Origin of the sequence: Streptosporangium sp. NPDC006930, assembly GCF_040635605.1 — a bacterium.
In the GTDB taxonomy this organism is placed as follows: Bacteria; Actinomycetota; Actinomycetes; order Streptosporangiales; family Streptosporangiaceae; genus Streptosporangium.
The window spans coordinates 276,439-334,109 of sequence record NZ_JBEYID010000003.1 but is presented as its reverse complement, the minus strand read 5'-3'; the positions used below and the strand labels follow the sequence as shown (position 1 = coordinate 334,109).

At 70.3% G+C, this 57,671-nt stretch carries 48 protein-coding genes (1 of these 48 running past the window's edge); 14 read left to right on the top strand and 34 right to left on the bottom strand.

The window, feature by feature from the left end; all coding sequences use genetic code 11:
* Positions 1 to 303, top strand: the 3' portion of a protein-coding gene (locus ABZ664_RS07850) for a cob(I)yrinic acid a,c-diamide adenosyltransferase (protein ID WP_362504667.1). The gene continues 288 nt to the left of window position 1, outside the view; only the last 303 of its 591 coding nucleotides appear in the window; its start codon lies beyond the left edge, outside the window; its stop codon occupies positions 301 to 303.
* A 93-nt stretch (positions 304 to 396) separates the two neighbouring features.
* Here the strand turns inward: ABZ664_RS07850 and ABZ664_RS07845 are convergent, their stop codons facing one another.
* The 24 genes from ABZ664_RS07845 to thrC all read right to left on the bottom strand — a co-directional run bounded on the left by ABZ664_RS07845 (position 397) and on the right by thrC (position 25,216).
* Positions 397 to 807, bottom strand: a complete 411-nt coding sequence (locus ABZ664_RS07845; RefSeq protein WP_362504664.1) for a DUF2550 domain-containing protein — start codon at positions 805 to 807, stop codon at positions 397 to 399.
* Between the two features lie 44 nt (positions 808 to 851).
* Positions 852 to 1,259 carry a F0F1 ATP synthase subunit epsilon gene (locus ABZ664_RS07840; protein WP_362504661.1) on the bottom strand — a complete coding sequence of 136 codons (408 nt, stop codon included), beginning with the start codon at positions 1,257 to 1,259 and terminating at the stop codon, positions 852 to 854.
* A gap of 68 nt (positions 1,260 to 1,327) precedes the next feature.
* A complete protein-coding gene (gene atpD / locus ABZ664_RS07835; protein WP_350948569.1) occupies positions 1,328 to 2,755 on the bottom strand; it encodes a F0F1 ATP synthase subunit beta in 1,428 nt (475 codons plus the stop codon).
* A 1-nt stretch (position 2,756) separates the two neighbouring features.
* Complete coding sequence (locus ABZ664_RS07830; protein ID WP_362504658.1) at positions 2,757 to 3,659, bottom strand: F0F1 ATP synthase subunit gamma; 903 nt, start codon at positions 3,657 to 3,659, stop codon at positions 2,757 to 2,759.
* A 3-nt stretch (positions 3,660 to 3,662) separates the two neighbouring features.
* Complete coding sequence (gene atpA / locus ABZ664_RS07825) at positions 3,663 to 5,312, bottom strand: F0F1 ATP synthase subunit alpha (RefSeq protein ID WP_362504655.1); 1,650 nt, start codon at positions 5,310 to 5,312, stop codon at positions 3,663 to 3,665.
* Between the two features lie 23 nt (positions 5,313 to 5,335).
* A complete protein-coding gene (locus ABZ664_RS07820) occupies positions 5,336 to 6,145 on the bottom strand; it encodes a F0F1 ATP synthase subunit delta (RefSeq protein ID WP_362504652.1) in 810 nt (269 codons plus the stop codon).
* A gap of 46 nt (positions 6,146 to 6,191) precedes the next feature.
* Positions 6,192 to 6,737 carry a F0F1 ATP synthase subunit B gene (locus tag ABZ664_RS07815; RefSeq protein WP_362504650.1) on the bottom strand — a complete coding sequence of 182 codons (546 nt, stop codon included), beginning with the start codon at positions 6,735 to 6,737 and terminating at the stop codon, positions 6,192 to 6,194.
* Between the two features lie 31 nt (positions 6,738 to 6,768).
* Positions 6,769 to 6,993 (bottom strand): ATP synthase F0 subunit C, encoded by a 225-nt coding sequence (atpE, locus tag ABZ664_RS07810; RefSeq protein ID WP_362504647.1) that lies wholly within the window; start codon positions 6,991 to 6,993, stop codon positions 6,769 to 6,771.
* A gap of 65 nt (positions 6,994 to 7,058) precedes the next feature.
* On the bottom strand, positions 7,059 to 7,847 hold the full coding sequence (gene atpB / locus ABZ664_RS07805) for a F0F1 ATP synthase subunit A (protein WP_362504644.1): 789 nt from the start codon (positions 7,845 to 7,847) through the stop codon (positions 7,059 to 7,061).
* 67 nt (positions 7,848 to 7,914) lie between these two features.
* Positions 7,915 to 8,130, bottom strand: coding sequence for an AtpZ/AtpI family protein (locus ABZ664_RS07800; protein WP_343975662.1), 216 nt, complete (start codon positions 8,128 to 8,130; stop codon positions 7,915 to 7,917).
* 72 nt (positions 8,131 to 8,202) lie between these two features.
* Complete coding sequence (locus ABZ664_RS07795; RefSeq protein WP_362504641.1) at positions 8,203 to 8,628, bottom strand: hypothetical protein; 426 nt, start codon at positions 8,626 to 8,628, stop codon at positions 8,203 to 8,205.
* A gap of 152 nt (positions 8,629 to 8,780) precedes the next feature.
* Positions 8,781 to 10,160, bottom strand: a complete 1,380-nt coding sequence (locus ABZ664_RS07790) for an MraY family glycosyltransferase (RefSeq protein WP_362504638.1) — start codon at positions 10,158 to 10,160, stop codon at positions 8,781 to 8,783.
* A 57-nt stretch (positions 10,161 to 10,217) separates the two neighbouring features.
* Positions 10,218 to 11,483, bottom strand: coding sequence for a serine hydroxymethyltransferase (gene glyA / locus ABZ664_RS07785; protein ID WP_362504635.1), 1,266 nt, complete (start codon positions 11,481 to 11,483; stop codon positions 10,218 to 10,220).
* Positions 11,484 to 11,704: 221 nt separating this feature from the next.
* A complete protein-coding gene (locus ABZ664_RS07780) occupies positions 11,705 to 12,085 on the bottom strand; it encodes a hypothetical protein (protein WP_350948559.1) in 381 nt (126 codons plus the stop codon).
* A gap of 177 nt (positions 12,086 to 12,262) precedes the next feature.
* The gene (locus ABZ664_RS07775) at positions 12,263 to 14,986 is read right to left on the bottom strand and encodes a hypothetical protein (RefSeq protein ID WP_362504632.1); all 2,724 of its coding nucleotides are present in this window, start codon (positions 14,984 to 14,986) and stop codon (positions 12,263 to 12,265) included.
* Positions 14,987 to 15,153: 167 nt separating this feature from the next.
* Entirely contained in the window at positions 15,154 to 15,819 is a 666-nt protein-coding gene (locus ABZ664_RS07770; protein WP_362504629.1) for an L-threonylcarbamoyladenylate synthase, read from the bottom strand.
* 10 nt (positions 15,820 to 15,829) lie between these two features.
* Complete coding sequence (prmC, locus tag ABZ664_RS07765) at positions 15,830 to 16,684, bottom strand: peptide chain release factor N(5)-glutamine methyltransferase (RefSeq protein ID WP_362504626.1); 855 nt, start codon at positions 16,682 to 16,684, stop codon at positions 15,830 to 15,832.
* A gap of 9 nt (positions 16,685 to 16,693) precedes the next feature.
* Positions 16,694 to 17,746, bottom strand: a complete 1,053-nt coding sequence (prfA, locus tag ABZ664_RS07760) for a peptide chain release factor 1 (protein ID WP_362504623.1) — start codon at positions 17,744 to 17,746, stop codon at positions 16,694 to 16,696.
* Positions 17,747 to 17,850: 104 nt separating this feature from the next.
* Positions 17,851 to 18,069, bottom strand: a complete 219-nt coding sequence (gene rpmE / locus ABZ664_RS07755) for a 50S ribosomal protein L31 (protein WP_350948554.1) — start codon at positions 18,067 to 18,069, stop codon at positions 17,851 to 17,853.
* Between the two features lie 277 nt (positions 18,070 to 18,346).
* Positions 18,347 to 18,991, bottom strand: a complete 645-nt coding sequence (locus tag ABZ664_RS07750; RefSeq protein WP_350948603.1) for a response regulator transcription factor — start codon at positions 18,989 to 18,991, stop codon at positions 18,347 to 18,349.
* Between the two features lie 13 nt (positions 18,992 to 19,004).
* Complete coding sequence (locus ABZ664_RS07745; protein WP_362504620.1) at positions 19,005 to 20,324, bottom strand: sensor domain-containing protein; 1,320 nt, start codon at positions 20,322 to 20,324, stop codon at positions 19,005 to 19,007.
* Positions 20,325 to 20,578: 254 nt separating this feature from the next.
* Positions 20,579 to 22,621 (bottom strand): transcription termination factor Rho, encoded by a 2,043-nt coding sequence (gene rho, locus ABZ664_RS07740; RefSeq protein WP_362504617.1) that lies wholly within the window; start codon positions 22,619 to 22,621, stop codon positions 20,579 to 20,581.
* Positions 22,622 to 23,088: 467 nt separating this feature from the next.
* Positions 23,089 to 24,105 carry a homoserine kinase gene (locus ABZ664_RS07735; RefSeq protein WP_362504613.1) on the bottom strand — a complete coding sequence of 339 codons (1,017 nt, stop codon included), beginning with the start codon at positions 24,103 to 24,105 and terminating at the stop codon, positions 23,089 to 23,091.
* A 52-nt stretch (positions 24,106 to 24,157) separates the two neighbouring features.
* On the bottom strand, positions 24,158 to 25,216 hold the full coding sequence (thrC, locus tag ABZ664_RS07730; protein WP_362504610.1) for a threonine synthase: 1,059 nt from the start codon (positions 25,214 to 25,216) through the stop codon (positions 24,158 to 24,160).
* A gap of 213 nt (positions 25,217 to 25,429) precedes the next feature.
* Between thrC and ABZ664_RS07725 the strand changes: the two genes are divergently transcribed.
* Complete coding sequence (locus ABZ664_RS07725) at positions 25,430 to 27,001, top strand: glycosyltransferase (protein WP_362504607.1); 1,572 nt, start codon at positions 25,430 to 25,432, stop codon at positions 26,999 to 27,001.
* An 80-nt stretch (positions 27,002 to 27,081) separates the two neighbouring features.
* Here the strand turns inward: ABZ664_RS07725 and ABZ664_RS07720 are convergent, their stop codons facing one another.
* Positions 27,082 to 28,827, bottom strand: coding sequence for a glycosyltransferase (locus tag ABZ664_RS07720; protein ID WP_362504604.1), 1,746 nt, complete (start codon positions 28,825 to 28,827; stop codon positions 27,082 to 27,084).
* Between the two features lie 409 nt (positions 28,828 to 29,236).
* Between ABZ664_RS07720 and ABZ664_RS07715 the strand changes: the two genes are divergently transcribed.
* The 4 genes from ABZ664_RS07715 to ABZ664_RS07700 are packed head-to-tail and all read left to right on the top strand — an operon-like array spanning position 29,237 to position 35,245.
* Positions 29,237 to 29,719 carry a hypothetical protein gene (locus ABZ664_RS07715; RefSeq protein WP_362504601.1) on the top strand — a complete coding sequence of 161 codons (483 nt, stop codon included), beginning with the start codon at positions 29,237 to 29,239 and terminating at the stop codon, positions 29,717 to 29,719.
* Positions 29,716 to 31,491, top strand: a complete 1,776-nt coding sequence (locus tag ABZ664_RS07710; RefSeq protein ID WP_362504598.1) for a glycosyltransferase — start codon at positions 29,716 to 29,718, stop codon at positions 31,489 to 31,491. The genes ABZ664_RS07715 and ABZ664_RS07710 overlap by 4 nt, the downstream gene beginning before the upstream one ends.
* Positions 31,491 to 33,425: a glycosyltransferase gene (locus tag ABZ664_RS07705; protein ID WP_362504595.1), complete on the top strand. Its 1,935-nt coding sequence runs from the start codon at positions 31,491 to 31,493 to the stop codon at positions 33,423 to 33,425. Before ABZ664_RS07710 ends, ABZ664_RS07705 begins: the two co-directional genes overlap by 1 nt.
* Complete coding sequence (locus tag ABZ664_RS07700) at positions 33,422 to 35,245, top strand: glycosyltransferase (protein ID WP_362504592.1); 1,824 nt, start codon at positions 33,422 to 33,424, stop codon at positions 35,243 to 35,245. Before ABZ664_RS07705 ends, ABZ664_RS07700 begins: the two co-directional genes overlap by 4 nt.
* A gap of 117 nt (positions 35,246 to 35,362) precedes the next feature.
* Here ABZ664_RS07700 and ABZ664_RS07695 read toward each other — a convergent pair whose 3' ends face one another.
* From ABZ664_RS07695 to ABZ664_RS07670, 6 genes are all read right to left on the bottom strand, one after another.
* Positions 35,363 to 36,211 (bottom strand): polysaccharide deacetylase family protein, encoded by an 849-nt coding sequence (locus ABZ664_RS07695; RefSeq protein ID WP_362504589.1) that lies wholly within the window; start codon positions 36,209 to 36,211, stop codon positions 35,363 to 35,365.
* A gap of 289 nt (positions 36,212 to 36,500) precedes the next feature.
* Positions 36,501 to 37,793 carry a homoserine dehydrogenase gene (locus ABZ664_RS07690; RefSeq protein WP_362504586.1) on the bottom strand — a complete coding sequence of 431 codons (1,293 nt, stop codon included), beginning with the start codon at positions 37,791 to 37,793 and terminating at the stop codon, positions 36,501 to 36,503.
* Between the two features lie 60 nt (positions 37,794 to 37,853).
* The gene (lysA, locus tag ABZ664_RS07685; RefSeq protein ID WP_362504583.1) at positions 37,854 to 39,236 is read right to left on the bottom strand and encodes a diaminopimelate decarboxylase; all 1,383 of its coding nucleotides are present in this window, start codon (positions 39,234 to 39,236) and stop codon (positions 37,854 to 37,856) included.
* Between the two features lie 328 nt (positions 39,237 to 39,564).
* Complete coding sequence (locus tag ABZ664_RS07680; RefSeq protein ID WP_362504580.1) at positions 39,565 to 40,377, bottom strand: neutral zinc metallopeptidase; 813 nt, start codon at positions 40,375 to 40,377, stop codon at positions 39,565 to 39,567.
* A gap of 43 nt (positions 40,378 to 40,420) precedes the next feature.
* Positions 40,421 to 41,146, bottom strand: a complete 726-nt coding sequence (locus tag ABZ664_RS07675; protein WP_362504577.1) for a DALR anticodon-binding domain-containing protein — start codon at positions 41,144 to 41,146, stop codon at positions 40,421 to 40,423.
* 159 nt (positions 41,147 to 41,305) lie between these two features.
* The gene (locus ABZ664_RS07670) at positions 41,306 to 43,213 is read right to left on the bottom strand and encodes a hypothetical protein (protein WP_362504574.1); all 1,908 of its coding nucleotides are present in this window, start codon (positions 43,211 to 43,213) and stop codon (positions 41,306 to 41,308) included.
* Between the two features lie 71 nt (positions 43,214 to 43,284).
* Here ABZ664_RS07670 and ABZ664_RS07665 point away from each other — a divergent pair, with 71 nt between their 5' ends.
* Positions 43,285 to 44,943 carry an asparagine synthetase B family protein gene (locus ABZ664_RS07665; protein WP_362504571.1) on the top strand — a complete coding sequence of 553 codons (1,659 nt, stop codon included), beginning with the start codon at positions 43,285 to 43,287 and terminating at the stop codon, positions 44,941 to 44,943.
* A 565-nt stretch (positions 44,944 to 45,508) separates the two neighbouring features.
* Positions 45,509 to 47,230: a maltose alpha-D-glucosyltransferase gene (treS, locus tag ABZ664_RS07660; RefSeq protein ID WP_362504568.1), complete on the top strand. Its 1,722-nt coding sequence runs from the start codon at positions 45,509 to 45,511 to the stop codon at positions 47,228 to 47,230.
* A 76-nt stretch (positions 47,231 to 47,306) separates the two neighbouring features.
* On the opposite strand, the gene ABZ664_RS07655 is transcribed toward treS, so the two are convergent.
* The 3 genes from ABZ664_RS07655 to ABZ664_RS07645 form a co-directional block, all read right to left on the bottom strand.
* Positions 47,307 to 49,586, bottom strand: a complete 2,280-nt coding sequence (locus ABZ664_RS07655; RefSeq protein ID WP_362504565.1) for an FtsX-like permease family protein — start codon at positions 49,584 to 49,586, stop codon at positions 47,307 to 47,309.
* A gap of 193 nt (positions 49,587 to 49,779) precedes the next feature.
* Positions 49,780 to 50,520: an ABC transporter ATP-binding protein gene (locus ABZ664_RS07650; RefSeq protein ID WP_362505111.1), complete on the bottom strand. Its 741-nt coding sequence runs from the start codon at positions 50,518 to 50,520 to the stop codon at positions 49,780 to 49,782.
* A 17-nt stretch (positions 50,521 to 50,537) separates the two neighbouring features.
* Complete coding sequence (locus tag ABZ664_RS07645) at positions 50,538 to 51,044, bottom strand: PadR family transcriptional regulator (protein ID WP_350948533.1); 507 nt, start codon at positions 51,042 to 51,044, stop codon at positions 50,538 to 50,540.
* Between the two features lie 128 nt (positions 51,045 to 51,172).
* On the opposite strand from ABZ664_RS07645, the gene ABZ664_RS07640 reads away from it, so the two are divergent.
* From ABZ664_RS07640 to ABZ664_RS07615, 6 genes are all read left to right on the top strand, one after another.
* Entirely contained in the window at positions 51,173 to 52,447 is a 1,275-nt protein-coding gene (locus ABZ664_RS07640; RefSeq protein WP_362504561.1) for an ABC transporter substrate-binding protein, read from the top strand.
* A gap of 106 nt (positions 52,448 to 52,553) precedes the next feature.
* Positions 52,554 to 53,882 (top strand): ABC transporter substrate-binding protein, encoded by a 1,329-nt coding sequence (locus ABZ664_RS07635; RefSeq protein ID WP_362504558.1) that lies wholly within the window; start codon positions 52,554 to 52,556, stop codon positions 53,880 to 53,882.
* A 12-nt stretch (positions 53,883 to 53,894) separates the two neighbouring features.
* Positions 53,895 to 55,508 (top strand): ABC transporter permease subunit, encoded by a 1,614-nt coding sequence (locus tag ABZ664_RS07630; RefSeq protein WP_362504555.1) that lies wholly within the window; start codon positions 53,895 to 53,897, stop codon positions 55,506 to 55,508.
* Positions 55,505 to 56,380 (top strand): carbohydrate ABC transporter permease, encoded by an 876-nt coding sequence (locus tag ABZ664_RS07625; protein ID WP_362504552.1) that lies wholly within the window; start codon positions 55,505 to 55,507, stop codon positions 56,378 to 56,380. Before ABZ664_RS07630 ends, ABZ664_RS07625 begins: the two co-directional genes overlap by 4 nt.
* An 83-nt stretch (positions 56,381 to 56,463) precedes the next feature.
* Positions 56,464 to 57,141, top strand: a complete 678-nt coding sequence (locus ABZ664_RS07620; RefSeq protein ID WP_362504549.1) for a uracil-DNA glycosylase — start codon at positions 56,464 to 56,466, stop codon at positions 57,139 to 57,141.
* A gap of 36 nt (positions 57,142 to 57,177) precedes the next feature.
* A complete protein-coding gene (locus ABZ664_RS07615; protein ID WP_362504546.1) occupies positions 57,178 to 57,525 on the top strand; it encodes a hypothetical protein in 348 nt (115 codons plus the stop codon).
* Positions 57,526 to 57,671 lie beyond the last annotated feature (146 nt).

Genomic DNA, 57,671 nt, shown 5'->3' with positions numbered 1-57,671 from the left:
CTGCGGGTCGAGTCCTCCTACATCGACTGGCTGGAGGCGCGGTGCGACGAGTTCAACGAACGCCTCACGCCGCTGCGCAGCTTCATCCTGCCCGGCGGCACCCCGGCCGTGGCCGCGCTCCACGTCGCCAGGACCGTGGTCCGGCGGGCCGAGCGGACCGCCTGGTCGGCCATGGAGGCCCACGACGACGTCAACCCGCTCACCGCGAAGTACCTCAACCGGGTGAGTGACCTGATGTTCATCCTCTGCCGGGTGGCCGCGGGCGGCGACGAGATCCTCTGGAAGCCCGGCGGCACCCGCTGAGAACGAGCACCGACAGATCCCTACGGAAAACCCGTCGGCACACACGGGGAGCGAGGATCGCGGCCGGCCCGGCGGCCCTGGCGAGCAGGTGAGTCAGGCGACGTCGAGGTAGGCGCTGGGCGGGGCGGACTCCAGCCAGGCGACGAAACCCGTCAGCGCCCGGTATCCCATCGCGAGCTCGAAGGCGTCCTGCCCGTTGCGGCACTCGATCGCCGTCACGCCCTCGATGAACCCGAAGAACTCACCGGACCCGACCTTGCGCCTTCCGGAAACCACAAGGCCGCGCCTCACGATGACGTGGCGCGGCCTTGGGAGCAGACCTATGAGCGGAATCCAGTTGAGGTGGCCGTCGGCGTAGCGGGCCACCCCGACCCGCCAGCCTCGCTTCTTCGACAGGGGGCGCAGGCAACAGAGCACCGATCCCCGGAAGCGGGTGAGTATCAGAACCCGCAGGCCCAGGAGGGCGACGAGCAGCCCCAGCACGATGAGAACATCCACCACCATGTCTGCTCGCCCCCCAAAAGCGCGTACAGCCTAAGAAGCAGAATTTATCCGACTTCTTCCCCAGCCGCGCGCAACCGGGCCCTGGCACGCCTCGCCCCGGCGGCCGCGTCCGCGGCTTCCTGGTCGGATTCGACCGAGGCCTGAGCCCGCTCCAGCGCGCTCTTCGCGCGGGCGACATCGACCTCGGAACCAAGCTCGGCCACCTCGGCCAGAACCGACACCTCGTCGTCGGCCACCGAGAGGAATCCTCCGTGGACGGCGGCGACGAGATCGGCCTCGCCGTTGCCTCGCTTGATCTTCAGCAACCCGCCCTCGACGAGAACGCCGAGCACGGGCGCGTGCTTAGGCATGATACCGATCTCACCGTCGACGGTCTTGGCAATGACCATGTCGGCCTCACCGGACCAGATCTCACGCTCCGGGGAGACGACGCCTACTCGCAGCTTCGCCACTTTCTCTCCAGTTCCTTATCGAACCAGGCGCCGGTACGGCCGCATGACCGTACCGGCACCGAAGGCGACTAGCGGGCGAGTTCCTTGGCCTTGGCCACGGCCTGGTCGATGCCGCCGACCATGAAGAACGCCTGCTCGGGCAGGTGGTCGTAGTCGCCGGCGCACAGACCCTTGAACGAGGCGATCGTCTCGTCCAGCGGGACGTTCTCGCCGGGCTGACCGGTGAACGCCTCGGCGGCGTACATCGGGTGGGACAGGAAACGCTCGATACGACGGGCCCGGTTGACGGTGACCTTGTCCTCTTCCGAGAGCTCGTCGATACCGAGGATCGCGATGATGTCCTGCAGTTCCTTGTACTTCTGCAGGATCCGCTTGGTCTCCTGGGCCACGCGGTAGTGCTCCTCGCCGACGATCAGCGGGTCGAGGATCCGCGAGGTGGAGTCGAGCGGGTCCACCGCGGGGTAGATGCCCTTCTCCGAGATCGGCCGCGAGAGAACGGTCTGCGCGTCGAGGTGCGCGAACGCGTTGTGCGGGGCCGGGTCGGTGATGTCGTCCGCGGGGACGTAGATCGCCTGCATGGAGGTGATCGAGTGACCGCGGGTCGAGGTGATGCGCTCCTGGAGGACCCCCATCTCGTCGGCCAGCGTCGGCTGGTAACCCACCGCGGACGGCATACGGCCGAGCAGGGTGGACACCTCGGAGCCGGCCTGGGTGAACCGGAAGATGTTGTCGATGAACAGCAGCACGTCCTGCTTCTGGACGTCACGGAAGTACTCCGCCATGGTCAGGGCGGAGAGCGCGACGCGCAGACGGGTGCCCGGGGGCTCGTCCATCTGGCCGAAGACGAGGGCGGTGTCCTTGAGGACGTTCGCCTCCTCCATCTCCAGCCAGAGGTCGTTGCCCTCACGGGTGCGCTCGCCGACGCCGGCGAACACCGAGGTGCCACCGAAGTTGCGGGCGACCCGGCGGATCATCTCCTGGATCAGAACGGTCTTGCCCACGCCCGCGCCGCCGAACAGGCCGATCTTGCCGCCCTGCACGTACGGGGTGAGCAGGTCGATGACCTTGATGCCGGTGGTCAGCATCTCGGTGCGCGACTCAAGGGTGTCGAAGGAGGGCGAAGGGCGGTGGATGCCCCAGCGCTCGCTGATCTGGAGCGACGAGGTCTCGACGTCCAGCGACTCGCCCAGGGTGCTCCACACGTGGCCCTTGACGACGTCGCCGACGGGGACCGAGATGGCCGCGCCGGTGTCGGTCACCGGGGCGCCACGGGTGAGGCCGTCGGTGGGCTGCATGGAGATCGCGCGGACGAGGTTGTCACCCAGGTGCTGGGCGACCTCCAGGGTGAGGACCTTCGCCTCGCCCTGGAGCTCGACGTCGACCTTGAGGGCATTGTAGATCTCGGGCATCGCCTCGACGGGGAACTCCACGTCGACGACGGGACCGGTGACCCGCGCGACGCGGCCCACGCCGGTCTCAACAGTCTGTGCAGTCATTTCACTCTTTCCCCGCTGCGGAGTCGGCCAGCGCGTTCGCGCCACCGACGATCTCGCTGATTTCCTGGGTGATCTCGGCCTGGCGGACCTGGTTCATCTGCTGGGTGAACACGCGGATGAGCTCGTTGGCGTTGTCGGTGGCCGACTTCATGGCCCGGCGGCGCGAGGCCTCCTCCGAGGCCGCCGACTGGAGCAGCGCGCTGAAGATGCGCGACTCCACGTAACGCGGCAGCAGCGTGTCGAGGACCTCGCCCGCGTTGGGCTCGAACTCGAAGTAAGGAAGCGGCGTGTCGGACGCCTCCTCCACGCTCTCCTCGACCTCCAGCGGGAGGATCCGCTTGACCACGACCTCCTGCGTCAGCATCGAGACGAACTCGGTGGAGACGATGTGGATCTCGTCCACCCCGTCGTCGTCCGAGAACGCCTCGATCAGCGTGCCGGCGATCGCCTTGGCGTCGGAATAGGCGGGCTTACGGGAGAACCCCGTCCACTGCCCGCCCATCTCACGGTTGCGGAAGGTGTGCCAGGCGACGCCCTTGCGACCCGTCACGTAGGGCACGGGCTCGACGCCCCTGTCCCTGAGCAGGTTGCCGAGCGCCTCCGCCTCGCGAAGGATGTTGGCGTTGAAGCCGCCGCAGAAGCCGCTGTCGCTGGTGACGATCAGGACGGCGGCCCTGGAGGCCTGCTCCTTGGCCACCGTCAGCGGATGGTCGGTGACGGTGGTGTTGCTGACCACGCTCGTGACGGCGTGGGTGATCTCGCGCTCGTACGGCACCGCGGCCTGCATCCGCTGCTGGGCCTTGACGATGCGGGACGAGGCGATGAGCTCTTGGGCGCGGGTGATCTTCGCCGTGGACTTGACCGACTTGATCCTCCGCCGCAGCAGTCTTAGCTGGGCACCCATCGGCTACTTCTTCTCTACCGAGCGGACTCGCTTCGTGATCTTCTCCTGGCCGACCTCGCCCTCGCCGAGCGCGGCGACCGGCTCGTCGTTGACCAGGTACTCGCCAGAAGAGGTCTCGAAGCTCTTCTTGAACTCGGTGATGGCGTCCTTGAGGACGGTCACCGTGTCGTCGGACAGGTCACGGGTCTCGCGGATGCCGTCGAAGACGCCCTTGTTCTCACGGCCCAGGTAGTCGAGGAACTCCGACTCGAAGCGGCGGATGTCCTCGACCGGGACGTCGTCGAGCTCACCGGTGGTGCCGGCCCAGACCGACACGACCTGCTTCTCGACGGGGAACGGGCTGTACTGGGCCTGCTTGAGCAGCTCGACCAGACGCTGGCCGCGCTCCAGCTGGGCGCGGGAGGCCGCGTCCAGGTCGGAGGCGAAGGAGGCGAAGGCCTCCAGGTCACGGAACTGCGACAGCGAGAGACGCAGGGTGCCGGCGACCTTCTTCATCGCCTTGATCTGCGCCGAGCCGCCGACTCGGGAGACGGAGACACCGACGTTGATGGCCGGACGCACACCCGCGTTGAACAGGTCGGTCTCGAGGAAGCACTGGCCGTCGGTGATGGAGATGACGTTGGTGGGGATGAACGCCGAGACGTCGTTGCCCTTCGTCTCGATGATCGGCAGGCCGGTCATCGAGCCGGACCCCATGTCCTTGGAGAGCTTCGCGCAGCGCTCAAGGAGGCGGGAGTGCAAGTAGAAGACGTCGCCAGGGAACGCCTCGCGGCCCGGCGGACGGCGCAGCAGGAGGGAGACCGCGCGGTAGGCGTCGGCCTGCTTGGTCAGGTCGTCGAAGACGATGAGGACGTGCTTGCCCTGGTACATCCAGTGCTGGCCGATGGCCGAACCGGTGTAGGGCGCGAGGTACTTGTAGCCGGCCGGGTCGGAGGCCGGAGCGGCGACGATGGTGGTGTACTCCATCGCGCCCGCCTCCTCAAGGCGGCCCTTGACCTGGGCGATCGTGGAGCCCTTCTGGCCGACCGCGACGTAGACGCAGAGAACCTGCTTGTCGGGGTCGCCGGAGAGCCAGTTCTCCCGCTGGTTGAGGATGGTGTCCACGGCGACGGCGGTCTTGCCCGTGCCACGGTCACCGATGATCAGCTGGCGCTGGCCGCGGCCGATCGGCGTCATGGCGTCGACCGCCTTGAGACCGGTCTGCAGCGGCTCCTTCACCGGCTGGCGCTGGACCACCGAGGGGGCCTGGAGTTCGAGGGCGCGCAGACCCTCGGCCTCGATCGCGCCCTTGCCGTCCAGGGGGACGCCCAGCGGGTCGACCACCCGGCCGAGGAAGCCGTCGCCGACCGGCACGGACAGGACCTCGCCCGTCCGGCGGACCGACTGGCCCTCCTCGATCTTGCTGAAGTCGCCCAGAACGACGACACCGATCTCTCGGACGTCCAGGTTCAGTGCCAGGCCACGCGTGCCGTCCTCGAACTCAAGCAGCTCGTTCGCCATCGCCGAGGGAAGGCCGGAGACATGGGCGATACCGTCGCCGCAGTCGACGACGGTCCCGATCTCCTCGCGCGCGGCACCTTCCGGCTCGTACGCCTGGACGAAGCGCTCAAGTGCGTCCCGGATCTCGTCCGGCCGGATCGTAAGCTCCGCCATCTCTCTTCAGTCTCCCTATTCGCCTAGCCGGCCAACCGGCGGCGGACTTCTTCGATTCGTCCCGCGATGGTGGTGTCGATGAGGTCGTCCCCGATGTGGACCGAGAACCCTCCCAGCACCCGCGGATCCACCTCGACGTTCAGATGAACGTCGCGGCCGTACGAGGTGCGCAGCCACGTGGCGAGACGCTGCTTCTGCACCTCCGAGAGCACGACGGCGCTGCGCACCACCGCGACGAGGCGCTGCCGCTGGGCGGCGACCAGCCTGCCGAACTCGGCAAGCCCACTGTCCAGGCTACGTCCTCGCGGATGCAGCACGAGCTGGATGACCAGGCGCAGGGTGGTGGGGGCCACCTTTTCGGCCAGGAGGGAGTTCAGGAGCTCCCGCTTGGCCGGTGCCGGGGCCGCCGGCGCCGTCAAGGTCCGGTAAAGCTCCAGGTTCGAGGCGGTGATGCGCCCGAACCTGAACAGCTCGTCCTCGACGTCGTCGAGCCTGCCCTGTGCCTCCGCCTCGGCCGCGGCGGCGATGACGCCGAGGCGCTCCAGCGCGTCGGCCAGGTCGCCCAGGCGCGCCCACTTCGCGGACACGGCCGCGATGACCGTCTCCAGCGCGGCACCGCTGATCTTGCCCTCCAGCAGCACCCGTACGACCTGCGCCTTCTGGGCCGCGGGACGTGCGGGGTCGGAGAGGTTGCGGCGGAGCCCGTGCTCACGGTCCAGCAGGTCGGCGACCGAGAAAAGCTCGTCGGCCAGCGTGCCGAGGTCGGCGCTTCCCGCGACGGCGTTGAAGCGCTCTTCGACCTCGGCCAGCGAGGCCCTGCTCAGGCCCCTCATCGGCTGCTCACCGACACTCGCGCGTCACGCCCGGTTCGCCGCGTCATCAGCGGACCGCCGCGCTGCTCGACTCGAGCTCCTCAAGGAACCTGTCGACGGTACGGCGCTGACGCGCCTCGTCCTCCAGGGACTCCCCGACGATGCGGCCGGCGAGCTCGATCGACAGACGGCCGAGCTCGGTGCGGAGCTGGGCGAACGCCTGCTGGCGGTCGGCCTCGATCTGCAGGTGCGCGGCCTCGACCAGGCGGCGGGCCTCGGCCTGCGCCTCCTCGCGGAGCTCGGCCTTGATCTGCGCGCCCTGCTCGCGGGCCTCCTCACGCAGCCGCGAGGCTTCGTGACGGGCTTCGGAGAGCTGGTCCTTGTACTGCTTGAGCAGCGCCTGGGCCTCGGCCTGGGCGTCCTCGGCTCGCTTGATGCCGCCTTCGATCGCGTCGGTCCGCTCGGCCAGGGTCTTCTGGATGCGCGGGGTGAGGATCTTACCGACGACGAAGAGGACGACGAAGAACGCGAAACCGCCGACGACCAGCTCGTAGACGTGCGGCATGAGCGGGCTGGTGCCCTCGGCCGCCAGGAGCTTAGCTGCGGTAGTCATCGATGCAGCCTTCCGTCAGAGGTGTTTTCGATCAGCCGTAGATGAACGGCGCGACAAGACCGATCAGGGCCAGCGCCTCGACGAGCACGAAGCCCAGCAGCATGTTCTGGCGGATCAGGCCGTAGGTCTCGGGCTGGCGGGCGATGGCCTGCAGACCGTTACCGAAGATGAGACCGACACCGATGCCGGGGCCGAGGGTGGCGAGTCCGTAACCGATGGAACCGATGTTGCCGGAGACCTCAGCGATGATGTTCATTGCTGTTTCCTTTACAAGATGGCCGGTGAACGAGTCTCACCGGTCTGAACTGGACGAGAAGGGTCTTAGTGCTCGGCGTGCAGCGAGCCGCCGATGTACATCGCGGCGAGCAGCGCGAACAGGAAGGCCTGGAGGAACTGGATGAACAACTCGAACCCGGTCATCGCGATCGTCATGATGACGCCGACGACACCCACAGGAGCCCCGAGCGGCGTGAGCTGCTCGAAGAGGAACCAGAAACCGACGGCGCTGAAGAAGGCGAGGATGATGTGGCCCGCGAACATGTTGGCGAAGAGTCGCACGGCGTGGGTGAACGGCGCCACGATCATGTTGGAGAGGAACTCGATCGGCGCGAGCAGCACGTAGATCGGCTTGGGCAGGCCGGGCGGGAACATCATGTTCTTGAAGTAGCCGAGCCCGCCCTGGTGCTTCATGCCCAGGTAGATCTTCAGCACGTAGATGCTGCCCGCCAGGACGATCGGGAAGGCGATGTGCGAGGCGATCGGGAACTGCAGGAAGGGGACGACCCCCATCAGGTTCCAGATCCAGACCAGGAAGAACAGGCTCAGCAGCAGGCCCATCCAGCGGTCGGCGTCCTTACCGAGGAAGGGGCGGGCCACCTGGTCGCGGACGAACGTGTAGCCGACCTCACCGATGTTCTGGATGCCCCTGGGGACCAGCTTCGGGTTGGCGAAGGCCGACCAGCAGAAGGCTATGACCAGGAGCGAGCTCAGCAGGGCGAGCAGGACCGGCTTGGTGAACCAGGCGACGCCGGGAATGATCGGGGGGAGATCGAACAGCTCAAGCCCGGGGGCCTTGAACTCGTCGGCGGCGAGGACCGTCAGCGCCTTCACGCGGCGTTCCCTTCAACGTGGTAGTGGATCAAGATTGCTTCCTCAGCGAAGCGACCGCCGCGCGAGGTCAGCGACCGTATTTCCGGTAGACCAGGTAGATGGCGAGAACGACACCGACGATCACTCCGATCGGTGTGAACACAGCCACGCCGGTCCAACGGCTCAGCAACCAACCACCGCCGCCGTACAGAATGATCCCGGAGAGAATGTAACTGGGAACCGACCAGGCAGCATTGGCGAAGTCGCGGCCATCGCTCTCGGGCCTGCGTTCTTGTTCGCTCATTGCGGGCATGACAATAGCAGCCAGGCAGATGACTAGTCATATCGGGTCCCCGCCGCCCGGTCATAATACGCCTCACCGAGGGTCGCCCTGACCGGGAACGGTCGCGCCCGGATCGACGTAGAGCATCTTCGTCTTCATGAACCCCCACATCTCACCGGCCGTCCAGACGACGGTGCAGACGATCGCCGACCAGCCGAAGGCTCGGGGCTCGAAGGCCGTGGCGCTCTCGAAAACTTTAAGGAGCGCCATGATGATCAGGACCTTCACCGCGTAGGTGACGATCGCGGCGACCATCATCATGGCGGGAGAGATCCTGCTCGCGTAGGAGACCGCGACCAGGCTCACCGTGAAGAAGACCGCCACCACCAGGAGGCCGAGCGCGGCCCCCAGCGCTCCCCTGCCACCGGAGAGCAGGGTCGCCGCGAGGACGACGACCACGCCCGCGGCGGCGGTGGGTATCACGGCCCCTTTGAGGACGCGCACGTCGTTGGCCTGCATCGGCACTCCCTGTGGCTGTTATCAAGCGAGCGATTGCTACGTCTTAGATCCGGCTAGCCCCCGGACCCGTTAGTGAAAGCTATCACAAGCTCTCGGAAGGCCGCCTTTACCTGCTGTTTCAAGTAAACGATCAAGGTGTTGGCGGAAACGGCTCAAAGCGGCGTCTCAGAGTTCGAGAAACCCTGACGGGGAGCGCTGAGCGACAGGTCGGGCAGCGCGGAAAGCGTCGCCGTGTCGTCGCCGGCGGCGGCCGAACGGGGTCCGGACGCCTCCGAGGGATACGGATGGGGCCTGCCCCGCTGCGGCTGCCCGCCAGGACGCGCGTGCCGCCCCGGCCCCTCCGCCGGACCCGTAGGACCCGTGGGAGGGGCGGGATCGAGTCCGCCACGCCCCTCGGTTCCGCCCTCAGCCTCGCCCTCGGCCCCGCCGAGGTCGCGGCGGGCGCGCCAGCGGGGCAGCGCCATCATCACCAGCACACCGATCGCGAGCAACACGGTGAGCGGGAACAGGATGAGCGGGACGCCCTCGATGGACAGCGCCACGACCGCGAAGGCGAACAGGAAGGTCCACGCGTACATGATCATGACGCTGCGGCGGTGCGAATGGCCGATGTCCAGCAGCCGATGGTGCAGATGCCCCCGGTCGGGCGAGAACGGCGACAGGCCGTTGGACGTGCGCCGGATCACCGCCATGATCAGGTCCAACAGGGGGAGCACCAGGATCGCGACCGGCACGAGCAGGGGAAGGATGACGGGGAAACGGTTGATGCTGCTGGAGTCGAGCGGTGTGACCAGGATCATCGTGGAGGCGAGGACCAGGCCGATCAGCATCGCCCCCGTGTCGCCCATGAAGATCTTCGCCGGGTGGAAGTTGTGCGGCAGGAAGCCGAGGCAGATCCCGATGAGCACCGAGGCGATGACCGCCGTCGCGTTGATGCTGGTGTTGCCGTAGTCCTTCGACAGGGCCACCGAGTACGTCCACGTGGCCATGGCGGCGATACCGACGATCCCCGCGGCGAGCCCGTCGAGCCCGTCGACGAAGTTGACCGCGTTGATCATGACGACCACGATCAGGATCGTGATCAGCGGGCTCAGCGTCGAGTCCAGGATGGTCTGCCCGCCCAGCGCGGTGGGCAGCGGGAGCCACGGCAGGCTGACACCGAAGGTGACGAGCACCCCCGCGGCGCCGATCTGCCCGGCGAGCTTGACCAGCGCGTCCATTCCCAGCCAGTCGTCCAGAAAGCCGGTCAGCGTGATCAGGCCACCTGCGGCGATCAGCGCGATCACGGTCTTGCCCTGGCCCTCGGCCGCCAGCTTGCCCCCGGCGTAGGGCAGCTCTCCGGCGATCAGCAGACCGGCGACCAGGCCCCCGTACATCGCCAGGCCGCCGAGCCTGGGAGTCGGCGTTGTGTGCACGTCACGGCTGCGAACCTCGGGCATGGCGCCGATCCGAACGGCGAAAACGCGGATCAAGGGAACCAGCAGGTACGTCACCGCGGCCGCGACGAGCGCCATGAGTAGGTATTCGCGCACGGAACCAGTTTCGCGGATAGTCCGGCCACCTGTGACCGGAAAACGACACAGAACAGCTCATAGTTCGCTGGGATATATCTGATGAGCCTTCGTCAGCACCTCGACGCGCTCCCGTATCTCACCCGTCGCGTCAGGGTCGCGGATGGCCTGCGCGACCATCGAGGCCACTTCCTTCATCTCCTCGGGCCCCATCCCCTGGGTCGTGACGCAGGGGGTGCCGACCCGGATCCCCGAGGTCACCGTGGGCGGCTCGGGATCGTAGGGGATCGCGTTGCGGTTCAGCGTGATCCCGGCCGCCTGGCACCGCTGCTCGGCCACCGCTCCGGAGATCCCGACATCGCGCAAATCGATCAGTGCCAGATGGCTGTCGGTGCCCCCGGAGACCGGCCGCATGCCCTCGGCGGCGAGCGCGTCGGCCAGCACCTGGGCGTTCGCCACCACCTGCCGCGCGTACTGTGCGAACTCCGGCCGCAGCGCCTCGCCGAACGCGACCGCCTTGGCCGCCACCGCGTGCATGAGCGGGCCCCCCTGCACGAACGGGAAGACCGCGCGATCGATCTTGGGCCCCAGCTCCCCCGTGCACATGATCCCGCCGCCCCTCGGACCGCGCAGCGCCTTGTGCGTCGTGAAGGTCACCACGTCCGCGTACGGCACGGCGGACGGCAGGGCCCGCCCGGCCATCAGGCCGACGGTGTGCGCGACGTCGGCGAGCAGCCAGGCGCCCACCTCGTCCGCGATCCCGCGGAAAGCGGCGAAGTCGATCTCACGCGGATAGGCGGTGGCGCCACAGATGATCATTTTGGGCTGGTGCCGAAGCGCCAGCTCCCTCACCTCGTCGTAGTCGATCAGCTCGGTGTCCCTGCGCACGCCGTACGCCACGACGTCGAACCAGCGTCCCGAGAAGTTGACCTTGGAGCCGTGCGTGAGATGGCCGCCGTGCGACAGCTCCATCGCGAGCATGGTGTCGCCAGGCTGGAGCAGGGCCGCGTAGGCGGCCAGGTTCGCCGAGGCGCCGGAGTGGGGTTGCACGTTGACGTGCTCGGCGCCGAACAGCAGCTTGGCGCGGTCGATCGCGAGCCGCTCGGCCCGGTCGACGACCTCGCACCCGGCGTAGTAACGCCTGCCGGGGTAACCCTCGGCGTACTTGTTGGTGAGCGTCGAGCCGAGCGCGGCGAGCACGGCGGGTGAGGTGAAGTTCTCGCTCGCGATCAGCTGGACGCCTCCACGGAGCCGGTCGAGCTCGTCGAGGAGCACACTCGCGATCTCCGGGTCCTCGCGCTGCAGGAGACCGAAATCCGGCCCGTAGTACGGTTCTGCGCCCATGGCTCACACCCCGAAGACGACGACTCACCCCCACTGTAAGCCCGCCCCGCCCGGTTATCCCACGTCAGGGACGCGCCGCCCCGGAAAGCGTGTCGCGAGGGAACGCCCCCATCGAGGGGACCGCATCACAGGAACACCTGTCACGAAGACACGACGCCGCCCGGAGAACCCTCCCACGAGACCGCGTCTCCCGGAAGATCGACACCACCGACGGGGCCACCTCACGAGAACGCGTGCGGGGCTCCGGATCTGACCGGCACCCACCTCGGCGTGTCGGCCGCCTGGTCGCTGATCGACGTCAGGACCGCCTGCCGATAGAGGCCAAGACGGGTGCGCCACTCCGTCATGTCCTCGACATAGCGGCCGGAGACGGGCGCGTCCCAGACATCGCTGCTCCTGGCGAGCTGGTAGGCCTTGTCCAGGCTGGAGGTCAGCGTGTCGAGCACGGGGAGCACCTGCCTCCACATCATGACCAGCCGCTGGTAGTCGGGGTTGAACTCCCACGACGTGGCCGCGTCCGGGGACGGCAGACCGGTGCTGGCCGAGGCCGGAGGGGTCTCCCCCGGCTGCATCGGCTGCGGTGCGGGTGGATCCACGAACATCACAGGCTCCTCACCCTCGCTGACACGCTCCCTGCCTCCTGCTCACTGACCCTCTTTGCTCGCTGACCACGCTCAAGGACGAGGACGACCCGCTGCCACACTCCCTGCCTGCCGCCCTCCGCTTCCCAGGCGCTTCTCACCTACCCGCTCGCCGCCTCGGCATCGCCTTCGCGACGGTCACCGGCCGCCCCCCGGAGGCGGGATCGGCCGCAGCGGATCTCCCGCTTCCACATCGCCCGCAGGACCGTCGGGCCGGATGTCCATGGGCGCCCAGGCGCCCTCGCCCCAGGTCTCCCCGTCGGGCACGCTCACGCCGGGCATCTCCAGCGGTTCGATCTCGCGGGCGTTGTCGGCGAGCGTCTTGAGCGCGTCGAGGTCGAGCGGACCCGCCTCTGCGGTGACGACGTCACCGCCGTCGTTCGCCCACCGGGCGACCGAACCCCCGTCCTGCTGTGCGACCGGCCGCACATCCGGTTGCGTATCCGGTCGCACGGGCGGCTGCGCGTCCGGCTGCGCGTCCGGTTGCGCGGACCCACCCTCGGGAACCGCTCCCGCCGCCTGTCCGGAAACCCCTGCCGTATCCTGCGCCACAGCGGAAACCGCGTCGCCGACGGCCGGCACCCGCATCCCGTCCGGCCGCGCGACAGCCTCACCCGAGGACGTACCCGCCGTCTGGATCGCAGGCTCGCCCGAAGCCGTCCCGACGGGCCGGAGCGCGTCCTCACCGGTGGACCGGGAAGGGGAGTCTCCCTGCGTCACATCGGCGGGCCTGGGCGCGGCGGGCTCGCCCGAGGTCGTACCGGTGGACTGGGGAGTCGCGTCGCCACCGGTGCCCGGCGGCTGGACGGTCTGGTCCGTGGCCGGGCCCGCTGTGTCGAGGAGCGGGTACGCGGGCTTGGCGGAATCGAGCGGTTCGTGCGGCTCGACCCAGCCGGGCTGCCCCGCGGTGACGGAGACGTTGTCGACACCCGGCATCTCCAGTGGCGGGATGTCCTCGATGTTCTTCAGCAGCTCGTCGACCTCGGCCGCCGTGGGCGCGTCGAGCGGGATCTGGAGCACCCTCACCCCGTCGACCTCCACGACCTTCGCCCTGGAATCGCCGCTCTGGTCGATGTCGTCGGGATGATCCTTCCTCGGGGTGTCGAAAACGGTGTCGCCGGACGACCCTCCCCCGTCTCTGGGCGAGCGCTCGTCACCCTTGGACCCGGTGTCACTCTTGGCGTCGGGCGCGTTACCCGTGGAGTCCCCTCGCGGCGTCGTCTCGTCACCCTTGGACCCGGTGTCGCCCTTGGCGTCCGGCGCGTTACCCGTGGAGTCCCCTCGCGGCGTCGTCTCATCGCCCTTGGACCCGGTGTCGCCCTTGGCGTCCGGCGCGTTACCCGTGGAATCGCCTCGCGGCGTCGTCTCGTCACCCTTGGACCCCGTGTCGCCCTTGGCGTCGGAATCGTTCACGGGCACGGTGCCGGTCGAATCCTGCCCGCGCGGCGTCGTGTCGCCCGAGTTGATGACCTCCGTCCCCCTGTCGTCGGCCCTGGGCGGCTCCGGCGTGGGCGTGGAGTCCCCCTGCGGCGTCCCGGGCGCGGGGGCGGTGTCCGGGTTGGGAGCCTCGGGCATACGCGGGAGGTCGGGCGTCTCGCGCGGCGCGGTGTCGACGGGCTGCCCTCCCCCTTGCGGGTTCTCCCCCGGTCCGGGAACCGCGGGCTTCAGATCCTCGACCCTCGGCGTCTCAGGATGCGTCCCCTCGGCTCTGGGGACGTCCGGCGCGGGCGCGGAATCCTGCCTGGGCACCTCCGCGCCCTCGGCGTTCGGGGCGCCTGGCATGGGCGCGCCCTCGACGTTCGGTATCTCGGGGACGCGACCCGGCGCGGGGGCCTCCGGCCGCGTGTCCTCGCCCCTCGGCACGTCCGGTACGGACTGGGAGTCCGGGTTGTACACCTCTGACGGAGGCACGGCATCGTCCCTAGGAGCCTCCGGCACGGGGTCCGGGCGGGGAGGCTCAGGACGCGGCTCCTCGGCCTTCGGAGGTTCGTGACGCGGTTCCTCGGCCTTGGGAGGCTCAGGCGTCGGATCGGCCTTGGGAGGCTCAGGGCGTGGCTGCTCCGCCTTGGGAGGCTCAGGCGTGGGATCGGGCCTGGGGGTCTCGCGCGGTGCGGTCTCAGTCGGTTTCGCGGTCTCCTTGGGCTTCTCCCGCTCCTCCTTGGCCTTCTCCCCCTCCCGCTCCTCTTTGGCCTTCTCCCCCTCGCGCGGAGAGGTCTCGTCGGCCTTCGACCCCGTTTCCGGCTTCCGGTCGTCTGACCCGGACGCCTCGGGTTTCTGCGTCTCCTTCCGATCATCCCGCGGGGAGGTCTCGTCGCTCTTCGAACCGGCCTCCGGCTTGGCCTCGTCGGCCTTCGGGGAGTCGTGCTTGCTGTCGGGCTTGGAGGAGTCCTTGGGATCGTCGCGCTGGGTGGTCTCCGCCGACTGATCGCCGACGCGGGGCTTGTCGTCCGCCCCGACGGCCGGCTTGAGGTCGTCCGCCTTCGGGGTCTCGGGCTTGGCGCCGTTCTGAGAACCGCCCTCCGGTTTGGCACCGTTCTGAGAGCCCGTCTCCGGCTTCGCGCCCTCGCCCTGGGAGCCCGCCTCGGGCTTCGTGTCCCCGGCCTTCGGCTCGGTGGGGGGCGCCGTCGCGTTCTGGTTGACCTTCTTCTCCAGCAGCGCCACACGGGCGGAGACGTCGCGGACCATCACGTCGCACGCGTCGGCGATCTGGACGGGTCTGTGGGTCGACTGAGAGGACAGGCCCGCCCCGCTCATCAGCTGCGAGACCTTGCCCTCGACGTCCCGCATCCGCTCGGCCGCCCGCTGAACCTCGGACAACAGATCGCGGACCAGCTTGGGGTCCATTCCTTCGAACTTGCCCATGGACGTCTCCCAGGAAGTGTCGGCCCACTTCAAGGTACCGGGGAGACAGCCCGGCGTCACGGTGATAATCAGATGGCATGGATCACGGCATATGCCGGGGACGCGCGCTCAGACGTCGGGGCGCCCCCGTAGAGGCGCTCGCCCGTGTCCTCACACTGTCCTCACCGTCAGTTGCCGGGCTCCGGGCCCGTGTCCGTGGCGACGTAGCCGATCACGCCGCGCAGCTTCTCCACGCCGATCGCCCCACGCCGCAGGAGCCTGGGCACCGCCGTGGTCAGATCGAGGATCGTCGAGGGGATGTCGCTCTCGCACGGCCCGGCGTCGAGATAGACCGACACCGAGTCGCCGAGCTGCTTCTCCGCGTCGGCGGCGGTGGTGGCCGCGGGGGCACCCGAGCGGTTGGCGCTGGAGACGGCGAGCGGGCCGGTCTCCTTGAGCAGGTCGAGGGCGACCGCGTGCAGCGGCATCCGGATCGCGACGGTGCCCTTGGCGTCGCCGAGATCCCACGACAGCGACCGGTTCGCACGGCAGATCAGCGTGAGCGGCCCCGGCCAGAAGGAGTCGATGAGATCCTGGCCGTACGGACCGAGGTTCTCCACCAGGGCGTTCGCGGCCCGGACGGTCCCGACCAGCACGGGAACCGGCATGTCACGGCCGCGTCCCTTCGCCTCCAGCAGGGCGGTGACCGCGGCGGGCGTGAAGGCGTCGGCGCCGACACCGTAGACGGTGTCGGTCGGGAGCACCACGAGCTCACCCCGCTGGAGGGCGGACGCGGCCTCGACCAGGCCCGTGGCTCGCTGGTCGGCATCCATACAGTCATAACGTCGGCTCACGGCGTGCATCCTATTCCTGGCCGAATCGAGCGGTGACGAAGCGGTCCCTGCGAGTCAGGTCCTGGCGGCTGCGGACGTCGCGCCAGCCGTTCTCCTCAGAGAAGATCAGATAGACCGGAGTGCCCTGCTGGTCGGCGTGTTCCACGGCGACGAACCCGCCGGGGCGCAGCAGCCGCCTCGCGGTCCGCTCCACCGCCCTGACCTCGTCGAGGCCGTCGCTCCCCGATCCGTACAGCGCGCGGTGCGGGTCGTAGTCGCGGACCTCGGGGTCGCGGGGGATCGCGCCCGGCGGGATGTAGGGCGGGTTGGAGATCACCAGGTCCACCTGGCCGTTCAGCTCCGAGAGGGCGTCGGCCAGGTCCTCGGGGTGCAGGTGGACACGGCCCTGGCCGTGTTCGATGATGTTGCGCTTCGCCCAGGTGTAGGCGCCGGGATCGACCTCGACCGCGTGCACGGTGGCGAGCGCGACCTCCTGGGCGATGGACAGCGCGATCGCGGCCGAACCGGTGCCGAGATCCACGACCACGGGCGAGGCGACGTCCATCTCCCGCAGCCGATCGATCGCCCAGCCCACCACGACCTCGGTCTCCGGGCGCGGCACGAACACGCCGGGCCCGACCTCCAGGGACAGGTAGCGGAAGTAGGCCCGCCCGGTGATGTGCTGGAGCGGCTCGCGGGACTCCCTACGGGCGACGCCCTCCCAGAACAGGGCGTCGAAGTCGGAGTCCTTCACCGTGTGCAGCTCGCTGCGGCGTACGCCGTGCACACACGCGGCGATCTCCTCGGCGTCGGTGCGCGGAGACGGCACACCTGCCTCGGCGAGCCGGGCGGTGGCGAGGGCGATCTCGTCCAGCAGAAAGGTCATGGGCGCGTTCTATGAATGGGCGGCGAGCTTCTCCGCCATCTCGGCGTCGAGCAGGGACTGGATGACGGCCGTGAGATCCCCGTCGAGCACCTGGTCGAGGTTGTAGGCCTTGAAACCGACACGGTGATCGGAGATGCGGTTCTCCGGGAAGTTGTAGGTGCGGATGCGCTCGGAGCGGTCGACCGTGCGGATCTGGGACTTGCGCTCGGCCATGGCGGCGGCGTTCGCCTCCTCCTCGGCGATCGCCTGCAGGCGTGCCCGCAGAATGCGCATCGCCGACTCCTTGTTCTGGAGCTGGCTCTTCTCGTTCTGGCAGGAGGCGACGACACCCGTCGGAACGTGGGTGATCCGCACGGCCGAGTCAGTGGTGTTGACACTCTGCCCGCCGGGTCCGCTGGAGCGGTAGACGTCGATACGGAGATCGTTCGGGTCGATCTGGACGTCGACATCCTCGGCCTCCGGGTAGACGAGCACACCGGCGGCGCTGGTGTGGATGCGCCCCTGCGACTCGGTGACCGGGACCCGCTGGACGCGGTGCACGCCGCCCTCGAACTTGAGCCTCGACCAGACGCCCTCGTCGCCCCTCGCCTTCAGGGCGATCGTGACGTCCTTGTAACCGCCGAGGTCGGAGTGGGTGGCGTCGATCAACTCGGTCTTCCAGCCGATCCGCTCGGCGTACCGCAGATACATCCGCAGGAGGTCTCCGGCGAACAGGGCGGACTCCTCACCACCCTCGCCCGCCTTGATCTCCATGATGATGTCCTTGTCATCGTTGGGATCGCGCGGGACGAGCAGGTGCCTGAGCCTCTCCTCCAGCTCGGGAATCCGGGCCTCCAGCTCCTTCGCCTCCTCGGCGAACCCCTCGTCCTCCGAGGCGAGCTCCCTCGCCGTGCCGAGGTCGGACCGGACGCCCTCAAGCTCGCGGTAGGTGGCGATGATCGGGGTCAGCTCGGCGTAGCGCCTGCCGAAGGTGCGTGCCTGCTTCTGGTCGGCGTGCACGGAGGGGTCGGCGAGCTTGAGTTCCAGCTCGGCGTACTCACTGAGCAGCTCGTCGAGATTCACCGTGCGTCCTTCCTTGAAAGCCCTTGTCAGCCTGCCTCATCACCACGAACGCCGACCCGGGCACCCCGCGAAGGGGGTTATCCGAGCCGGCGCCGAGATGAGAGCTACTGGCCCGCGGGCTTCTTGCCGAAGCGCTTCTCGAAGCGCGCCACCCGGCCGCCGGTGTCCAGGATCTTCTGCTTGCCCGTGTAGAAGGGGTGGCAGGCGGAGCACACGTCGGCGTGGATCACGCCGTTCTTGGCGGTGCTGCGGGTGGTGAAGGAGTTACCACAGGTGCAGGTCACCTGCGTGGCGTGGTACTCCGGGTGGATGTCGGGCTTCATGTTGCCTTTTCCTCTCCAAAACGCGGTCGCCGGGTCGCCACTGTCTCTCGCCTGTAGGGCTTGCGCGCTGAGCACACCGAGGTGCGCGCGGGCGGGAACCGGAACCGCTACGGTTCGGCTACCAGTGTGCCAGATCCTCCAACCATCCCAGGCCACAAGACATTCCCCGCCCCCGTGACCTGCCCCTCCAGCCCGCTCACGGCCCCCGCCTGGCCCGATATCCGCAAGGAGGCCGCGCCAGGCGGACCTCCGCGAGGAAACCGGGCGCTCCAGGCTGTCACCGTCCCAGGTACGCCAGCACGGCGAGGACACGGCGGTGATCGTCGGCGGCGGGCTCCAGCCCGAGTTTGCAGAAGATGCTGGAGATGTGCTTCTCCACGGCACCCTCGGTGACGAGCATCCGTCCGGCGACCGCGGTGTTGGAGCGCCCCTCCGCCATCAGTGCCAGGACCTCGCTCTCTCTCGCGGTCAGGGACTCCAGGGGATCGCCCCTGCGCTGGCGGCTCAGGAGCTGTCCGATCACCTCGGGGTCGATGACCGTCCCACCGGCCGCCACCCGGCGTACGGCGTCGAGAAACTCGGCCACGTCGGCTATCCGCTCCTTGAGCAGGTAGCCGACCGCCGCGGCGCCGCCGCCGATGAGTTCGGTGGCGTACTGCTCCTCGACGTACTGCGACAGGACGAGAATCGGCAGCCCCGGCCGCCTGGACCTCGCCTCCAGTGCGGCGCGCAGCCCTTCGTCGGTATGGGTCGGCGGCATCCGCACGTCGACGACGGCGAGGTCCGGGTCGTGCTCGTCGACCACCGCCACCAGCCCGGGGCCGTCGCCCGCCACCCCCACGGTCTCGATGCCCCCGTCCGCCAGGAGCCTCGCCAGTCCCTCACGCAACAGCACCGAGTCCTCGGCGATCACCACCCGCATGGGTTCCACGTTCTCACCATTCGCAGGGCAACTCCGCCCTGATCATCGTGGGACCGCCCAGCGGGCTGTCGATGCTCAGGGTGCCGTCGATGGTCGCGGCCCGGTCCGCCAGCCCGGCGAGGCCACTGCCCGGCCGCGGCACGGCGGCGCCGACCCCGTTGTCGTAGACCTCGACGATCACCCGCTGCCCCTCGCGGCTCACCCGGACGAACGCCTCGGTGGCCTCGGAGTGTTTGGCGAGATTGCTCAGGCACTCGGCCACGACGAAGTAGGCGATGCTCTCCACCGCGGGCGGCGGCCGGTGGGAGACCTCCACCGACAGGTCCACCCGTACGGGCGCGCGGGCGGCGAGCGACGACAGGGCCGCACTCAACCCCCTGTCGGTGAGGATCGCCGGGTGGATACCCCTGGCGAGGTCACGCAGCTCGGCGATGGCGGCCTTGGTGCCCCGGTGCGCCTGGGCGAGGAGCTCCCTCGCGGCGTCGGGGTCGGAGTCCAGCTTGGCCTGTGCCCGGCCCAGGTCCATCGCCACGGACAGCAGCCGCTGCTGGGCGCCGTCGTGCAGGTCCCGTTCGATCCGGCGCCGCTCGGCCTCCGCCGCGTCCACCCCGCGGGCCCTGCTGGCCCTCAGGTGGGCGGCGCGGGCCGCCAGCCGGTTCTTCTCACTCGTCCCCAGCAGGGCGACGCCGAACAGGACGTGCAACCAGGCCATGCCCCGGGTCGCGTACAGGGCGGCGAGGAGGAAACAGGCCCCGATCAACGCGCACAGCAGCACCCGCGGCCCGCTGTCGATCGGCAGCCCGCCGATGGGCGTCATCGGCTGCCCGGCCAGCAGCAGGGGCAGTGGCGCGAACGTCAGGCCCAGTCCGAGAACCCACAGGACCGCCGTGACGGTGAACTCCGCGATTCCGATCGGCAGCAGTAACAACAGGTAGAGCAGGTCCTTCCAGGTGGCGGGGTCGACGAACATGTCCTTCCAGCGCAGGAACAGGTTGTCGCCCTCGGAGGGCCGGTAGGGGCTGGGTATGTCGACGCCGAAGGCCAGGCGCAGGAACCGGCGCTCCAGCATCGCGGCGCCCCGCCAGGCGAGCATGGTCAGGGCGAGCAGCGGCAGCCCGATCCACACGAGCACCATCACCAGGGAGGCCGGGACCACGGACGCGAGGAACGCGAAGCAGGCGAGGCCGTAGAACACGCTCACCAGCAGGTAGGGGACGGCCCGCCAGGTCATCGGGTCGACGAGCATGCCCAGGGGGCCGTTCGGCCCGAGCGGGACACGCCACCTGAGCGGCGTCCTGACCGGGGTCGTGCCTCCCAGCGTCTCGACCGTCATGCGCCTCCTCTGTCCCCGATGCCCACCCTCGTCATCTGTGTCCCCGCCGTCCCCGCCGTCCCCCCGCGCCCGTCCGTTCCGGCGCGCCGCCCTCCTCGCGTGCCGTCCACACCCGCGACCGTCTCGGGTACGGGAGTCACGGGGAAAAGGGGTCCTGAAGTAGGGATATCCCGAAGTACGGGGTCACACAAGGGCTTTGGAAAACGTGAACGCCCCGGCCGGAGGGGCCGGGGCGTTCGACGTACGGCGGACGATCAGTCGCGGTCGGAGCTGACCGTCGTCTTCTGCACCTGGAGCAGGAACTCCGCGTTGGACTTGGTCTCCCTCATCTTCTCCAGGAGAAGCTCAAGGGCCTGCTGCATGTCCAGGGCGTGCAGCACGCGGCGGAGCTTCCAGATGATCTGGAGCTCGTCCTTACCCATGAGGATCTCCTCCTTACGGGTGCCGGACGCGTCGACGTCCACCGCGGGGAAGATCCGCTTGTCGGCGAGCTGCCGGTTGAGCTTGAGCTCCAGGTTGCCCGTGCCCTTGAACTCCTCGAAGATGACCTCGTCCATCTTGGAGCCGGTCTCGACCAGCGCGGTGGCGAGGATCGTCAGCGAGCCGCCGTTCTCGATGTTGCGGGCGGCGCCGAAGAAACGCTTCGGCGGGTAGAGCGCGGTGGAGTCGACACCACCGGACAGGATACGGCCGGAGGCCGGGGCCGCCAGGTTGTAGGCGCGGCCCAGGCGGGTGATCGAGTCGAGCAGCACGACCACGTCGTGGCCGAGCTCCACCAGGCGCTTGGCGCGCTCGATGGCCAGCTCGGCGACCGTGGTGTGGTCCTCGGCAGGGCGGTCGAAGGTCGAGTGGATCACCTCGCCCTTCACCGACCGCTGCATGTCGGTGACCTCTTCCGGACGCTCGTCGACGAGGACGACCATGAGGTGGCACTCGGGGTTGTTGCGAGTGATCGCGTTGGCGATCGCCTGGAGCACCATCGTCTTGCCCGCCTTGGGCGGGGAGACGATGAGACCGCGCTGGCCCTTGCCGATCGGCGCCACCATGTCGATGATCCTGGTGGTCAGGATGTTCGGCTCGGTCTCCAGACGCAGGCGCTCCTGCGGGTAGAGGGGGACGAGCTTGTTGAAGTCGGGCCGCTGCCGCGCCTGCTCCGGGTCCATGCCGTTGACCGTGTCGAGACGGACGAGCGCGTTGAACTTCTCCCTGCGCTCGCCGTCGCGGGGCTGGCGGACGGCGCCGGTGACGACGTCACCCTTGCGCAGGCCGTTGCGGCGGATCTGGGCCAGCGAGACGTAGACGTCGTTGGAGCCCGGCAGGTAACCGCTCGTCCTCACGAACGCGTAGTTGTCGAGGATGTCCAGGATTCCGGCGATCGGGATGAGGACGTCGTCGTCGCCGACCACGGGCTCGTTGCTGTCGAACCGCTCGCGGCCACGGCGGTTGCGCTCGCGGAACCGGCCACGGCGGCCACGGCGGTCGTCGTCGTCGCCTACGCCGTGCTGGTCGTTGCGGTCCTGCGGGCCTCGGTTCTGCGGGCCCCTGTCGCCTCGCTCGCCCCTGTCGCCACGGTCGCTGGTCCGCTCACCGCGGTCGTTGAGACGGTCACCGCGGTCGTTGAGACGGTCACCGCGGTCGCTGGTCCGCTCGCCGCGGTCGCTGGTCCGCTCGCCACGGCTCTGGCCGGCGTCGGTGGCGCGCTGGTCGGCGCGGCCGTCGGTCCGGTTGTCGGGGCGGTTGTCGCCACGCTCGCCACGCTCGCGGCGCTCGCTGTTGCGGCCACGGCGCTCGCCGCGCTCGCGACGGCTCTCGCGCTCGCCACGACCCTCGGCCGGGGTGGTCTCGATGGTCTGCTGCTCCACGACGGGCTCGGGCGCGACGACGGCGGCCACGGGCTCGGGGGTGGGGGCGGAGGGCGCCTGCTCCACGACGGGCTCGGCGGCCACGACGGGACGGGACCGTTCCCTGCGGGTGCGCGCCGGACGCTCGGCGACCGGCTCGGCCACGACGGCGGGGGCGGCCACGGCAGGTGTCTCCTTGACGGCGGCGGGAGCCTGGGCGCTCTCGGTGGAGACGCCCTGCTTCTCCTGAATGGCCGCGATCAGCTGGCTCTTGCGCATCCGCCCGGTCCCGCTGATGCCGAGCCCGGAGGCCATGGCCTGCAGCTCAGGCAGCACCATGGCGGAAAGGCCGGTGCCGGAGCGACGGCGCGGCTTGGCCGCGGGGCGGGTGGGGGTGTCGCCGGACGCCGGCGCCGTGCCGGTGACGTCGGAGAGGAGTTCGGTGGTGTCGCTCACTAATGGGTCCTTCCCAGGGGTCGGGCGTGGCCATGATCAGCCAATCGTCCCGGTGGTGCGATCGACCCGGTGGGACAGACCGGGTCGGGTTGCACGTTGCGATCCTCGACGGCCCATCGAGAGCCGCCGCCACTGTCGGAGAAGGGCGGATCCAGGCCGTCACCATCGAGAATCGCCGACGGTGGGACTTGGAGGACACCCCCCGGATTGCTACCGGCAACCAGATGTCGAGGTGGTTCGAACGCGCATGTCCCCCTACAACGCCGCTTCTCAATGCCCCTACCGAAATATGGGGCATTCGGAGGCAACGGATTCGGGGAGGCCACTGCGGCGCCCATGTCTCACCAGGTGAGACATGGCACAGCGATGTGTGGCTGACAAGCACGCACCCAACGCGGGGCACCTGGTGCGGCTATCAGCCTAACATCACCAGCGCACACAGCTATTCCCTGAGGGTCGAAGAGGTGTCAGCGTGTCTCAAGAGAAACAACGCGGGCGCCTCTGGTTTCGACATCCAGTGGCTGGATGTGCCAGTCATTACCCACTTCCGGTGCGATCAAATCCTGCGTATTCACCGTTGAAAACGCAAGAACCGTGGGCCCCGCTCCCGAGACGACCGCGGCGACCCCCGCCTCGCGCAGCCGTCGCACCAGATCGGCGGTCCCCGGCATGGCGGGGGCGCGGTAATCCTGGTGGAGACGGTCCTGCGTGGCGGCGAGCAGCAACTCGGGCTCGGGTCTGGCGGTCAGCGCCGCGACCAGCAGTGCGGCCCTTCCCGCGTTCGCGGCGGCGTCGGCGTGCGGGACGTCCTTGGGCAGCAGCCCGCGGGCGATCTCGGTGGACAGCCGGTGCGCGGGGATGAGGACCACGGGCCTGAGGGCCTCGTGGGGCGGCAGCCGTACCAGGTGCGGCACACCCCCGGCGTCCGTCCACGCCACGGTGAACCCACCGGCCAGGCACGGCGCCACGTTGTCGGGATGCCCTTCGATCTCGGTGGCCAGCGCGAAGACGGCGTCGTCGGTCAGCTCGGCCGGCCCCTCCGGCGACTGATCCCCGCCACGGTCGTCTCGCGCGTACGGGGTGGCGGCGAGGGCGCGGGCGGCGAGGATTCCGGCGCAGATCGCCGCGGACGAGGAGCCGAGGCCGCGGGCGTGCGGGATCCGGTTGAGACAGCGCAGCCGGATGCCGCGCGGCCGTGGGAGACCCATCGCGTCAAAGGTCGCGCGCATCGTGGTGACGATGAGGTGCCCCTCGCCCAGGTCGAGTTCCGCGGCTCCCTCGCCCTCGACCACGATGTCGACGCTTTGGGAGTCCGGCCCGCCCTGGGGGTCGAACAGCTCTGCCTCGATCTCGTCGTGAAGGTCCAGAGCGAGCCCCAGCGTGTCGAATCCGGGCCCCAGATTGGCCGACGTCGCGGGGACTCGGACGGTCACCTTCGCCGTGCCGCCGGTCGTCGAGGTCCCCGAGGGGGCCGTGAGGGGCACGTCGCTTCTCCTGAGGTTCACGTGAGGTTCACTGGGCGAGCTTGAGGTTCGACTAGGCGAGTTCGAGGGCGGTGGCCGCCGCGTGCGCGTCGATCGGGATCGTCACCGGCGTGGGGGCGCCCGAGATGGCCCAGTCGGGGTCCTTGAGACCGTTTCCGGTCACCGTGCACACGATGCGCTGTCCCGGCTCGACCAGGCCCTGCCCGTGGGCCTGGAGGAGGCCCGCCACGCTGGCGGCGGAGGCGAGCTCGACGAACACGCCCTCCTCCTGGGCGAGCAGCTTGTACGCGGCGGCGATCTGACGGTCGGTGACGGCCTGGATCACACCGCCCGACTCGTCACGGGCGGCCTCGGCGAGCTGCCACGAGGCGGGGTTGCCGATGCGGATCGCGGTCGCGATCGTGTGCGGGTGGGTCACCGGCGCGCCGTTGACGATCGGCGCGGCACCGCTGGCCTGGAAGCCGAACATCCGCGGCGTCCTCGTCGCGACGCCGTCCCCGGCGTACTCGGTGTAGCCCATCCAGTACGCCGAGATGTTGCCCGCGTTGCCGACCGGGATGCAGTGGATGTCGGGGGCGTCCCCGAGCGCGTCGACGATCTCGAAGGCGGCGGTCTTCTGGCCCTGGAGCCGGAACGGGTTCACCGAGTTGACCAGCGCGATCGGGTAGTTCTCCGACAGCTTCCTGGTCATCTCCAGGCAGTCGTCGAAGGACCCCTCGACCTGGAGCAGCCTGGCCCCGTGGACCAGTGCCTGGGCCAGCTTGCCCATCGCGATCTTGCCTCGGGGCACCAGCACGGCGCAGGTCAGGCCCGCCCGGACCGCGTAGGCGGCGGCGGAGGCGCTGGTGTTGCCGGTCGAGGCGCAGATGACGGCCTTCGCCCCGTCCTCGACGGCCTTGCTGATCGCCATGGTCATGCCACGGTCCTTGAAGCTTCCGGTCGGGTTGAGGCCCTCGACCTTCAGATAGACCTCGCAGCCGGTCAGCGCCGACACCCGGTTCGCCGGGACGAGCGGGGTGCCGCCCTCCAGAAGCGTGACAACGGGCGTCGCCGTGGTCACCGGAAGTCGGTCACGGTACTCCTCGATGAGGCCACGCCACGCCCTGGTCATGATTGCTCCTCACCGCGCACGGCCTATCCGTGCGCGTGCTACCTGCGGTATTGGGAAACGAGTCTACGGGCAACGCGCTCGGCTCCGGGATGCGATGTCCACCAAATGGACAAGCCAGGCGTCTCTCCAGGGAACTCTAAGGATCAGCCGATATGGTCTGCGAGCCTTGACAGGGCTTGACAGACGGGGAATCGAGACAAGGGGTGCCACATCATGACGGGCGGCACGGCGGCGGACCTGCCGCCGATCCGGCACAACGACTACTCACCCCTGGATCCGCCCGCGCTCGGCGCGTGGGATCCGGAACTCCCGGTGAGCGTGATCATTCCGGCCCACGGCGGGCAGCACAGGCTCGACCTCGCCCTCGCCGCCCTGGCCGCGCAGACCTACCCTGATCACCTCATGGAGGTGATCGTGGTCGACGACGGCAGCGAACCGCCGCTGCGGCTGCCGGAGATCGCCCCGAGTGGCGCCAGGATCGTGACCACCGGCTCCTCGGGCTGGGGGATCGCCCACGCGGTGAACACCGGTGCCGCCCTCGCGGAGGGGCGGATCATCCAGCGCCTCGACGCCGACATGGTCGTCTGCCGCGAGCACATCGAGGCTCTGGCCCGCTGGCACCACCTGGCCGGCTACCTGGTCACGATCGGTGCGAAGAAGTTCGTCGAGGAGCCGGCGCTCACGGCCGCGCGGGTCCACGAGGGCGTGCGCGCGGGCTCGCTCGCGTCCCTCTTCGACCTGTCGGCCGCCCTGCCCAGTTCCACCGAGCAGACGATCTCCCGCACCAACGGCCTGCGTGCCAGCCGCAACCCCTACCACGTGTGCACGGGGCCGACGGTGTCGATGCGGCGCGAGATCTTCCAGGCCGTGGGCGGGGTCGACCCCGGGGTGCTGCGGGGGGAGGACACCGAGTTCGCCTACCGGCTGGCCGCGCACGGCGTGGTCTTCGTCCCCGACATGGCCGCCCAGGCCGTCCACCTGGGGCTTCCCGCCCAGCGGCGCGACCCGGGGCGGGCGGTGCGGGTCGTCGCCCCCTACCTGGCCCATCGGGTGCCGCTCCGCCGCGACCTGCGCAAGGACCGGGGCCGCCACTGGCTGGTCCCGTACGTGGAGGTGGTGCTCCGCGCCGACGGGCCCTGGGAGAAGGTGCGCGAGGCGGTGGGCGCGGCGCTCGACGGGTCGCTCGGCGACGTGATCGTCACCCTGGTCGCCCCGTGGTCGGAACTGTCCGGGGAGCGCCGCCCCGTGCTGGACGATCCCCTGTTCGAGCTGCGGCTGCTGCGCGAGCACTTCGCCCACGACGAGCGGATACGGTTCGCCGACGAGATCTCCGCGACCCCCGCCCCGATCGCGTTCCGCTACACGGGCCCGGTCTCGGTGCCGCTGGGACGTGAGACGTTGGAGCGGATGATCCGCGTGATGCAGGACGACCGTTCCGGCATGCTCGTCGCCGATCTCGGCGACGACGGCGAGGCGAGGCTGGAGCGGACCGAGGCACTGGGCCGGGCGAGGCTGCTGGGCGCGGACGACGTCGCCGCGTCGATCGAGGCCACCCACGGCGTACGGCGCGGCGACCGGTCGGAGTTCTGGCCCGCCTCCCCGATCCCCGATCCTCCGCCCGCCCAGGTTCCGGCCACATCCAAAAGTCCGGCCCCGGATCGGGGGCGGGAACCCGCGAGACCCGTGGCGGAGCGGGCTCCCGGGCAGGAGCGGCACCAGGAGGGGATGCGCCCGGAGGGGCGCGGCTCCCTCCTCGGCAGGCTCCGCACCGCGCTCAGGAGCTGAGCGGCGGGCGGAGGTCCCCAGGGCGTCTCCCGGACGCGGAGCTCCGCACCGCGCTCAGGAACCGAGCGGCGGCCACGTCGTCAGCGACGGCGGGTGATGACCCGTTTCACGGAGGACAGCAGCCCGTACTGGACGACCTTCCTGGCCGCGGCCAGCTCCTTGCGCAGGGTGCCGACCTCGCGGCGCAGCTCGACGGTGCTCCTGCGCCAACGACCCGCCTCGTCGCGCCACTTGACCGCCTGCTCGCGGAGCCGTTCCGCCTCTTTGGTGAGGCGGGCCACCTCGGCCTCCGCCTCGCTCCTGACCCGGTAGGCGCTGCGGCGGCCGGTGAGGGCACGGGCCTCCGGCGCGAACCCGTAGGTCTCACCGTCCACCCAGATCACGCCGAAGGTGTCGTCCACGGCGTCGTCGAGGTCCTCCCCCTCCCTCAGCACGATCGCGGCGCGCGCGAACGCGGCGGCACGTTCCAGCCGCGCCGCGACGACCGCCCGTCCCGAGCCCGTGCCGCCGGTGCCGTCAGCGCTGTCGGTGCCGGTGCCGGTGCCGTCATCCTCGGCCAGCAGTACCGAGACCAGGCCGTATCCCTCGTCCGCGGCCAGGTCGAGCAGCCGGGCCAGAGTGTCCTCGCCCGGCACCCACCCCGCGGGCAGCCGGAGACGGTACGGAACCGCCCAGGCGGGACTCGGCGGTGTCGAGGACCCCGGCCGGTCGCGGGAGGCCGCGGGGGTCTCCTCGGTGAAGCGGACCCTGGGCTCGTGGGTGTAGTGGCCGCGGATCAGCACCAGGTCCAGGTCTGGGTCTCGCAGGGGGGCGCGTCCCTCGACGCCGACACGGTCCCACGGCCCGGTGAGGGTGACCGCGACGTCGGGCACGGTGCCCGCGAGCACGGCGTCGACGGTGGCGCGGACCTCGTCGTAGGCGTAGTGGGCGTACCGCCCAGGCCCTCCCGGCTCGACGACCACCTCGACGTACGGCACCTTCCACTGTCTGGCCGGATGGGAACGGAGCCAGCGGTAGGACGGGATCCGGTCGGCCACGAAGGCGTGGCTGACCCGGTCGATCGGCGCCTTGTCGCGCATGCGCATGGTCGGGCCCAGGTGGAAGGCGCGCGACAGCGGCTCGGGGACGAAGACGGCGCCCGCCTGGGCGAGCCGGTAGCCCATCTCGGTGTCCTGGCCGAGGATCAGGTCGGTGTCCATCGGCCCGGCGGCGGCGAGCAGCGCGGCGTTGACCGAGGTCGCGCCGCCGACGTGCAGGCTGAACGCGCGGTGCGGGTTGGCGGTGAGGCCGTCGGTGCGCTCGACGAGGTCGACCAGCCAGGCGTGCGGCTCGGCGGGCTCGAAGAGTTTGGCCAGGTCGTCGGCGGCGGCGACCACCTCGGGGGCCGGCAGCGCCGCCGGGGTGAAGCGCAGGTATCCGGTGACCACGAGGTACGGGGCGGCGTGGTGCCAGCGCATGTGCGCCTCGACCGACCTGCGGTCCAGGACGACGTCGGAGTCGAGCCAGTGGATCACGTCGCCGGTGGCGGCCGACAGCCCGGCGTTCCTGGCGTGGGCGCGGCCGGGGACGGGGCAGACGATCAGGCGGGTGTTCTCGGGACGCAGCGCGGGCAGCCGTAACGGCGGGCTGCTGCCGTTGTCGACCACGATCACCTCGGTCAGGGCCGCGGGGTAGGTCTGCGCGGCCAGGGCGGCGAGTGCGAGGTCGAGTTTCTCCTGGTCACCGTAGGCGGGAACGACGACGCTGACCCGGAGCGAGGGTGTCAGGGAGCCCAGGGCGGCCGGCGTGAGGCTCCGATAGTCGTTACCGGTGATCCGTGCTGTCATGGCGCTTCCAGGGTCGGGCTCCGGCGAGGACCGCGTCCCGGGTTCGAGGCGACGCAGGGAAGCCGGTGTCGAGGGAGCCTCGGGACCGGGTGTCGTGGTGAATGATCCGGGCCGCCGGCGCGGTGGGCGCTCGCTCGCGGGAGGCCCGCCGGGGTGGCCGGAGAGGGCGGGGAGGGGGAGGTCGGCTGCGCGGGCACGAGCGAAGGATAGCGAGGCGGGAAGATCCCTTCTCACCACACTTCCCACTTGACATTGAGGATCACTACTAAAGGCTCACAGCTGTCACACAGGTCACAGGAACCTTCGAATTTCTTATTTGTCGACGTATTTGCACTTGAGAAGCCGATAGCCTCATTTACCACTGACAAGGACAGGTAAAGTTACAGAGCGGCACGGAAGGTAAGCGCGGATGTCCACGCCCCGAAAACTGACGCTTCTGGCGGCGACACTCGGCCCGGTGTTCCTGATCGCGCTGACACTGCTCGCGAGCTTCGAGATCATCTCGGTCACGGCGGCCATCGTGCTCGGCGCGATCGCGACGGTGCTCGCCGTCCAGGTGTTCGCGGTCGCGACCGTACGCAGGGTCGACGGAAAAGCCCAGCGGATCGACGCCCGGGTCAAGCGCTACGAGGCGGAACTGGCCACGGTCAAGGCGGCCACCCAGCGGCTCGACCGTCGGCTGGACGAGATCGTCGAGTTGCTCAAGAAGCACGAGCACAAGCGCGACGAGGATCTGCAGGCGATCCTGGTCTCCCTGGGAGAGGATCGGCTGGCCTCCGTACCCCGGCATCAGGAAATCGAGGAGATGGTTCACGACCTGCTGCCGCGCCTGGCCGCGGTGGAGGCGAGAACCGAACGGGACGCGCGGGAGAAAGCGGAGGAGAAGGCGTGACCGGGACTGGTTTCGCCACCCCCGGCACCGCTTCCCTCGCTTCTCCCACCCGCCCGCGCGACGAGCGGGCCGCCGTCCCGCGCGCCGGGGTGAGGCACAACGACTACGGCTCCCTGCTCCCGCCCGACCTGGGCATGTGGGAGCCCCGGCTCAGGGTGAGCGTGGTGATCCCCGCGCACGACTGCCAGGAGGCCCTGGACCGCACGCTCGCCGGGCTGGCCGCGCAGACCTACCCCGCGCACCTCATGGAGGTGGTCGTGGTCGACGACGGCAGCGACCCGCCGCTGCGCGTCCCCGAGATCACCCCGGCCAACACCAGGCTCGTCCGGGTGCCCGAGGGCCGCTGGGGCCGGGGTTGGGCCCGCCAGACCGGCGCCACCGCCGCCGCGGGTGACATCCTGCACTGGGTCGACTCCGACATGATCCTCGACAGGGAGCACGTCGAGGCGCACATGCGCTGGCACCATCTCCTCCCCTACGCCGTCGTGATGGGCGACGTCCGCTTCACCCCCGACGGGATCGGGCCCTCGGCCGACGAGGTCTTCTCGGCCGTGGACGCCAAAGACGCGGAGAAGCTGTTCGAGGAGTCCACGCCGCACGAGTGGCGGGCCAGGGTGCTGGAGGAGACCCGATGGCTGCGGGACGCGGGCACCGGGGCCTACCGGCTCCACTCCGGCGCCACCACCTCGGTCCCCGTGGCGCTGCTGCGCTCGGTCGGCGGCGTGAACACCACCCTGAACATGGCCGAGGACACCGATCTCGGCTTCCGCCTCGCGCAGGCGGGCGCGGTCTTCATCCCCGACCCGCAGGCCCGCGGCTGGCATCTCGGGCCCTCCACGGTCATGATCCGGGAGAAGGAGGTGCACCGGCACAACTGGTCGGTGCTGCCCGACCTCATCCCCGACCTGCGCTGGCTGCGCACCCACCCGCGCAGGACCTGGCTGGTGCCGTACGTGCACGTCGTCGTCGACGCCCGCGACGCCTGCTACGAGGACGTCCGGGCGAGCGTGGACTCCGCGCTCGCGGGCACCCTCGTCGACGTCGCCGTCACCGTCGTCGGGCCGTGGGCGGACCTCCCCACCGGGCGCCGCCCCTCCCTCGACGAGCCACTGCTCGACCTGCGCCTGGTACGCAACCTGTACGTCCACGAGCCACGCGTCTCCTTCACCGAGGAGACGCCCGCCGACTCCGCTCCCGCGCCGTTCAGGCTCACCCTGCCCGCCGGATGGGCGCTCGGCGCGGAAAGCCTGGCCGAACTGGTCGAACTCGCCGAACGCGAGGAGCACGGGCTGCTGAGCGTGGCACTCGACGAGGGGCCTTCCGGGGTGAGGGCGGCCAGGTTCGAACGCACCGCCGCCTTCGCCAGGGCCGCGCTGGTGAGTGACGACGTGAGCGGCGACGGACGCCGGAGCCTCGGCAGTGATCCTGCCGGTGACCTCGACGGGGACATCGACGGGGACATCGACGGTGACATCGACAGTGACATCGACGGGGTCGTCCACGAGCTGTTCGGCTCACTCTGGGTGGGCGCCGCCGAGGTCGGCGTGACGACCGCGGGCGAGGCGGAGCCCGTCGCCGGGGACACCGCGAAGTGGCGGGCCGACTCCGCGCGCCGGAGGCGCGAGGCGGAAAACCTGAGGAGCGAGGTGGAGAGCCTCCGCGCCGAGGCCGAACGCCTGCGGGCGAAGAACGCGCGCCTGGAGGACGAGCTGCGGGGCGGGCCACTCAAAAAGATCATTTCAACGGCCAGGCTGCGGGGGAAGACCGGCTGATGTCCCTTCTGATCGATCTGGTCCGCGCCGCCAGGGAGCGCGGCGGCAAGCGACGCGTCCTCGTCTACTGCGCGGGCTTCGAGACGCTCGGCGAGCTGGAGGCGTACGGGGCGATGGACCTCGACGGCGACCTCGACGGCCTCCCGCGCGCCGAGGAGGGCGCCGCGGAGATCCTGGTGCTCGCCCGCACCGCGACCGACGTCCGCAGGGCCGCGAGCCTGCAGTCGCTGCTCGCCATGGCCCCCCGGGTCGTCGTCGCCGTGCTGGAGACGCCGCACTGGTACACCGCGCCGGTGTTGTCCCCAACCCCGGCCCACCGCTGGCGCGCGCTCGTGGAGCTCCGCGTCCACCAGCCGAAACAGCCCGCCTGGGTGGTCGAGGCGAGCTTCTCCAAACCGGTGCCCGCCGGGCGGACGCTCGCCGCGACCGCGAGGGCGTTCGGCGGGCACCGGATGGACGCCGTCGCCGGCCCCGTCGGCGCGCTGGCGGGTCCGGGAGCGGCCCACTGGCGCCCCGGCGACCCGAACGCGGCCCCCGCACCCCTCACGGGGCCCGTTCCCGACAGGTTCGGCGCCCGCGGCGCCGACCTGGTCGTGCGCGCGGTCGGCGAGGAGCCGCCACCCTGGTCCGGCGCCGATCCCACCGGCGAGACCACAGTGGACCGCCCGGTCGCCGAGCTGATGACCTGGGAGAGACTCGGCCGCCCCGGTGGCGGCAAGATCCTGGAGAACGGCATCGGCGACCTGTCGGAGCCCTGGACCATCCCCCCGGTCGACAGCCGCTCGGTCAACCCCATGAACTTCGTCACCGTGCCGACCCTCGGCACGGCCGACCTGTCCTCCGAGTCCGGGCGCTGGACGATCACCTGCGGGGGTGGGACGCTCACCTCCTTCGACGCCTCCGGCCGCGTCACGGACGTGGACGTCAGCCGGGTCAGGCAGGTCAGGGGCGTGCGGGTGGACTGGCGGCACAGCCACACCGGCCCCGCCGCCGCGCTGCGGGTCGTCACCGGACTCGCCGCGGCCGGGGTTCCCCTGATCTGTGAGGCCGTGCCGCGCTGGGCGGGCGCCCTCGGCCCCGAGCTGGCCAGACTGATCACCTCGGTCGACGAGCCCGCTCTCAAGGACGACCTGGAGCGCGAGGAGCACAGCATCCGGTTGCGCCGCGAGGCGCTGCGCCTGCACGGCGTCCGCGCCCGATGGGAGCAGCTGGGCGCCCCCGTGGCGCCCGCGGCGACGGTCTCGGTGCTGCTCGTCACCCGCCGCCCGGAGATGGTGGGCTTCGCGCTGAGGCAACTGTCCAGGCAGCGCGGCGCCACCTTCGAGGTGATCCTCGCCCTGCACGGCGTCCCCGCGACGCATCCGGGCGTCGCCGAGGCCCTCGCGTCCTTCGAACGACCGATCACCGTGGTCGAGGCCGACAAACAGACCGTGTTCGGAACCGTGCTGAACCAGGCGGCGGCGAGGGCGTCGGGGTCGTTCCTGCTGAAGATGGACGACGACGACTGGTACGGGCCCGACTTCATCTCCGACCTGCTGCTCGCCCACTCCTACTCGGGAGCCCAGGTCGTGGGCATGGTCCCCGAGTTCGTCTATCTCGCCTCGATCGGGGTGACCGTCCACCGCGAGCAGATCACCGAGCAGATCACGAACTTCATCGCCGGAGGAACCATCTTCTCCGAACGCTCCGCCTTCGAGGCCGTGGGCGGCTTCCGTCCCATGCCGGGAACGATCGACGCCCAGTTCCAGCACGCCGTGCAGGCCGCGGGCGGGCAGATCTACCGCACTCAGGGACTGGGTTACATCCTGCGGCGCGGCAACGTCGCCAACCACACCTGGCGCGAGCCGATCGGCACGTTCCTGCGGCGCAACAAGCGCCAGTGGCGCGGCTTCCGGCCCAGCGCGCTCATGGAACTCTCCACGGAGACGCCGTGAGCACGCCGCCCCCCTCTGACGCACGTCGTGTCTCCGACGCGCCGTACCCGACACCGACACCGGCCCCGGCTCCGGCCCCAGGAGGCGCCGCGGGCACGTCGCGGGTCCTCGTCGGCGACGCCGCCACGCCACGGATTCCGGGCAACGACTACGGGGTGCTGCCCGCACCCGCGCCCGGCACGTGGGAGCCGCGCCTGCCGGTGAGCGTGGTGATCCCCGCGCGGGGACGGCAGGACAGGCTCGACCTCACGCTGGCCGCGCTCGCCGCCCAGACCTACCCCTCCCACCTCCTCGAGGTGATCGTCGTGGACGACGGCAGCGCGCCCCCGCTCCGGCTTCCCGAGATCGCCCCGGAACACACCCGGCTCGTCGGCAACGCCCCAGGTCGCCGGGGCATCTCCTGGGCCCTGGAGACCGGCGTGGCCGTCGCGGACGGCGAGGTGATCCACCGGATGGACGCCGACATCGTCTCCTACCGGGAGCACGTCGAGGCGCACATGCGCTGGCACCATCTGGCCGGCTACCTGGTGGTGACGGGGACACTGCGCTTCACCGCCATGGCGGGTACACCGCCCACCCCGGCCGAGGTCCAGATCGCCGTCGCCAAGGACAGGGCGGACTCCCTCTTCGAGGAGGACCCCGAGCACGGGCACGACTGGATCGGCGAGCTCATCGCCACCCACCGTGGCTTCCGCGACGCGCCCAGCTCACTGCTGCACCGCGTCCACGTGGGCGCGACGGTCTCGCTGCCCGCCGTCCTGCTGAGGGAGGCGGGAGGGCTGGACACCTCCCTCACCCTCGGCGAGGACACCGAGCTGGGTTACCGGCTCACCCAGACGGGCGCGGTGTTCGTCCCCGACGCCGAGGCGCTGAGCTGGCACCTGGGCACGACGACGGCGATGCGCAGGCCCGCGGACGTCAGGCGGCACAACGACCCGTTCATCGCCGACCGGATCCCGTACCGGCGCCACCTGCGCACCGACGCGGGCAGGCAGTGGCTGGTGCCCTACGTCGACGTCGTGGTGGACGCCGAGGGCGCCTCCTTCGAGGACGTCAGGGCGAGCGTCGACGGGGCGCTGGCCAGCACCCTGCCCGACGTGCACGTCACCCTCACCGGGCCGTGGAGGTCGCTCACCGGCGAGCGTCCGGCCCCGCTGGACGACCCGCTGCTCGACCTGCGGCTGCTGCGCGGCCAGTACGCCCACGACGGCCGCGTCTCCTTCGCCGAGCAGGTCTCCGCGACCTCCGCGCCCGCGCCGTTCCGCCTGCTCTGCCCCGCCGGCTGGGTGCCGGGGGCGGACTCGCTGGCCACGCTGATCGAGCGGGCGGAGAAGGAGGACGAGGGCCTGCTGCTCGTGGCGCTGGACGAGGACGAGTCGGGGGTCCTCGCCGCCCGCCTGGAGCGGACCTCCGCCGTCGCGAGGGCGATGCGCGTGGCCCGCGAGGGCGAGCGGCTCGACGACGTGATCGCCGACCTGCACGGGGCGACCTGGCTGGACGCGGAGTCGTGGAAGCTGCGGCCCGCGGCACAGGCCTACCCCTACTGGGCCACCAACCGCAACAGGGAGGCCGCGCGCTGGAAGGCCGCGGCCGAGTCGCGGGCGAAGGAGGCCGAGCGGGCCAAGCGGCAGGTCGTCGCGCTCAAGGCCGAACTGAAGGAGCTGCGCTCCAAGGCCGCCAAGGGCAGCCGGGACACCGTCAGGTGGAAGGAGAAGGCCGAGCAGCGCCGTCTGGAGGCCGTCGCCCTGCGCCAGGCCCAGCAGCGTTCCCTGCTCGCCCGCGCCGCCCGCCGCCTCCGCAGGCTCGCCGAGGGCCCCTGACGTCCCGCCGCCGCCGCGGGCTCACCGAGGATCCTGACGCCCCGCCGCCTCGGCGGGCTCACCGAGGCTTCCCCCCGCCGAGGACACCCGGACGTCTCCGGGGGTCCTCGGCCGCGTTCACTCCCGCACGGGCAGGGGGCGGTAGCGGGCGCCGACGGCGCTCTGCAGGGTACGAACGACGGTGCCGTGCGACTTTCTGGTCACCAGCCAGTCGAGGAACCGGTTCAGGAGCCTGGGAGTCGTCGAGTAGAGGCCGCAGTCGTCGCAGACGCGGTGGAAGACGAGCGGAACCAGCCCGCCGCCGGTCTTCTCCGCGTTGAGCACCTGCTGCTTCATGTGCCGCAGCAGGGTGTCCTCGCGGACGGAGCCGGAGGTGCGGATGTCGTAGCGGTCCTTCGGACGGAAGGGCTCACCGGCCGGGCAGCCGGGGCAGCCCCACTCCTTGAGCCCGCCGACCCCGCGGGCCGCGTCGTAGCCGCACCGCCGCGCCACCACCTTGGCGTCGGAGTCGACCGCACCGAACGGGTAGGCGAGGGTCGTGGGCCGGTATCCCCACGCGATCAGCGCCCTGCGGTCGTCGCAGATCTGGCCTTCCTGCTCGCTCCGGGTGAGCTCGGTGAGGCGGACGTGGGTCAGTGTGTGACCGCCGATCTCGTGGCCCTTCTTCGCGATCGCGGCCAGCTCGCGCCGGGTCAGCTTCTCCTCGCCGCCGACGGTGTCGGTGTTGACGTAGAACGTTCCACGCATACCGCGTTTCTCCAGCATGCGGGCGACGGCGGGGTGGGTGGAGTCACCGTCGTCGAAGGTGAGCGCGACGATCGTTTTGATCTTCTTCGAGGGGCGCGCGGTCGCCGCGTGGGCGGCCGGGCTCAGCGTCGCCACGACGGCCAGCGCCGTGGCGAACGCCACCACCCGGTGGAAGACCTTCACGGTGGACTCCCTTTCGCGGAACGGCAGACAGGGCATGAAAGAACCCTATAAGTCGGTAGAGGCCACCAAATGAACCGTTATCAAATGCCCAGGAACCCGATGCCGAGCCGACATGGCATGATCACCGCGAGGACCGGGATCGCCCCCCGACAGTGTCGGCGACGGCGGGCCGCGCCCGCGCCGAACCGGCGCGGGCCGAGCGGACCGAGGCCGACGCCGAACAGGCGCGGGCGGGCAGGCCACGGCGGACCGTCAGGTGCCGCCAGAAGGCGCGTCCTCGCCCCCGGCGCCGCCCACGGGGAGGAGAACAACCCCGTAGGTGCCGCTAGGAGGCGTCCTCGCCCTCGACCCGCATGACACTCACCACGTCACGGACGATGTCCAGCTCGCGCAGACCCTCGATCGTGGCGGAGAGCGCGGCGTCGCTCGCCCGGTGGGTGACCAGCACCAGCTGGGCGTCCGCGCCGTGCCCCTCCTGTCTCACGGTCTGGATGGAGACGTCCTGCTTGGCGAACATGTCGGCGACCCTCGCGAGCACGCCCGGCTTGTCGGCGACGTCCAGGGAGACGTGGTAGCGCGTGACGGTCTCGCCCATCGGATGCACGACCAGGTCCGCGTACGTGGACTCCTCAGGTCCCCGGGTGCCCGCCAGCACGTTGCGTCCCACGGCCACGATGTCGCCGAGTACGGCGCTCGCGGTCGGGGCGCCGCCCGCGCCCGCGCCGTAGAACATGAGCTGCCCGGCGGAGCGCGCCTCGACGAACACCGCGTTGTACGCCTCGCGGACCCCGGCCAGCGGGTGCGTCCTGGGGATCATCGCCGGATGCACCCGTACGCCGAACGACCTGCCGTCCTCGGAACGGGCGCAGATCGCGAGCAGCTTGATGACGTATCCCATCGCCTTGGCGCTGGCCACGTCCGTCGCGGTGATCTCGGTGATGCCCTCGCGGTGCACGTCGGCGGCCGTCACCCGGCTGTGGAAGGCGATCCCCGCGAGGATCGCGGCCTTGGCCGCGGCGTCGAAACCCTCCACGTCGGCGGTGGGGTCGGCCTCGGCGTAGCCCAGCGCCTGCGCCTCCTCCAGCGCGTCGGAGAACGAGGCCCCGCTGGAGTCCATCTGGTCGAGGATGTAGTTGGTGGTGCCGTTCACGATGCCGAGCACGCGGTGCACGTGATCACCGGCGAGTGACTCGCGCAGCGGCCTGATCAGCGGGATCGCGCCCGCGACGGCCGCCTCGAAGTAGAGGTCGGCGCCACCGGCCCTGGCCGCGGCGTGGATGGTCGCCCCGTCCTCGGCGAGCAGCGCCTTGTTCGCCGTGACGACCGACTTGCCGCTGTTCAGCGCGGCCAGGATGAGTGCCCTGGCGGGCTCGATGCCGCCGATCACCTCGACGACGACATCGATGTCGTCGCGGGTGACCAGGGCCTCGGCGTCCGTGGTGAGCAGGGCGGGGTCGATGTCGGCGTCCCGCCTGCGGCCCAGGCGTCGTACGGCGACCCCGGCGAGCTCCAGCGGCGCCCCGATGCGGGCGGCGAGGTCGTCGGCCTGCTCGTGCATGAGCCTGACCACCTGGGAACCGACGACGCCGCATCCCAGAAGTGCGACTTTCAGTGCCATGCGGTCACGCCCCCTTGTCACTCACACCGTGGACGGCGCTCTCGGCCGCTCCGGGTCGTTTCACAGCTGTCCTCTCAGGAGGTCGTCCTCGGTCTCCCTGCGGACGATCACGCGAGACACCCCGTCCTTGACCGCGACCACGGCGGGCTTGGGGAGGTAGTTGTAGTTGTTGGCGAGCGAGCGGCAGTAGGCGCCGGTGCCCGCGACGGCGATCAGGTCACCGGTGGCCAGATCGGCCGGGAGCCACAGGTCGCGCACGACCATGTCGCCGCTCTCGCAGTGCTTGCCGACCATGCGGGAGAGCATCGGCCTGGCGTCGCTCTCCCGGGAGGCGAGGCGCGCGGTGTAGTCGGCACCGTAGAGGGCGGTGCGGATGTTGTCGCTCATGCCGCCGTCGACGCTGACGTAGGTGCGCAGGCCCTCGACGTCCTTGATCGTGCCGACCTCGTAGAGCGTCACGCCGGCCAGTCCGGCGATCGCCCTGCCCGGCTCGACGGTGAGCTTGGGCACCGGCAGGCCGGCGCCCCTCGCCACCCTGCTCACGATCTCCCGCAGGTTGTCGGCGATCTCCTTGACGTCGGGCGCGGTGTCGCCCTCGACGTACGGGATGCCGTAGCCGCCGCCGAGGTCGAGCTCGGGCAGCACGACGTCGTGCTCGTCCTTGATCTTGACCAGGAGGGTGGCGAGGCGGGCCGCGGCCACCTCGAACCCCGCGGTGTCGGTGATCTGGGAGCCGATGTGGGAGTGCAGGCCGACGAGTTCCAGCTGGGGCAGGGCGAGGATCCGCCGCGCCGCCTCGGCCGCCGCGCCGCTGCTCAGCGAGAAGCCGAACTTCTGGTCGTCGTGGGCGGTCGCGATGAACTCGTGGGTGTGGGCCTCGACGCCCACGGTGACGCGGATCATCACCTTGGGACGCCTGCCGTGCTTGTCGGCGAGGAAGCCCAGGCGGGCGATCTCCTCGAAGGAGTCGGCCACGATGTGCCCGATCCCGGCCTCGACGGCCTTCTCCAGCTCGGCGAGCGACTTGTTGTTGCCGTGCATGGTGATCCGCTCGGGCGGGAACCCGACGCTGAGCGCGACGGCGAGCTCCCCGGCGCTGCAGACGTCGAGGCCGAGGCCCTCCTGCATGATCCAGCGGGCGACCTCGCGGCACAGGAAGGCCTTGCCCGCGTAGTGGACCTCGCCGCCGGAGAACGCGCTCGCGTAGTCACGGCAGCGGGAGCGGAAGTCTTCCTCGTCCACCACGTAGAGCGGGGTGCCGTGCTCCGCGACCAGGTCCCTCACGTCCGCGCCGCCGATCGTGATCGAGCCGTCGGCGCGGCTCGACGTTCGGGGCCAGATGGTCGGATCGAGCGCGTTCAGGTTTGCGGGTGCGTGCGGAGGGCGCTCCTCGGGCAGCACTTCTGCATGCCGGTCACCGGCGGGGTGGACGAATCGACTCACCCGATCGAGGCTATCGGACCCGGTGATCCCCCTGAGACGATTGCCCACCCATCGAGACGCGATCCTGCTCGAACACGCGAACTTTTTACGTTATGGGCCATTTTGACGACATATTTTAAGGTCGCATCGCGAGACGATCCTCGGGAGCGACCTGGGCGGGCGCGTTCCCGGAGGCTGGAGGGCCGGGCGCCGGGCGCGGAGGGTACGGCGCGAAGGCGGACGCGCCGAGCTCGGCGCGGAAGACAGGGCGGGGAGCCGGGCCGAGCGCTCGGGTGCGGAGGATACGGCGGGGAGCCCGGCGAACGCGTCCCGGCGAAGGCCCGTGAGCCTAGGAGACCTGCTCGGCGGGAGCGCCCCAGGTGTTGCAGGACCCCACGGTGCCGCCCTTCTGACCGCGCAGCATCCACTCGGCGCTGCTCGCGCCCGAGCCGTGCGACTGCCGGTAGCCCGCCTCCGCCCCCTCGTCCGCGCCGGGACCGCGCCCGGCGAGAAGGCGCAGGTTCTCCAACCGGCGCGGTGCGACGCCTCGCAGCGCCACCGCGGCCAGGCAGTCGGCCTGCAGTTCGAGCCGCCGCGACCACGCCTCGTCGAAGGCCTCGGAACCCCTCTGGTCGGCGATCCCGCTCACCTCCTGGACATGGTGGGCGTACTCGTGCGCGAGCGTGAACATCATCGGGAAGGCCCGCTCGCCCTCGACCAGCACGTTCACGACGCGAGGCCCCGGGCAGTAGATCCCGGCCCAGTCGTAGTCGTCGATCCCGCATGCGGCCTCCTCGGGAGCGGCGACCAGCCGCACCTCCCCGGGCGGCTCGTAGTCGATCTCCGCCCGTGCCAGGGTGGCCGCCCACATCCGTTCCAGGCATCCGGCCAGGGCCTTCAACGACGCCCCGACGTCGGCGTCGATGTCTTTCGGCAGGGTGTCGCAACGGCCGTCGACCGGCTCGGCATCCCCGTAGAGACGATGCTTCGCCGCGGCCGAGATGGGCGAGCCGGGGGCGGTGCCGAGGAGTTCCCTGAGGTCTCCGCCGAGATAGGCGAGCCCGCCGAGAACGACGGCGAAGGCGAGCAGGGTCGGCAGCGTTCGCCGGACCACCCCTGATCGGCGCGGCTCGTGCGCCTCCCAGTCACGAGGCCCGACCATTCACCTCTCCCCTGATCCTTTTGAACTCCTTTGGGAGGGTCTATCACAGTCTCTCGGGTGCCGTCTCGCCAAGCGCCGTCAACGCCTCGGCCAGCACGTCCCGCACGGCCCGCGCCAGGCGCACCCGGGCGGTGTGGAGCTCCGACGGCTCCTCGTCCCCCGAGGGAAGCGCGGCGGCACCCTCGAACGCGTCGTGGTACGCCAGCGCCAACTGCTCGGCGTAGGCGGCCCACCCGGGGTCCCGGCTCACCCGCCTGCCGTGGATCTCGGCCAGCAATCTGAGCACCGCCCGGTCTCTGCGGTCCTCCAGCAACTCGGGCCTGAAATCCCCGCCGACGCCGAGTTCGGTGGCCCAGCGCTGTACGGCGACCGCCCGCGCGTGCGCGTACCTGACGACGAACCCGGGGTTGGCCCACGTCCTGGGCAGGTCCCGCCACGTGGCGGACCCTCCCGTGGCCACGGGAGGGGGGGTGTCCCCCGCGGGAGGCGGCACGGGTTCTTCGCCCGTGCCGCCGGGAGCGGCTCCGGAAGCGGTCGCGCCGATCTCCGTGACGAGTTCGCCGGGGACGGTCACCACGATCTCCAGGAAACCCCGGGGCCGCACCCGGACGGCCGTGATCCCCGGCAGCGCGCGCAGCCGCTCCGCCAGCTCCTCGGGGTCCTCGCCCCTGCGCAGCGCGACCGGGGAGACGTAGATCGCCTCCCCCGCCCACGTCCCCCTGGGAATCGGCGGCAGGCCGAGAACCTCGCCGAGCATGCCGGGCGTCATCGAAATCCCTCCAGCGTGGCGACCCCGGGCTTCGGCCCCGGAGAGGAAGTCAACCCGGCAGCCTAACTTCCCGGTGAGGTTGTCAGGCGGCGACGGGGGCGGCCGGCGGTCGGTGGCGCCGTCGATCGCCTGACGGTCGCCGGCGCTCGGAGCCGGCGTTCAGATCAGGGCGTGCGGGTCGGCCGGACCGTAGTCGACGAGCTGGGCCGAGCCGAGCAGCCAGCGGTCACGGTCGCGGAGGCAGACATAGCCGAAGCGGTCGGCGGAGAAGACCTTGATCCCGTCCGCGCGGCACTGCCGCATCAGCACGTCGGCCCAGTTGTCCGAGACGTCGGCGAAGCCGATGTCCCGCAGGACCGCGCGGCGGGCCAGCAGGGTGGCTCCCGCGATGTCGGGCAGGTAGGAGTACTCGGCCGAGGGCTGGCGCAGCACGGTCGCCGCGACGTCGCGCAGGTGGGCGTAGTAGGCCGCCTTGCCGACGATGTCGGCACTGGCGAACAGGAACGCCCGGCTGAGATCGGCCAGGTAGTGCTCGCCGTACCGGTCGCGGGCGTCCATGACCGCCACCAGGTCGCCCTGGCACAGGTCGAGGGCCCGGTTGAGCAGGCCCCCCGTGGTCAGGTTGGAGGTGGGGCGGCGCACCGTGACGTGCACGCCGTCGGGCATCGCGTCGCGGGCACGCCCCGCGGCGTCCGAGGCGTCCGACAGCAGCACCAGCTGGACGACGCCCTTCTGCGGCGCGACCTGGGCCAGCGCGTAGTCGAGGTCGCCCCGGTCGATCATGATCACCGAGATGTTCAGGGTGGCCCTGCCGCTGGGCAGGCCGATCGCGTCCAGCAGGTCGTCGACCTTGTTGGTCATCGTGCCCGAGGCGTACGCCTGGCGGAGTGCCAGGTGGGCGCGGCGCGCGTCCGGCTCGGTGCCGATGGGGGTGCCGCAGGCGGCGAGCTCCGCCATCCGCCAGAGCTCCGTGCCCGGCGGACAGTCGACCGCGACGGGCCAGCGGTAGGAGGTGAGGACGTCCGGGTACGACAGGTGCCCCGGAAGCAGTTCCTCCAGCGAGAGCACCCGCTCGAACCGGTCTCCGGCGAGCGGCAACGGGTTGTGCACGCGCGGCTGGATGGCGAAGGGCAGGATTCCCAGCGAGGGCGCCCGGCGTCCCTGCTCGGGCTCCTGGGCCGCCAGCGCGGTGCCCCACGGCCCCACGGACTTGGGCAGCGCGGTCACGACGTGCTCGAACAGCCGGGCCGCGGCGACGAACTCGGCGGGCGTGCCCCCGGTGTGCCAGAAGACCGTGCGGATGCCCCGCTCCGCGCACCAGGCCAGCAGCGCGCGCAGTCCCTGGCCGGGCCGGCGCAGCTCCTCCGCCCACGGCCCTTCGCTCACCGACTCGACCAGCAGCAGGTGCGGGACCTCGGCGGCCAGCACCCTGGCGAAGTCCTTCGGCGTGAAACCGGTGGTCTGGCGCCACTCGTAACGCAGCAGCGCCTCGCCGTGCGGCGCGGCGATCACGGCAGCGGTGAGGTGCGGACGGGTGTTCGGGCCGGTCGGGATACGGTACGGCTTGAGCTTCACCGGCCTGCCGCCGACGGTCCTGACGGAGCTGGTGGCCTGGAAGGACGCCCCGGGCACCGGTGCCTTGTCGCCCGCCTTGCGCGGCACCGGCTGGCGCTTGGGAGCGGTCGGGCGCTTGGCCGGCTTGGCCGCCCCGCGCAGGCCGCGCGCCAGCCGCACCGGGTTGCTCTTACCCGTCTTGATCGCGTCGCCCAGCCGTGACCAGCGGGCCACCTGCACCGAGGAGAGCTTCCACTTGGCCACCTCGGCCTGGTAGCGCTGCTCCGCCAGCTCCTTGCGGAGCTTCTCCTCGGCCGCGTTCGCGGCTTCGAGCCGCTCCTCGGTCTCGCTCAGAAGCTCCTTCACCCCGCGCAGCTCCTCGGCCGCACGCTCCGCATCGGCGATCTTGGCCTGTGCCGCGTCGAGCAGGCGGGCCAGCTCGGAAGCCCTCTCCGCGTGCGCCACCGCCTCCCGCAACGCCTGTCGTGTGCTTTCGAGTTGCTCGCCCGCCACGCCGTCCTCCGTTTCGTGAGCCGGGCGAAAGGATACCCTTTGGTCAATCGCGACACAGAGGAGTCAGCACGGTGCAGTGGCCGACGTTCAATGTGAGGCCGTACGTCTGCGGCGGCATCGGGCACCTCGACGAGGCCGTCCTGGAGAGGTTGCGCGAGGCAGGGCCGCGGGTCAGACCCGCCGTCCAGGCCGGGAACGCGGCCCTGTTCAGTTCCTCCCCGCTGCCCCCGTACCGGCGCGACGAGCGCACCTGGGCCTTCGCCTGGGGCGAGCGCACGCCCGGCGGCGCGGCACCGTGGATCACGGTGGCGGAGACCTACGAGACGCCCGGCCTGATCGACGACGGTGAGCGGATCACGCTGCACACCGGAGGTCTCGGCCTCGTGGACGTCTACTACCTGTCCTACGGCGGGGCCGTCTACTTCTCCTCGCTGCTTGAGCCGCTGCTCTCCCTCGCGCGCACGCCGTACGAGATCAACTGGGACGCCTGGGCCTCGATCATCCAGCTCACCTTCCCACTGCGCGACGACACCCCGTACACGCAGGTGAAGCGGCTCGCGGGGGCGAGCGCGCTCGTCTTCGACCGGGCGTCGGACCGGATCGGCGTCGAGCGGATGCTGCCCCGCTGGCTGCGCGAGGAGCCCTACGAGGCGGGCAGGACCGCCGGGGAGATCCTGGAGATCCTGCACGAGGTCTACAAGGAGTTCGACGGGCGCCCGCTGCTGGTGCCGGTCAGCGGCGGCTACGACTCACGGCTGCTGTGCTCGGTGGCGGTGGCGCGCGGGGCCGACGTGGAGTCGTGGACGACCAGCCCCGACGACGGCACCGACACCGACATCGTCTTCGCCAAGGCGATCACCCGCGAACTGGGCGTGCGTCACAGAGTGATCCCCCAGGACGCCGACGCCTATCCCGACGACGCGCTGGCCGCGGCGCGGCGACTGGAGTTCCTCACCCCGCACCACGCCTGGTACACCCCGTTCGCCCGCGAGGTGCACCGGGCGGGGCGGACCCTCGTCGACGGGCTGGCCGGAGGGCCGCTGCTGAAGAACTTCATGGTCAGCGGGGCCGCGCTCGGTGCCTCCACGCAGGCCGAGCGCAAGGCCGCGCTGCTCGGCTCGCTCGCGCTCGGCTCCCCGTCCGTGCCGTTCCTGTCGGAGGGGGCCGAGGCGTGGATCACCGACAGCGTCGGACACGCCTTCACCCAGTCGACCGCGATGCTCAACGGCCACCGGGCCGAGCTGCCGCTCTCGGTCCTGCACACCAGGACCGCGCGGGGCATCGCCCGCTCCCCGGTCAACCTGGTCGGCCCCGAGGCCTCGTTCGCGGCACCGTTCATCCACCCCGCCTTCTTCGACGCGGCGCTCTCGGTCGGCGTGCACCGCAAGGACCAGGGGCGCTTCTACCGCGAGGTCCTGTACGCGGCCAACCCGCGCGTGGCCGCGCTGCCCTCCACCAACGTGGTCAAGCAGCCGCTCCAGCGGGTCCCGCTCCGCTCGGCCGCCGCGCCCGCCAGGGAGTACGGCCACCTGATGCTCACCCGGGTCGCCGGCGCCGTGCCCTCGCTGCTGTCGGAGCAGCTCCACGCCGTGGTCGCCGAGGGCCCCGACGGGCTGGCGCGGTTCAACGGCTGGAACGACCGTTTCTGGGTGCGCGGTCTGGTGCTGTTCGGCGCCTGGCTCGGCGACTACCAGGACCATCTTCCCGACCTCACCCCGCCCTGGAACTGATCCCCTTTCCCTCCGCACCGGGGCCGGTCTCCGTCCGTCCTGTGCCCGCCCCGGTGTTTCCGGGGCGTCCGGTTCCGTGAGGGTTTCTCCATGCCCTGAGAGTGCCCCGCGAGTGCCCTGAGAGTGCCCCGCGAATGCCCCGGGAATGCCGCGGGGACCCGGTTCGCAACATCCGCGCAAAGGACCGGTCCCCGGCCTCGCGAGAAGATCCGTGTATCGGCCGGATCCCCGGGCATAGGACGAGGTCACCCCCCTGTGGCGTGTCATGTTTCACACAGGAAAACAATGAGCGACGCGACGATTACGCGGCCGTGGCGCGATGCGCGCGAAAATTCCGTGGGGAGGGGGCGATGTACCACGCCAAGAGGGCTTCGGGGGTCTCAGGTGGCTGGTAGTGTTCGGCCCAGAAAGCGCCACAACGGACAGTCCTGAATCACAAATTCGTCCTGTCCGGGGGCATGGAGCCCGTGGGGATGACGGCTCCCGCCGGCGCGGTCACCAAACATCATCAGCCGGAGCATCCGGTGACTTCGTCCTGCCCTTCATCACCGTGAGCGAGAACACGATGAACCCATCCCCCCTCCCCTCCCCTTCCCAGGAGTCCGTGGCCGAGGACTTCGTCTCGGCGGACCCCCAGTGGTACAAGCGCGCGGTCTTCTACGAGGTGCTGGTCCGCGGGTTCAAGGACTCCAACGGCGACGGCACCGGTGACCTGCGCGGACTCATCGAGAAGCTGGACTACGTCGAGTGGCTCGGCGTCGACTGCCTGTGGCTCCTTCCGCTGTACGAATCTCCCCTACGTGACGGCGGATACGACATCTCCGACTACATGAAGATCCTTCCGGACTTCGGGGACCTCGGGGACTTCGTGGAGCTGATCGAGTCGGCGCACCAGCGAGGCCTGCGCATCATCACCGACCTGGTGATGAACCACACCAGCGACAAACACCCCTGGTTCCAGGCGTCCCGGCACGACCCCGAGGGGCCGTACGGCGACTTCTACGTCTGGTCCGACAGCCCGACCGGGTATCCCGACGCGCCGATCATCTTCATCGGTGCCGAGGAGTCCAACTGGACCTACGACCCGGTCCGCAAGCAGTACTACTGGCACCGCTTCTTCCACCACCAGCCGGACCTGAACTACGAGAACCCGGCGGTCCAGGAGGCGATGCTGGAGGTCCTGCGGTTCTGGCTGGACCTGGGCATCGACGGCTTCAGGCTCGACGCGGTGCCCTACCTCTTCGAGCGCGAGGGCACCGACTGCTCGGGCCTGCCGGAGACCCACGCGTACCTGAAGAAGATCCGCGCCGAGGTCGACCGCCTCTACCCGGACCGGGTGCTGCTGGCCGAGGCCAACGGCTGGCCCGAGGACGTGGTCGAGTACTTCGGCGACCCCGCGACCGGCGGCGACGAGTGCCACATGGCCTTCCACTTCCCGCTCATGCCGCGCATCTTCATGGGGGTGCGACGGGGCAGCCGCGAGCCGATCTCCGAGATCATGTCGCGGACCCCGAAGCTCCCCGACAGCGGCCAGTGGGGCATCTTCCTTCGCAACCACGACGAGCTGACGCTCGAGACGGTCACCGAGGAGGAGCGCGACTACATGCACGCCGAGTACGCCAAGGACCCGCGCATGCGGGCCTACCTCGGCATCCGGCGCCGCCTCGCCCCGCTGCTGGAGAACGACCGCGACCAGATCGAGCTGTTCACCGCGCTGCTGCTCTCGCTGCCCGGTTCCCCGGTCATGTACTACGGCGACGAGATCGGCATGGGCGACAACATCTGGCTGGAGGACCGTGACGCGGTCCGCACCCCGATGCAGTGGAGCCCCGACCGCAACGCGGGCTTCTCCACGGCCGACCCCGGACGCCTGTACCTGCCCGTCGTCATGGACCCGATCCACGGATACCAGGCGGTCAACGTGGAGGCGCAGCAGAAGAACCCCGCCTCGCTGCTCCACTTCACCAGGAACATGCTGGCGATCCGCCGCAGCCACCAGGTCTTCGGCACCGGCGTCTACAACGAGCTGTGGTCGAGCAACCCGGCGGTGCTCAGCTTCGTCCGCGAGGACGGCGAGGACCTGATGCTGTGCGTCAACAACCTCTCGAAGTATCCGCAGCCGGTCGAGCTCGACCTGCGCCGCTTCGCGGGCATGATCCCCGTCGAGGCGAGGGGCGGGGTGCGGTTCCCCCCCGTGGGCACCCTGCCGTACCTGCTCACCCTGCCCGGTCACGGTTTCTACTGGTTCTCGCTCAAGAACGCCGACGTCCCCGGCATCGACGGCTGAACCACCCCTTTTTCCGAACGGCCCCGGGACGATCATCGTCCCGGGGCCGTCCCGGGTGAACGCCGACGAGCCGGGGTTATCTCGCGGTGACCGGGACCTGGGCGCGGGCCGCGTACCCTGCCGGGATCAACGTCACCAGCAGGGCGCTCCCCACCGCGACGAGCACCGCGACGGCGAGCGTCAGGGCCGAGGGCGTACGGCCGATGCCCGCGCCGACACCGCTGGTGTGCCCCTGCAGGTCGATCAGCCCGCCGACGAGTGAGGCCCCGGCCACGGTGCCCGCGACCACCCCCAGCACGATCAGCAGGCCGGTCCCGGTGACCAGGGTGGCCGCCACCTGCCGGGGTGTGAGGCCCATGGCCTTGAGCACCGCGAGGTCGAGGGCGTGGTCGCGCAGGCCGAGGGCGCTCGCCGTCAGGAGGTTCGCCAGGCCGAGCAGGGCGAGCACGACGATCAGCGCCACGATCACCACGCGGATGATCGCGAGCCGTTCCGCCGGATTCACCACCCGCTGGACCTCAAGGGCCTCTCCCGAGGCGACCATCAGCCGCGCCCTCACCTCCGCCGGGTCGGCGCCCGGCCTGAGCACCAGACTGTAGAACTGCGGCGGCACCGCGTCCTTGGCCGCGAGGCTGTCGATCCCGAAGGAGAGCACCTCGCCGTCCTGGTCGGGCTCCACCACCCGGCCCACGAGGTGCACGATCAGCGGGGTGCCGCCGACGGTGAGCCGGACCCGGTCCCCGATCTTCACGCCCAGCAGGTCGAGCAGCCCCTGCCCCGCGACGGCCTCCCCTCTGGCGGCGTACATCCGCCCCTCGACGACCGAGAAGGGGTACGGCTCGGCGGAGGTTCCGGCGGCGCGGGCCAGCACGCTCCTGGTCTGCTCGGGCTCCAGCGCGGGCACCTCGGTGCCGGGGTAGACCGCCAGCACCTCCGGGTCGGCCCTCGCGATCCGCATGGCGTCGTCGGCCGAGAGCTTGTCCGGGCGCACCGTGAGCGCCGCCGCCTGGCCGACCCGCTCCGGGTGCCGCAGGAAGTCGTCCAGGGTGGCCCAGCAGCCGAGCCCAATAGTGATCATCATCATCGGGATCGCGACGCCGAAGATGCTCAGGAACGCCGGGACGCGACGGGTGAAGGCGTCCCGGGTGCCCAGGACCAGGGCGGGCGGCAGCCGGATGAGGAGCGCCAGGCGCGCCAGCCGTGACAGGTGCCTCCTGGGCGGCGCGACCGGCGCCGCGGGGATGGGAGGGGTACGGCCGCCCCGCCAGGCGGGCAGTGCCACCGCCACCAGGACCACGGCGGCGGTGCCACCGGTGATGGCGAGCAGCGGGACCGGGGAGAGCGGCAGTATCGGCACCCCGTCCAGGACGAACGAGGCCGCGATCTGCCCGCAGACCAGTCCGAGGACGATGCCGAGCAGCCCGAGCACGCCGTGCTCGGCCATGAGCACGCCGAACACCTGGCCCCGGGTGTAGCCGAGGGACTTGAGGGTGGCGATGTCGCGCGTCTGGCTCAGCACCCGGCCGCCCACCGCGTTGGCGATGGCGAGCGCGGCGGCCACCAGCCCGGTGATTCCGAACAGCGCGAGCAGCAGGCCGAGCAGCCGGTTGTCCAGCTCCATCGAGGCGCGGACCTCACGCCAGGTGGACATCCGCTGGATCTGCTCGTCCAGGAGGGTGACGGCGCCGTGGACGGCGGGCAGCGTGGTCTCCCCGTCGGCCAGACGCAGCCCGGTGACCGACTCGCTGCGGCCCAGCGCGGGCTCGACCCTGGCCAGGACGGGCGCGAGCGTCCAGGCGAGGCCGGGCGTCCACTCGGGGTAGAACCCCTGGTCGGCGGTGTCGGCCAGGCCGACCACGATGAGCGGGTGGGTGGCGCCGTTGAGCGCGGTCACCGGGAAGGCGCCGCCCACCCTCAGGCCGAGCGCCCGGGCGAAGGAGCGCTCGACGACCACGCCGTCGGTGTCGCCGGAGCGCAGCGGGCGCCCCTCGCGGATCAGCGGGGCGGCGACCCGCGGCGGCGTCGCGGACATCTCCCGCAGCGCCACCGGCGACCTTTTGCCGTCCAGCGTGAGGGTGACCGGAGCCGACCGGTAGGGTCCCGCGACCTGGACCACGCCGGGCAGCCTCGACAGCGCGGCCGGGTCGGGGGCGTCCTTGGTGTGTATCCACACGTGCGCGCCCCTGGACTCGGCGAACAGCCCCCGCCACGGGTTGGTGCCGTCCTCCAGGAGGGTCGCGGAGGTGATCAGCGCCGTGACGATCCCGGCGACGGCGAGCAGTGTGAGCAGTGCCTGACCCCTGCGGGCCCTGAGGTCGGCACGGATCCACCTCACGGAGGCGCGGACGGTGCTCACCGCGACGCCTTCCCCGCGATTCGCGATGCCCGTGGGGCCCCCGGAGCCCGCGGGGCCGCCGGACCGGCGAGCCCCGAAGGCACCGGCAGAGGCGAACCCGTGATGCCTCGGCCGATGACGCCGCCGACCTGGAAGAGCCTCGGGAGCACGGGCCGAGGCGAACCCGTGGACGGGGAGGGCGGGAGGCGCACCGTCAGCCTCTCAGCTCGACGACGTCGCCGGCGCTGCCCTTGGGGCGGCGGCGGACCAGCCCGGCGCCCCCGTCGTCGACGACCTGGCCGTCCAGGAGGGAGACCACCCGGTCGGCCAGGCTGGCGACCCTGGCGTCGTGGGTGACCAGGATGATGGCCTGGCCCTCGCGGTGGACCTCGCCGAGCAGGCGCAGGACGTCGCGGGTGTTGCGGCTGTCGAGGTTGCCCGTGGGCTCGTCCGCGAGCAGCAGGCTCGGCTCGTTGGCCAGCGCGCGGGCGAGCGCGACCCGCTGCTGCTCGCCCCCGGCGAGCTGGGAGGGGGCGGCGTCGGCGCGGGCGGTGAGGCCGAGCTCGCCGAGGAGGTATTCGCGGCGGCGGCGGGCCTCGCGCGTGGAGGCCCCCGCCAGCAGCGCGGGCAGCTCGACATTGTCGGCCACGGTCATGTTGGCGACGAGATTGAAGAACTGGAAGACGAAACCGATCCTCCGGCGGCGAAGCAGCGCCCAGGCGCTCTCGCTGAGCGTGTCGGCCCGCTGCCCGTCGAGCCAGATCTCGCCGCTGGTCCTCGTCTCAAGGCCGCCGATCATGTGGACCAGGGTGGACTTGCCCGAGCCGGAGGGGCCCATGACCGCCACGAACTCCCCCGGGCTCACCCGCAGGTCGACCCCGCGCACCGCGGGCACCGGCACCCCGCCGTCCTGGTAGATCTTGACGAGATTGACGGTTTCGACCACGGGAACCACGGGAACCACGGGAGACGTCAACTCAGCTCCTCCTGGCAGCGTTCGAGCCAGTCGAGGTCGGCCTGGAGGTGCAGCATGGCCCCCTCGACCAGCAGGAGCGCGACCTGATTCTCCGGGTCGGTCCGCTCGGCGAGTTCGTTGAGGTCACGCATGAGTCCGAGGTAGTGACGGCGCTGGCGATTGATCATCGCCATTCTGTCGGCGATGCCGGTCATCGGGGCCAGCACGAGCTTCATGAAGAACTCGTCCCGGACCCTGGGGCCCTCGGTGGGCTCGTCCACCCACGTGTCGAGGATCTCGCGGCCGGCGGCCGTCAGGTAGTAGACCTTCTTGTTCGGCCGGTTGGACTGCTCGACGTCCACGGCGCGCACCAGACCGTCCTTCTCCAGACGGCCGAGCGTGACGTAGATCTGCCCGATGTTCGGTGAAGGGTAGGCGCTGCCGAAGATCTGTTCAAGTGCCTGTTTGAGCTCGTAGCCGTGGGCAGGTTCCTTCGCGAGGAGCGCCAGCAGCGTCAGCCGCACGCCCCACCTCCTCGGAGAGCTCGTTACGTGAGCGTTACGGGGTTATCCGTTGACGGTGATGATATCGCTATGCATAACATGCATGCATCTACCTAACACGTATGTAACCAACTGGAAACCGGGAGGTCATGGTGCGCCGACTCATCCCCGTCGCGCTCGCCGTGCTTCTCGTGGCGGGGTTGGCGGGATGTTCGGCGGCCGGCGCCCAGGAGGGTGAGCGGTTCGGCGGGACCGGTCCGTTCACCCTGGTGATCGGACGCCCCGCGACCGCCTACCTGCAGCCGCTGCTCGACCGCTGGAACCAGGCCCACCCCGGGGAGCGGGCGACCCTGCTCGAACTCCCCGAGGCGGCCGACGAGCAGCGGGCGCAGATGGTCGCCAACCTCCAGGCCAAAAGCGACCGATACGACGTGATCGGATTGGACGTGATCTGGACCGCCGAGTTCGCCGAGGCCGGCTGGATCCTGCCGCTGGAGCGCACGATGTTCCCGCTCGACCGGTTCCTGCCGCCGGTCGTCGACACGGCGGTCTACCGGGGCAAGCTCTGGGCGGTTCCGTACACCAGCAACGCCGGCCTCCTCTACTACCGCAGGGACCTGCTGGCCAAGGAGGGCTTCAAGCCGCCGAGGACCTGGGAGGAGTTGCGCGCCCAGGCGCGCGCCCTGCACGACAAGTACGGCATCGGCGGCTACGCGGGGCAGTTCCTGGCCTACGAGGGCCTGACCGTCAACTTCACCGAGGCCGTGCAGTCGGCGGGCGGGCAGATCCTCAGCCTGGACGGCACCAAGGTGACCATGGACGTGGCCAAGGCGAAGGCCGGTCTGGACTTCCTGATGGACGGGTTCCGGGAGGGGTGGATCCCGGAGGAGTCGCTCTCCTACAAGGAGGACGAGGCGCAGCTCGCCTTCGAGGAGGGACGGCTCGCCTTCGCCCGCAACTGGCCGCACGCCTACGGACCGGCCACCACCTCGGCGGTCGCCGGCAAGTTCGGGGTGACCCGGCTGCCCGGTCTCGACGGCCCCGGCACCGGTTCGCTCGGCGGCTACAACCTCGCGGTGAGCGCCTTCTCCAAGCGGCAGAAGTCGGCCACCGAGTTCATCCGCTACTTCACCGGTCTGGAGAACCAGCGGCGGGTGCTCGCCGACGGCTCGTTCCCGCCCGTGTGGGCCGAGCTGTACGACGACCCCGATTTGATCAAGCGTTTTCCCTACCTGCCGGTCCTGAAGCAGAGCATCCTCTCCGCTCGGCCCAGGCCCGCCGGCGCCAACTACAACCAGGTGAGCCTGGTGATCGCCAGCGCGGTCTCCAACGCCCTCACACCGCCTTTCGCGAAGGACGGCGCCAGCAACGACGTCGTCTCCTCCATGAAGGGCCAACTCGAAGAGATAATCCGGGCCCAATGAGGCCGGGGCCAACCCCCGGCAGAAGCCGTCATCCCCATTTCGGCTGCTTGTTCGTCCTACATATCCCCCCATTTCACGCCTCAACGTCTCAGGAGGTTTGTTCAGTATGCGCAAAACCATCGCAGCGGTGACGACGGCGGGACTCGCCCTGGCACTCGCCGCGTGTGGCGGCGGCGAGTCGGCCGCCCCCGCACCGGCCACGAGTGACAGCGCGCCCGCGTCCGCCCCGGCCGCCAAGAACCTCGAAGGGGTGACCGTCGAGGTCGCCGCCAAGTGGACCGGCGCCGAGCAGACCAACTTCGAGCAGGTGCTCAAGGCGTTCGAGGAGAAGACCGGCGCCAAGGTCACCTACGCCTCCACCGGTGAGGACACCGGCGCCTACCTCGGACCGCGCATCGAGGGCGGCAACCCGCCGGACGTCGCGATCCTGCCCCAGCCCGGCCTGGTCCAGCAGTACGCGGACCAGAAGGCGCTCAAGCCACTCACCGCCGAGGTCCAGAAGCAGATCGACGACAACTACACCCCGTACTGGAAGGAGCTCGGCTCCGCCGACGGCCAGGCCTACGGTGTGCTGGTGAAGGCGGCCCACAAGTCGCTCGTCTGGTATCGCGACCAGGCCTTCCAGGACGCCGGTGTGACGCCCCCCGCCACCTGGGACGACCTGATCAAGGCCGCCCAGACGATCGCCGACTCGGGCACCCCGCCGTTCTCCCTCTGCGGCGCCTCCGGCTGGACCCTGACCGACCTGTTCGAGAACGTCTACCTGTCCTCCGCGGGCCCGGAGAACTACACCAAGCTCTCCAAGCACGAGATCCCGTGGACCGACCCCAGCGTGACCACCGCGCTGGAGAAGATCGCGCAGCTCGTCGGCAAGAAGGAGTTCCTGCTCGGCGGCTCCGCCGGTGCCCTGCAGACCGACTTCCCGACCTGCGTGACCCAGGTCTACGGCCAGGACAAGTCGGCGATGGTCATCGAGGCGGACTTCGTGGGCGTCACGGCCGAGCAGTCGGGCGCGAAGCTCGGCGAGGAGGCCAAGTACTTCCCGTTCCCGAAGGTCGGCGAGACCGAGCCGGTCGTGCTGGGCGGTGACATCGCGGTGGCGCTGAAGGAGTCCGAGGGCTCGATGGCGCTGCTGGAGTTCCTCGCCTCCAAGGAGGGCGGCGAGGTCTGGGCGAAGCTTCCCGGCTACCTCTCTCCCAACCGCAACGTCTCGCCCGACAACTACCCGGACGACATGACCAAGAAGCTCGCCGAGACGATCATCGCCGCCGGTGACACGGTCCGCTATGACATGTCCGACCTCGCGCCCAGCGCCTTCGGTGGCACCGACGGCAAGGCCCTGTGGAAGTACCTGCAGGACTTCGTGCGCACCCCCTCGGACATCAAGGGCATCCAGGACAAGCTTGAGGCCGAGGCCAAGAAGGCCTGGAAGTAGGGGAGTAAGGCCGTGACCGATCGGTTAGACGGCCCGCAGGGTTCGCGTGGCGGCGACGACGCCGCCCGCGGTCCCTCCTCCGGACCTGACGACACCCAGCGGCCGGCGCGGGGCGCCGGCTCCCCCCACACCCCTGACACCACCCCGTCCGGCGGCGAGCCCTCGAAGACCCCCGAGACCCCGCAGCCCTTGGAAAAGACGGACGGCGGGGACGGCCACCCGGCGCTCGCCGATGTCAGGTCGGACGACCCGGCCGCACCGGCCGCCGAGCCGGAACTCGCCACGGCGGGGGCGGCCGCACCGACGGCCACGCCCGCGAAGGTGCCCGCCGGGGCCTCCCGGCTGGGGCCGCCGCCGAGGCTGGCGATCTGGTTCCTGCTGCCGGGCGCGCTCGTACTCGGCGTGATGGTGATCTACCCGATCATCTACTCGATCTTCCGTAGTCTCTACGACGCCAGCGGCAGCACCTTCGTCGGGGCCGAGAACTACGCGACGATCTTCAGCGACTCCTCCACCCTGACCACGATCAGGAACAACCTGATCTGGGTCGCGGTGGCTCCCGCCCTGGTCACCGTGATCGGCCTCGTCTTCGCGGTGCTGACCGAGCGGATCCGCTGGGCGACCGCGTTCAAGCTGGTCGTGTTCATGCCGATGGCCGTCTCCCTGATGGCCTCCGGCGTCATCTTCCGCCTCGTCTACGAGCAGGCCCCCGACCGGGGGGTGGCCAACGCGGTGATCACCTCGGTGACCGGTCTCTTCGGCTCGAGCAACGGCTACCCGGACGCCCGCCCCAGGGAGAACGACCAGTCCCCCGTCACCGCGGAACAGGGCGGCGGAGTGGTCACCAAGCAGCCCGCGCAGCCGGGGCAGGCCGTGCTCCTGCCGCTCGTGGGCGTGAAGCCCGACACCCTCGCCTCGGCCTCGACGGCGAAGGCGGTCCAGCCGGGTCCCGGCGAACTGGCGGGGACCGTCTGGGTCGACTTCACCCAGGGCGGCGGCGGCGCGGCCAACGAGGTGGACGGCACCGAGAAGGCCCTGGCCGGGATGACGGTCGAGGCGGTGCAGAACGGCGCCGTCAAGGCCACCGCCACCAGCGGGGCCGACGGCACCTTCCGCTTCACCGGGCTCGCTCCGGGTGACTACCAGGTGCGACTGCCGCAGTCGAACTTCGAGGCGGCGTTCGGCGGGATCCCCTGGCTGGGCCCGACACTGATCACTCCGGCGATCATCGGCGCGTTCGTCTGGGTGTGGGCCGGGTTCGCGATGGTGCTGATCGCGGCAGGGCTCGCGGCCATCCCGCGCGACGCGCTGGAGGCGGCCCGTATCGACGGGGCCACCGAGTGGCAGGTGTTCCGCAAGATCACCGTTCCGCTGCTCTCCCCGGTACTGCTCGTCGTGTTCGTCACGATGATCATTAATACCCTGAAGGTCTTCGACCTGGTCTTCGTCATCGCACCGGGATCGGTGCAGCCGCAGGCCAATGTGATCGCGCTGGAGATGTGGCGAGTCTCGTTCGGCGGAGGCAGCAACCAGGGGCTGGGCAGCGCGCTCGCCATCTTCCTGCTGCTCCTCGTCCTTCCCTTCATGATTCTCAACATCCGCCGGTTCAGGAGGGACAACCAGTGACGACCTCCACCCTTGGCACCCCACCTCGCGGCGTCCTCAGCAGGATCGTGGACCGGCTGGGCAACGGCCTGGTCCAGGCGGTACTGGTACTGATCGGCCTGTTCTGGCTGGTTCCCACCCTGGGCCTGTTCGTGGTCTCGATCCGTGAAGAGGCGGCCAACAACTCCAGCGGCTGGTGGACGATCCTCACCAAGCCGGCCGAGTTGACCCTTGAGAACTACTCCAACCTGCTCGCCACCGGGTTCACCGCGTCGTTCTGGAACACCGTGTTCATCACGGTGCCCTCGACCGTCCTGGTGATCGGCATCGCCGCCATGGCGGCGTACGCGTTCGCCTGGATGGAGTTTCCCGGCAGGGACGCGCTCTTCCTGGTGGTGGTCGGCCTGCTGGTGGTGCCGACCCAGATCGCGCTGATCCCGATCGCGAAACTGTACGGCTCGACCGGGATCTTCGGTTCCATCGCGAGCGTGGTGCTCTTCCACGTCGCCTTCGGCCTCCCCTTCGCCATCTTCCTGCTCAGAAACTTCTTCGCGGGCATCTCACGCTCGCTGCTCGAGGCGGCGCGGATGGACGGCGCCGGGGAATGGAAGATCTTCTCGACCGTGGTGTTCCCGCTGGCCAAACCGGCGGTCGCCTCGCTCGGCATCTTCCAGTTCCTCTGGGTCTGGAACGACCTGCTCGTCTCGCTGGTCTTCGCCAACACCGAGAACCAGCCGATGACCAAGGCCCTACAGTCCCAAATGCGGCAATTCGGGACCAACGTGGACATTCTTGCGCCAGGTGCTTTCCTGTCGCTGATTATCCCGTTGATCCTCTTTTTCGCCTTCCAGCGGTATTTCGTCCAGGGGATGATGGCTGGCTCGGTGAAATAGTTAACAGGGGCAGGCCCGGTGCGGCACGCGCTGATTCCCAGCGCGCGCCGTACCGGGCCTAAAACCTCGATAGGGTCCTGCACATGGCCGCACGTCCCTTGAACGAAGTCGTGGAAGCCGGGTGGGCCGAGGCCCTCGAACCCGTCGCCGAGAAGATCGCCGAGATGGGCGAGTTCCTCCGGAGGGAGGTGGCGGAAGGCAGGCAGTACCTCCCCTCGGGCGCCAACGTGCTCCGAGCCTTCCAACAGCCGTTTGACCAGGTCAAGGTGCTGATCGTGGGCCAGGATCCGTACCCCACGCCGGGTCACCCGATCGGCCTGAGCTTCTCCGTCGCCGCGGACGTGCGCCCGATCCCGGGCAGCCTGCGCAACATCTACAAGGAGCTCACCGAGGACCTCGGGCTGCCGATGCCGAGCAACGGCGACCTCACCCCCTGGACCGAGCAGGGCGTGCTCCTGCTCAACAGGGTGCTCACCGTCATGCCGGGCAAGCCCGCCTCACACCGGGGCAAGGGCTGGGAGGAGGTGACCGAGCAGGCCATCAAGGCCCTCGTCGCCCGCGACAAGCCGATGGTGGCGATCCTGTGGGGACGCGACGCCCGCAACCTGCGCCCGATGCTCGGCTCCGTCCCGGCCATCGAGTCGGCGCACCCCAGTCCCCTGTCGGCCCGCAGCGGCTTCTTCGGCTCCCGTCCGTTCAGCAGGACGAACGAGCTTCTCGAGCAGCAGGGCACGACCCCCGTGGAGTGGAAACTCCCTTAGGCTGGTCCACCCCACCCAGGCACTAGGATTCACACTATGAGTGATGTATCGGGCACCGAACGCTACCTGCGTCTGACCGTTGAGCTGACCGTGGAGGTGCAGGACATCGCCGCCCTGCAGGCCGCCGCGCTGAAGGAGATCAGCCACCCTGACGCCGACCTGGACGACGACGAGCGCAAGGAGCAGGCGGAGCTGGTCTCGGCCGACGACACCGGCGCCACCGCGCTGCAGTGGCTGATCGAGCCGGACCACGTCCTTGGGCTGATCGAGCACGTCGACCAGATCGAGCCCCGCGAGGCCGTGCTGGGCGTCGAGCCCTCCGACGGCCCCTCCGACGAGGACGAGGACGACGACGGCCACGACCATGCCGGCCACGACCACTGAGACCGCGAGACTGAGCACGCGGCACTGAGATACGACCCCGCCACCCCGGCGGCGGGCCATGGTCGGCAGTAGTCCTGCCAACACCGCACCTATCGCGATGATCCCGAGCTTCTGTAGTCTGGCACGTCCCCCACGCGCCGAACGGC

Bases quoted from the DNA above. Each gene is read 5' to 3' on its own strand.
- ABZ664_RS07845 (WP_362504664.1), bottom strand. From the start codon at position 807: ATGGTGGTGGATGTTCTCATCGTGCTGGGGCTGCTCGTCGCCCTCCTG.
- atpD (WP_350948569.1), bottom strand. From the start codon at position 2,755: ATGACTGCACAGACTGTTGAGACCGGCGTGGGCCGCGTCGCGCGGGTC.
- ABZ664_RS07830 (WP_362504658.1), bottom strand. From the start codon at position 3,659: ATGGGTGCCCAGCTAAGACTGCTGCGGCGGAGGATCAAGTCGGTCAAG.
- atpA (WP_362504655.1), bottom strand. From the start codon at position 5,312: ATGGCGGAGCTTACGATCCGGCCGGACGAGATCCGGGACGCACTTGAG.
- ABZ664_RS07820 (WP_362504652.1), bottom strand. From the start codon at position 6,145: ATGAGGGGCCTGAGCAGGGCCTCGCTGGCCGAGGTCGAAGAGCGCTTC.
- ABZ664_RS07815 (WP_362504650.1), bottom strand. From the start codon at position 6,737: ATGACTACCGCAGCTAAGCTCCTGGCGGCCGAGGGCACCAGCCCGCTC.
- atpE (WP_362504647.1), bottom strand. From the start codon at position 6,993: ATGAACATCATCGCTGAGGTCTCCGGCAACATCGGTTCCATCGGTTAC.
- ABZ664_RS07800 (WP_343975662.1), bottom strand. From the start codon at position 8,130: ATGAGCGAACAAGAACGCAGGCCCGAGAGCGATGGCCGCGACTTCGCC.
- ABZ664_RS07795 (WP_362504641.1), bottom strand. From the start codon at position 8,628: ATGCAGGCCAACGACGTGCGCGTCCTCAAAGGGGCCGTGATACCCACC.
- glyA (WP_362504635.1), bottom strand. From the start codon at position 11,483: ATGGGCGCAGAACCGTACTACGGGCCGGATTTCGGTCTCCTGCAGCGC.
- ABZ664_RS07780 (WP_350948559.1), bottom strand. From the start codon at position 12,085: ATGTTCGTGGATCCACCCGCACCGCAGCCGATGCAGCCGGGGGAGACC.
- ABZ664_RS07775 (WP_362504632.1), bottom strand. From the start codon at position 14,986: ATGGGCAAGTTCGAAGGAATGGACCCCAAGCTGGTCCGCGATCTGTTG.
- prmC (WP_362504626.1), bottom strand. From the start codon at position 16,684: ATGACCTTTCTGCTGGACGAGATCGCCCTCGCCACCGCCCGGCTCGCC.
- rpmE (WP_350948554.1), bottom strand. From the start codon at position 18,069: ATGAAGCCCGACATCCACCCGGAGTACCACGCCACGCAGGTGACCTGC.
- ABZ664_RS07750 (WP_350948603.1), bottom strand. From the start codon at position 18,991: ATGCGGGTGGTGATCGCCGAGGACTCGGTGCTGTTGCGTGAGGGACTG.
- ABZ664_RS07745 (WP_362504620.1), bottom strand. From the start codon at position 20,324: ATGACGGTCGAGACGCTGGGAGGCACGACCCCGGTCAGGACGCCGCTC.
- thrC (WP_362504610.1), bottom strand. From the start codon at position 25,216: ATGACCAGGGCGTGGCGTGGCCTCATCGAGGAGTACCGTGACCGACTT.
- ABZ664_RS07725 (WP_362504607.1), top strand. From the start codon at position 25,430: ATGACGGGCGGCACGGCGGCGGACCTGCCGCCGATCCGGCACAACGAC.
- ABZ664_RS07720 (WP_362504604.1), bottom strand. From the start codon at position 28,827: ATGACAGCACGGATCACCGGTAACGACTATCGGAGCCTCACGCCGGCC.
- ABZ664_RS07715 (WP_362504601.1), top strand. From the start codon at position 29,237: ATGTCCACGCCCCGAAAACTGACGCTTCTGGCGGCGACACTCGGCCCG.
- ABZ664_RS07705 (WP_362504595.1), top strand. From the start codon at position 31,491: ATGTCCCTTCTGATCGATCTGGTCCGCGCCGCCAGGGAGCGCGGCGGC.
- ABZ664_RS07695 (WP_362504589.1), bottom strand. From the start codon at position 36,211: ATGCCCTGTCTGCCGTTCCGCGAAAGGGAGTCCACCGTGAAGGTCTTC.
- ABZ664_RS07690 (WP_362504586.1), bottom strand. From the start codon at position 37,793: ATGGCACTGAAAGTCGCACTTCTGGGATGCGGCGTCGTCGGTTCCCAG.
- ABZ664_RS07680 (WP_362504580.1), bottom strand. From the start codon at position 40,377: ATGGTCGGGCCTCGTGACTGGGAGGCGCACGAGCCGCGCCGATCAGGG.
- ABZ664_RS07675 (WP_362504577.1), bottom strand. From the start codon at position 41,146: ATGACGCCCGGCATGCTCGGCGAGGTTCTCGGCCTGCCGCCGATTCCC.
- treS (WP_362504568.1), top strand. From the start codon at position 45,509: ATGAACCCATCCCCCCTCCCCTCCCCTTCCCAGGAGTCCGTGGCCGAG.
- ABZ664_RS07640 (WP_362504561.1), top strand. From the start codon at position 51,173: ATGGTGCGCCGACTCATCCCCGTCGCGCTCGCCGTGCTTCTCGTGGCG.
- ABZ664_RS07635 (WP_362504558.1), top strand. From the start codon at position 52,554: ATGCGCAAAACCATCGCAGCGGTGACGACGGCGGGACTCGCCCTGGCA.
- ABZ664_RS07620 (WP_362504549.1), top strand. From the start codon at position 56,464: ATGGCCGCACGTCCCTTGAACGAAGTCGTGGAAGCCGGGTGGGCCGAG.
- ABZ664_RS07615 (WP_362504546.1), top strand. From the start codon at position 57,178: ATGAGTGATGTATCGGGCACCGAACGCTACCTGCGTCTGACCGTTGAG.